This is a genomic window from Caballeronia hypogeia (assembly GCF_001544875.2).
Classification (GTDB): Bacteria; Pseudomonadota; Gammaproteobacteria; order Burkholderiales; family Burkholderiaceae; genus Caballeronia; species Caballeronia hypogeia.
In genome coordinates this window covers 512663-568080 of sequence record NZ_FCOA02000001.1, presented here as the reverse complement: position 1 = coordinate 568080, position 55418 = coordinate 512663, and the positions used below count along the sequence as shown (strand labels likewise).

58 protein-coding genes and 1 tRNA gene (2 of these 59 running past the window's edge) are annotated in these 55418 nt (G+C 59.9%); 40 read left to right on the top strand and 19 right to left on the bottom strand.

Translation table 11 applies throughout. The features are described from left to right. From AWB79_RS02640 to AWB79_RS02615, 6 genes are all read left to right on the top strand, one after another. On the top strand, nucleotides 1-290 hold the 3' portion of the coding sequence (locus tag AWB79_RS02640) for an FAD binding domain-containing protein (RefSeq protein ID WP_061165779.1). 514 nt of this gene lie to the left of the window's left edge; only the last 290 of its 804 coding nucleotides appear in the window; its start codon lies beyond the left edge, outside the window; it ends in the stop codon at nucleotides 288-290. 6 nt (nucleotides 291-296) lie between these two features. Further along, a complete protein-coding gene (locus AWB79_RS02635; RefSeq protein ID WP_061165778.1) occupies nucleotides 297-1193 on the top strand; it encodes an AAA family ATPase in 897 nt (298 codons plus the stop codon). Beyond that, a complete protein-coding gene (locus AWB79_RS02630) occupies nucleotides 1190-2380 on the top strand; it encodes a vWA domain-containing protein (RefSeq protein WP_232470791.1) in 1191 nt (396 codons plus the stop codon). The genes AWB79_RS02635 and AWB79_RS02630 overlap by 4 nt, the downstream gene beginning before the upstream one ends. Further along, on the top strand, nucleotides 2371-2913 hold the full coding sequence (locus tag AWB79_RS02625) for an SRPBCC family protein (protein ID WP_061165776.1): 543 nt from the start codon (nucleotides 2371-2373) through the stop codon (nucleotides 2911-2913). Before AWB79_RS02630 ends, AWB79_RS02625 begins: the two co-directional genes overlap by 10 nt. Then, nucleotides 2886-3905, top strand: coding sequence for an XdhC family protein (locus tag AWB79_RS02620; protein WP_061165775.1), 1020 nt, complete (start codon nucleotides 2886-2888; stop codon nucleotides 3903-3905). Before AWB79_RS02625 ends, AWB79_RS02620 begins: the two co-directional genes overlap by 28 nt. Before the next feature lie 134 nt (nucleotides 3906-4039). Next, nucleotides 4040-5251 carry a PepSY-associated TM helix domain-containing protein gene (locus AWB79_RS02615; protein ID WP_232470790.1) on the top strand — a complete coding sequence of 404 codons (1212 nt, stop codon included), beginning with the start codon at nucleotides 4040-4042 and terminating at the stop codon, nucleotides 5249-5251. A 31-nt stretch (nucleotides 5252-5282) separates the two neighbouring features. Here AWB79_RS02615 and AWB79_RS02610 read toward each other — a convergent pair whose 3' ends face one another. From AWB79_RS02610 to AWB79_RS02600, 3 genes are all read right to left on the bottom strand, one after another. Then, nucleotides 5283-6011, bottom strand: coding sequence for a PepSY-associated TM helix domain-containing protein (locus AWB79_RS02610; RefSeq protein WP_061165774.1), 729 nt, complete (start codon nucleotides 6009-6011; stop codon nucleotides 5283-5285). 177 nt (nucleotides 6012-6188) lie between these two features. After that, the gene (locus AWB79_RS02605) at nucleotides 6189-7232 is read right to left on the bottom strand and encodes a serine/threonine protein kinase (protein WP_061165773.1); all 1044 of its coding nucleotides are present in this window, start codon (nucleotides 7230-7232) and stop codon (nucleotides 6189-6191) included. Between the two features lie 60 nt (nucleotides 7233-7292). Beyond that, nucleotides 7293-7505, bottom strand: coding sequence for a hypothetical protein (locus tag AWB79_RS02600; protein WP_061165772.1), 213 nt, complete (start codon nucleotides 7503-7505; stop codon nucleotides 7293-7295). 324 nt (nucleotides 7506-7829) lie between these two features. Between AWB79_RS02600 and AWB79_RS02595 the strand changes: the two genes are divergently transcribed. Together AWB79_RS02595 and AWB79_RS02590 are read left to right on the top strand one after the other, a co-directional pair. Next, complete coding sequence (locus tag AWB79_RS02595) at nucleotides 7830-9089, top strand: MFS transporter (RefSeq protein WP_061165771.1); 1260 nt, start codon at nucleotides 7830-7832, stop codon at nucleotides 9087-9089. A 223-nt stretch (nucleotides 9090-9312) separates the two neighbouring features. Beyond that, a complete protein-coding gene (locus AWB79_RS02590) occupies nucleotides 9313-9498 on the top strand; it encodes a hypothetical protein (protein ID WP_008352305.1) in 186 nt (61 codons plus the stop codon). A 40-nt stretch (nucleotides 9499-9538) separates the two neighbouring features. On the opposite strand, the gene AWB79_RS02585 is transcribed toward AWB79_RS02590, so the two are convergent. After that, entirely contained in the window at nucleotides 9539-10243 is a 705-nt protein-coding gene (locus AWB79_RS02585; RefSeq protein WP_061165770.1) for a dienelactone hydrolase family protein, read from the bottom strand. 545 nt (nucleotides 10244-10788) lie between these two features. Between AWB79_RS02585 and AWB79_RS02580 the strand changes: the two genes are divergently transcribed. Next, on the top strand, nucleotides 10789-11934 hold the full coding sequence (locus tag AWB79_RS02580; protein ID WP_061165769.1) for a branched-chain amino acid ABC transporter substrate-binding protein: 1146 nt from the start codon (nucleotides 10789-10791) through the stop codon (nucleotides 11932-11934). 62 nt (nucleotides 11935-11996) lie between these two features. On the opposite strand, the gene AWB79_RS02575 is transcribed toward AWB79_RS02580, so the two are convergent. Then, complete coding sequence (locus AWB79_RS02575; protein ID WP_061165768.1) at nucleotides 11997-13223, bottom strand: MFS transporter; 1227 nt, start codon at nucleotides 13221-13223, stop codon at nucleotides 11997-11999. Nucleotides 13224-13379: 156 nt separating this feature from the next. Between AWB79_RS02575 and AWB79_RS02570 the strand changes: the two genes are divergently transcribed. From AWB79_RS02570 to AWB79_RS02560, 3 genes are all read left to right on the top strand, one after another. Continuing rightward, nucleotides 13380-14060, top strand: coding sequence for a HugZ family pyridoxamine 5'-phosphate oxidase (locus AWB79_RS02570; protein WP_061165767.1), 681 nt, complete (start codon nucleotides 13380-13382; stop codon nucleotides 14058-14060). Nucleotides 14061-14404: 344 nt separating this feature from the next. Next, on the top strand, nucleotides 14405-14707 hold the full coding sequence (locus AWB79_RS02565; RefSeq protein ID WP_061165766.1) for an H-NS histone family protein: 303 nt from the start codon (nucleotides 14405-14407) through the stop codon (nucleotides 14705-14707). Between the two features lie 188 nt (nucleotides 14708-14895). Continuing rightward, nucleotides 14896-16083, top strand: coding sequence for a cation diffusion facilitator family transporter (locus AWB79_RS02560; protein ID WP_061165765.1), 1188 nt, complete (start codon nucleotides 14896-14898; stop codon nucleotides 16081-16083). Between the two features lie 12 nt (nucleotides 16084-16095). Here AWB79_RS02560 and AWB79_RS02555 read toward each other — a convergent pair whose 3' ends face one another. From AWB79_RS02555 to AWB79_RS02545, 3 genes are all read right to left on the bottom strand, one after another. Then, nucleotides 16096-16554 carry an Lrp/AsnC family transcriptional regulator gene (locus AWB79_RS02555; RefSeq protein WP_008352298.1) on the bottom strand — a complete coding sequence of 153 codons (459 nt, stop codon included), beginning with the start codon at nucleotides 16552-16554 and terminating at the stop codon, nucleotides 16096-16098. 95 nt (nucleotides 16555-16649) lie between these two features. Beyond that, nucleotides 16650-17279, bottom strand: coding sequence for a 3'-5' exonuclease family protein (locus AWB79_RS02550; protein WP_061165764.1), 630 nt, complete (start codon nucleotides 17277-17279; stop codon nucleotides 16650-16652). Next, nucleotides 17276-17920: an MBL fold metallo-hydrolase gene (locus AWB79_RS02545; RefSeq protein WP_061165763.1), complete on the bottom strand. Its 645-nt coding sequence runs from the start codon at nucleotides 17918-17920 to the stop codon at nucleotides 17276-17278. The genes AWB79_RS02550 and AWB79_RS02545 overlap by 4 nt, the downstream gene beginning before the upstream one ends. Nucleotides 17921-18583: 663 nt before the next feature. On the opposite strand from AWB79_RS02545, the gene AWB79_RS02540 reads away from it, so the two are divergent. Continuing rightward, the gene (locus AWB79_RS02540) at nucleotides 18584-19189 is read left to right on the top strand and encodes a septal ring lytic transglycosylase RlpA family protein (RefSeq protein WP_061165762.1); all 606 of its coding nucleotides are present in this window, start codon (nucleotides 18584-18586) and stop codon (nucleotides 19187-19189) included. A 56-nt stretch (nucleotides 19190-19245) separates the two neighbouring features. On the opposite strand, the gene rsmI is transcribed toward AWB79_RS02540, so the two are convergent. Continuing rightward, on the bottom strand, nucleotides 19246-20136 hold the full coding sequence (rsmI, locus tag AWB79_RS02535) for a 16S rRNA (cytidine(1402)-2'-O)-methyltransferase (protein ID WP_061165761.1): 891 nt from the start codon (nucleotides 20134-20136) through the stop codon (nucleotides 19246-19248). Nucleotides 20137-20216: 80 nt separating this feature from the next. On the opposite strand from rsmI, the gene AWB79_RS02530 reads away from it, so the two are divergent. From AWB79_RS02530 to AWB79_RS02505, 6 genes are all read left to right on the top strand, one after another. Next, nucleotides 20217-20570 (top strand): YraN family protein, encoded by a 354-nt coding sequence (locus AWB79_RS02530; protein WP_061165760.1) that lies wholly within the window; start codon nucleotides 20217-20219, stop codon nucleotides 20568-20570. 105 nt (nucleotides 20571-20675) lie between these two features. Then, the gene (locus AWB79_RS02525) at nucleotides 20676-21263 is read left to right on the top strand and encodes a phosphoheptose isomerase (protein ID WP_061165759.1); all 588 of its coding nucleotides are present in this window, start codon (nucleotides 20676-20678) and stop codon (nucleotides 21261-21263) included. A 23-nt stretch (nucleotides 21264-21286) separates the two neighbouring features. Then, the gene (locus tag AWB79_RS02520) at nucleotides 21287-22087 is read left to right on the top strand and encodes a BON domain-containing protein (protein ID WP_061165758.1); all 801 of its coding nucleotides are present in this window, start codon (nucleotides 21287-21289) and stop codon (nucleotides 22085-22087) included. Next, complete coding sequence (locus tag AWB79_RS02515) at nucleotides 22087-22428, top strand: c-type cytochrome (RefSeq protein WP_061165955.1); 342 nt, start codon at nucleotides 22087-22089, stop codon at nucleotides 22426-22428. Before AWB79_RS02520 ends, AWB79_RS02515 begins: the two co-directional genes overlap by 1 nt. Nucleotides 22429-22494: 66 nt before the next feature. Next, nucleotides 22495-22570 (top strand) — tRNA-Ala (locus AWB79_RS02510). Nucleotides 22571-23413: 843 nt separating this feature from the next. Beyond that, nucleotides 23414-24043 carry a hypothetical protein gene (locus AWB79_RS02505; RefSeq protein ID WP_061165757.1) on the top strand — a complete coding sequence of 210 codons (630 nt, stop codon included), beginning with the start codon at nucleotides 23414-23416 and terminating at the stop codon, nucleotides 24041-24043. Nucleotides 24044-24530: 487 nt separating this feature from the next. Here the strand turns inward: AWB79_RS02505 and AWB79_RS02500 are convergent, their stop codons facing one another. Beyond that, the gene (locus AWB79_RS02500; RefSeq protein ID WP_061165756.1) at nucleotides 24531-25397 is read right to left on the bottom strand and encodes a hypothetical protein; all 867 of its coding nucleotides are present in this window, start codon (nucleotides 25395-25397) and stop codon (nucleotides 24531-24533) included. Nucleotides 25398-25523: 126 nt separating this feature from the next. Between AWB79_RS02500 and AWB79_RS39295 the strand changes: the two genes are divergently transcribed. From AWB79_RS39295 to AWB79_RS02465, 8 genes are all read left to right on the top strand, one after another. Continuing rightward, nucleotides 25524-25778 (top strand): TraK family protein, encoded by a 255-nt coding sequence (locus tag AWB79_RS39295; protein ID WP_157695681.1) that lies wholly within the window; start codon nucleotides 25524-25526, stop codon nucleotides 25776-25778. A 308-nt stretch (nucleotides 25779-26086) separates the two neighbouring features. Further along, nucleotides 26087-26458, top strand: a complete 372-nt coding sequence (traJ, locus tag AWB79_RS02495) for a conjugal transfer transcriptional regulator TraJ (RefSeq protein WP_061165954.1) — start codon at nucleotides 26087-26089, stop codon at nucleotides 26456-26458. Between the two features lie 419 nt (nucleotides 26459-26877). Further along, nucleotides 26878-27126: a hypothetical protein gene (locus tag AWB79_RS02490; RefSeq protein WP_061165755.1), complete on the top strand. Its 249-nt coding sequence runs from the start codon at nucleotides 26878-26880 to the stop codon at nucleotides 27124-27126. A gap of 143 nt (nucleotides 27127-27269) precedes the next feature. After that, nucleotides 27270-27560 carry a hypothetical protein gene (locus AWB79_RS02485; protein ID WP_061165754.1) on the top strand — a complete coding sequence of 97 codons (291 nt, stop codon included), beginning with the start codon at nucleotides 27270-27272 and terminating at the stop codon, nucleotides 27558-27560. An 878-nt stretch (nucleotides 27561-28438) separates the two neighbouring features. Beyond that, the gene (locus AWB79_RS02480; protein ID WP_061165953.1) at nucleotides 28439-28747 is read left to right on the top strand and encodes a hypothetical protein; all 309 of its coding nucleotides are present in this window, start codon (nucleotides 28439-28441) and stop codon (nucleotides 28745-28747) included. A gap of 250 nt (nucleotides 28748-28997) precedes the next feature. After that, entirely contained in the window at nucleotides 28998-29426 is a 429-nt protein-coding gene (locus AWB79_RS39970; RefSeq protein ID WP_063963435.1) for a hypothetical protein, read from the top strand. A gap of 257 nt (nucleotides 29427-29683) precedes the next feature. Continuing rightward, nucleotides 29684-30388 (top strand): hypothetical protein, encoded by a 705-nt coding sequence (locus AWB79_RS02470; protein ID WP_157695680.1) that lies wholly within the window; start codon nucleotides 29684-29686, stop codon nucleotides 30386-30388. Continuing rightward, the gene (locus AWB79_RS02465; protein ID WP_096031492.1) at nucleotides 30385-31344 is read left to right on the top strand and encodes a tyrosine-type recombinase/integrase; all 960 of its coding nucleotides are present in this window, start codon (nucleotides 30385-30387) and stop codon (nucleotides 31342-31344) included. The genes AWB79_RS02470 and AWB79_RS02465 overlap by 4 nt, the downstream gene beginning before the upstream one ends. Before the next feature lie 184 nt (nucleotides 31345-31528). Here the strand turns inward: AWB79_RS02465 and AWB79_RS38035 are convergent, their stop codons facing one another. Then, nucleotides 31529-33256: an RNA-directed DNA polymerase gene (locus AWB79_RS38035; protein WP_074169319.1), complete on the bottom strand. Its 1728-nt coding sequence runs from the start codon at nucleotides 33254-33256 to the stop codon at nucleotides 31529-31531. A gap of 482 nt (nucleotides 33257-33738) precedes the next feature. Here AWB79_RS38035 and AWB79_RS02460 point away from each other — a divergent pair, with 482 nt between their 5' ends. The 8 genes from AWB79_RS02460 to AWB79_RS39285 all read left to right on the top strand — a co-directional run bounded on the left by AWB79_RS02460 (nucleotide 33739) and on the right by AWB79_RS39285 (nucleotide 44637). Next, nucleotides 33739-34110 (top strand): hypothetical protein, encoded by a 372-nt coding sequence (locus AWB79_RS02460; RefSeq protein WP_063963434.1) that lies wholly within the window; start codon nucleotides 33739-33741, stop codon nucleotides 34108-34110. Between the two features lie 170 nt (nucleotides 34111-34280). Then, complete coding sequence (locus tag AWB79_RS02455; protein ID WP_061165752.1) at nucleotides 34281-34892, top strand: recombinase family protein; 612 nt, start codon at nucleotides 34281-34283, stop codon at nucleotides 34890-34892. A gap of 143 nt (nucleotides 34893-35035) precedes the next feature. Continuing rightward, nucleotides 35036-38275: a helicase-related protein gene (locus AWB79_RS02450; RefSeq protein WP_061165751.1), complete on the top strand. Its 3240-nt coding sequence runs from the start codon at nucleotides 35036-35038 to the stop codon at nucleotides 38273-38275. Then, nucleotides 38272-38421 (top strand): hypothetical protein, encoded by a 150-nt coding sequence (locus AWB79_RS39290; protein WP_157695679.1) that lies wholly within the window; start codon nucleotides 38272-38274, stop codon nucleotides 38419-38421. The genes AWB79_RS02450 and AWB79_RS39290 overlap by 4 nt, the downstream gene beginning before the upstream one ends. Next, entirely contained in the window at nucleotides 38418-39215 is a 798-nt protein-coding gene (locus tag AWB79_RS02445; protein WP_061165750.1) for a DUF4391 domain-containing protein, read from the top strand. The genes AWB79_RS39290 and AWB79_RS02445 overlap by 4 nt, the downstream gene beginning before the upstream one ends. Before the next feature lie 11 nt (nucleotides 39216-39226). After that, the gene (locus AWB79_RS02440) at nucleotides 39227-41140 is read left to right on the top strand and encodes a site-specific DNA-methyltransferase (protein WP_232470789.1); all 1914 of its coding nucleotides are present in this window, start codon (nucleotides 39227-39229) and stop codon (nucleotides 41138-41140) included. A gap of 9 nt (nucleotides 41141-41149) precedes the next feature. After that, complete coding sequence (locus tag AWB79_RS02435) at nucleotides 41150-44188, top strand: type III restriction-modification system endonuclease (RefSeq protein WP_061165749.1); 3039 nt, start codon at nucleotides 41150-41152, stop codon at nucleotides 44186-44188. A 218-nt stretch (nucleotides 44189-44406) separates the two neighbouring features. Beyond that, complete coding sequence (locus AWB79_RS39285) at nucleotides 44407-44637, top strand: hypothetical protein (RefSeq protein WP_157695678.1); 231 nt, start codon at nucleotides 44407-44409, stop codon at nucleotides 44635-44637. A gap of 173 nt (nucleotides 44638-44810) precedes the next feature. Here the strand turns inward: AWB79_RS39285 and AWB79_RS02425 are convergent, their stop codons facing one another. Beyond that, nucleotides 44811-45941: a site-specific integrase gene (locus AWB79_RS02425; protein ID WP_061165747.1), complete on the bottom strand. Its 1131-nt coding sequence runs from the start codon at nucleotides 45939-45941 to the stop codon at nucleotides 44811-44813. Between the two features lie 273 nt (nucleotides 45942-46214). Between AWB79_RS02425 and AWB79_RS02420 the strand changes: the two genes are divergently transcribed. After that, on the top strand, nucleotides 46215-46622 hold the full coding sequence (locus tag AWB79_RS02420) for a VOC family protein (RefSeq protein WP_061165746.1): 408 nt from the start codon (nucleotides 46215-46217) through the stop codon (nucleotides 46620-46622). A 2-nt stretch (nucleotides 46623-46624) separates the two neighbouring features. Here AWB79_RS02420 and AWB79_RS02415 read toward each other — a convergent pair whose 3' ends face one another. After that, nucleotides 46625-47176, bottom strand: a complete 552-nt coding sequence (locus AWB79_RS02415; protein WP_061165745.1) for a YaeQ family protein — start codon at nucleotides 47174-47176, stop codon at nucleotides 46625-46627. Nucleotides 47177-47431: 255 nt separating this feature from the next. Further along, nucleotides 47432-47776 (bottom strand): surface attachment protein Sap1, encoded by a 345-nt coding sequence (gene sap1, locus AWB79_RS02410; RefSeq protein WP_061165744.1) that lies wholly within the window; start codon nucleotides 47774-47776, stop codon nucleotides 47432-47434. Between the two features lie 405 nt (nucleotides 47777-48181). On the opposite strand from sap1, the gene AWB79_RS02405 reads away from it, so the two are divergent. Both AWB79_RS02405 and AWB79_RS02400 read left to right on the top strand, forming a co-directional pair. Beyond that, entirely contained in the window at nucleotides 48182-48808 is a 627-nt protein-coding gene (locus AWB79_RS02405; protein WP_061165743.1) for a LysE family translocator, read from the top strand. Beyond that, nucleotides 48805-49275, top strand: coding sequence for an SgcJ/EcaC family oxidoreductase (locus tag AWB79_RS02400; RefSeq protein WP_061165950.1), 471 nt, complete (start codon nucleotides 48805-48807; stop codon nucleotides 49273-49275). Before AWB79_RS02405 ends, AWB79_RS02400 begins: the two co-directional genes overlap by 4 nt. Nucleotides 49276-49284: 9 nt before the next feature. Here the strand turns inward: AWB79_RS02400 and mnmE are convergent, their stop codons facing one another. Continuing rightward, on the bottom strand, nucleotides 49285-50673 hold the full coding sequence (gene mnmE, locus AWB79_RS02395) for a tRNA uridine-5-carboxymethylaminomethyl(34) synthesis GTPase MnmE (RefSeq protein ID WP_061165742.1): 1389 nt from the start codon (nucleotides 50671-50673) through the stop codon (nucleotides 49285-49287). A 310-nt stretch (nucleotides 50674-50983) separates the two neighbouring features. Between mnmE and AWB79_RS02390 the strand changes: the two genes are divergently transcribed. Then, nucleotides 50984-51400 (top strand): hypothetical protein, encoded by a 417-nt coding sequence (locus AWB79_RS02390; RefSeq protein ID WP_061165741.1) that lies wholly within the window; start codon nucleotides 50984-50986, stop codon nucleotides 51398-51400. Nucleotides 51401-51496: 96 nt separating this feature from the next. Here the strand turns inward: AWB79_RS02390 and yidC are convergent, their stop codons facing one another. The 4 genes from yidC to rpmH form a co-directional block, all read right to left on the bottom strand. Next, complete coding sequence (yidC, locus tag AWB79_RS02385) at nucleotides 51497-53167, bottom strand: membrane protein insertase YidC (protein ID WP_061165740.1); 1671 nt, start codon at nucleotides 53165-53167, stop codon at nucleotides 51497-51499. Nucleotides 53168-53175: 8 nt separating this feature from the next. Beyond that, nucleotides 53176-53499, bottom strand: a complete 324-nt coding sequence (gene yidD / locus AWB79_RS02380; protein WP_061165949.1) for a membrane protein insertion efficiency factor YidD — start codon at nucleotides 53497-53499, stop codon at nucleotides 53176-53178. 58 nt (nucleotides 53500-53557) lie between these two features. Continuing rightward, nucleotides 53558-54034: a ribonuclease P protein component gene (gene rnpA, locus AWB79_RS02375; RefSeq protein ID WP_061165739.1), complete on the bottom strand. Its 477-nt coding sequence runs from the start codon at nucleotides 54032-54034 to the stop codon at nucleotides 53558-53560. A 76-nt stretch (nucleotides 54035-54110) separates the two neighbouring features. Continuing rightward, the gene (gene rpmH, locus AWB79_RS38030) at nucleotides 54111-54245 is read right to left on the bottom strand and encodes a 50S ribosomal protein L34 (RefSeq protein ID WP_006998755.1); all 135 of its coding nucleotides are present in this window, start codon (nucleotides 54243-54245) and stop codon (nucleotides 54111-54113) included. Nucleotides 54246-54650: 405 nt separating this feature from the next. Here rpmH and dnaA point away from each other — a divergent pair, with 405 nt between their 5' ends. Continuing rightward, nucleotides 54651-55418 carry the start of a chromosomal replication initiator protein DnaA gene (gene dnaA / locus AWB79_RS02365; protein WP_061165737.1) on the top strand. The gene runs 816 nt beyond the window's last position, so the window shows 768 of its 1584 coding nt (coding positions 1-768); it begins with the start codon at nucleotides 54651-54653; its stop codon lies beyond the right edge, outside the window.

Sequence of the window (55418 nt, the reverse complement as noted above, 5' to 3'; positions counted from 1 at the left end):
GTTACGAGAAGTTTCGCAATCCGGCGTCGCACTTCGCGCTCGTTGGCGTGTTCGTCGCGAAGTTCAGGGACGGCAGCGTGCGCGTCGGCGTGACGGGCGCCGCGTCTTCGGTGTTTCGCCCGGCCGCACTGGAGGCGGCGTTGTCGAAGGACTTCTCGGTGGCGTCGGCGCGCGGCGTGACGATCGCGCCCGACGAGCTCAACGAGGACATGCACGCGAGCGCCGAATATCGCGCGCATCTGATTCCGGTGCTCGCGGGCCGGGCGATCGAACGGGCGATGTCGTTCTAGCTCGCGATGCCGGTGAAAGAGCCGCAATCCATCGACGAGACACTCGCGCGTTTGCGCGAGCAGCGCTACTTCGCGAACCGCGAGCTCGCGACGGCGCTGTTTCTCGCGTTCAGGATGCAGCGGCCCTTGTTCCTCGAAGGCGAGCCGGGTGTCGGCAAGACCGAGCTGGCGAAGGCCGCAGCGGGTTTGTGCGGCACGACGCTCTTGCGTCTGCAGTGCTACGAGGGTCTGGACACGGCGAGCGCGCTGTATGAATGGGACTATCCGCGCCAGATCATGGCGTTGCGGCTGGCCGAGGCCACGGGCGAGACGCCTTCGAACGACTCGCTGTATCGCAGCGAGTTTCTGCTGAAGCGACCGCTGCTACAGGCCTTGCTTCCCGACCCCGACAATCCCGACGCGCGCCGCGTGTTGCTGATCGATGAAATCGATCGCGCCGACGAGCCGTTCGAAGCGTTTCTGCTCGAACTGCTGTCGGACTTTCAGGTGTCGATTCCCGAGTACGGCACGGTGCGGGCCGTGCGGCCGCCGCTCGTCGTGATGACGTCGAACCGCACGCGCGAGGTGCACGACGCGTTGAAGCGGCGTTGCCTCTATCAATGGATCGGCTATCCGGAGCGCGAGGTCGAGCTGGCGATCGTCGCGGCGCGCGCGCCCGAAGCGGGGCAGGCGCTGCAAAAGCGCGCGGTGGCGTTCGTGCACGAACTGCGCACGCTGGACCTGTTCAAGGCGCCGGGCGTCGCGGAGACGATCGACTGGTGCCGGGCGCTCGCGGCGCTGTCGGTGTCGGAGCTCGATCCGCAATCGGTGCAGAACACCCTCGGGGTGCTGCTCAAATATCAGGACGACCTCGCGCGCATGGACGCGGACACGCTCGCGCGATGCCTCTCGGCGACGCCATGAACATGGAACCGTTCGCCCGCAACGTCGTGCATTTCGTGCGGCTGCTACGCGGCGCGGGGCTCGGCATGTCGCCGGCGCATGCGGTCGATGCGCTCGACGCGTTGCGCCACATCGACCTGAACCGCCGCGACGATGTGCGTGCGACGCTCGCGTGCCTGCTGGTCCACTCAAGCGACGAGCGCGAAATCTTCGATGCAGCCTTCGATCTCTTCTGGCGCGATCCCGACTGGGAAGGCAAGCTGCGCGCGCTGCTGCTGCCGAAGGTGACGAACGGCATGCCGCCGCCGAAGCGCAACAACCGCCTCGCCGACGCGCTGGCGGCGCGCGCCGCCGCATCGAAAACGCCGCCGGCGGAATCGAAGACGGAGGAGGCGCACGCGCGCATCACCTTCAGTTCGCAGGAGCGCTTGAGCCATCGCGATTTCGATACGCTGAGCGCCGATGAGTGGCGTTCGTTGCGGCATCAGATTCGCGCGCACCGGCTGCCGCTCGCGACGGAACCGACGCGCCGCCTCAAGGCCGCATCGCGCGGCACACACGCCGATCTCAAGGCGAGCGCGCGCCACGCCGTGCGCGCAGGCGGCGACTGGACCGTGTGGAAATATCGCGCGGCAGTGGAGCGCCGTCCACCGCTCGTGCTGCTGCTCGACATTTCCGGTTCTATGAGCGCGTATTCGCGCGCGGTGCTCTATTTCTGTCACGCGCTTTTGCAGTCGCGCGAACGCCTGCAGGTATTCTTGTTCGGCACGCGCCTGACCAACGCGACGCGCGCATTGCGCGAGCGCGATCCCGATGTCGCGATCGCCGCGCTCGGGCAGAACGTCGCGGACTGGTCGGGCGGCACGCGCATCGGCGCGACGCTCGCGGAGTTCAACCGACGCTGGGCGCGCCGCGTGCTCTCCGGCCGGGCGACGGTGCTGCTCGTCACCGACGGTCTGGATCACGAAGCCATCGACGTGCTCGACGCCGAGATGCAAAGGCTCAGGCGTTTCGCGCATCGGCTCGTGTGGCTCAATCCGCTGTTGCGTTTCGCCGATTTCACGCCGCGCGCGCGGGGCGTGCGCGCGATCCTGCCGCACGTCGATGCGATGCTCGCGGCGCACAACCTCGACAGCCTCGGCGCGGTCGGGCGCGAACTCGCCGCCTTGTCGCGACACACGCCTTTTGGAGAGACGCGATGGAACTGACCGAAACACACACGTTACCGGTGCCGCAGGCGCGCGCGTGGGAAGCGCTCAACGACACAGCGATCCTGAAGGTGTGCATTCCGGGCTGCGACAGCATCGACGCGGACGGCGAGAATGCCTACAGCGTCGCGATGACGGCGGCCGTCGGGCCGGTGAAGGCGCGCTTCAAGGGAAGAATGGAGCTCACGAATATTGACGCGCCCCATACTTACACGATCGTGTTCGAAGGGCAGGGCGGCGCGGCCGGCTTCAGCAAGGGCAGCGCGACGGTGAACCTCGAACCCGGCGACGAAGCCGACACGACGAAGCTCAGCTACAGCGCGAACGCACAGGTGGGCGGCAAGCTCGCGCAGATCGGCTCGCGCCTCGTCGACGGCGCGGCGCGCAAGATTGCGGCAGAATTTTTCAAGCGGTTCAGCGCTCAGCTTCAGGGCGGGCAGGAACCGCAGGATGTTCCCGCCGACGATGAAAACGGCGGCGAAGTGCAGGAGAAAGGAAAGAAATCATGGACAGCGTGGATCTCGAAGTCCTGAAGAACAGCGCGCGATGGCTCGAAGAGGGGCATCGCGTCTTGCTCGTGACGGTGGTGAAGACGTGGGGCTCGTCGCCGCGTCCGGAAGGCGCGATGCTCGCCGTGCGCGGCGACGGTCACGTGGTCGGCTCGGTGTCGGGCGGCTGCATCGAGGACGATCTGATCGACCGCGTGCGGCAGCGGGGGATCGAGCAGACGAAACCCGAAGCGGTGAAGTACGGCATCAGCGCGGAAGAGGCGCATCGCTTCGGCTTGCCGTGCGGCGGCACGATCCAGCTCGTGCTGGAGCCGTTGACGAAGGCGAGCGGCATCGCCGAACTGTGCGCGGCGGTGGAAAGCGGCAGGCTCGTCGCGCGCACGCTCGACATGGCGACGGGCGACGCGCGTCTGGAACCCGCGCTGGCCACCGACGGCGTGCTGTTCGACGATCATCGGCTGCTGACGATTCACGGCCCGCGGTATCGCATGCTGGTGATCGGCGCGGGCCAGTTGTCGCGCTATCTGTGCAGCATCGCGGTCGGGCTCGACTATCAGGTGACCGTGTGCGATCCGCGCGAGGAGTATACGGACGAGTGGAACGTGCCCGGCACGACGATCGTGCGCACCATGCCCGACGACACCGTCATGGACATGAAGCTCGACGAGCGCTGCGCGGTGATCGCGCTCACGCATGATCCAAAGCTCGACGATCTCGCGCTGATGGAAGCGTTGAAAACGCCGGCGTTCTATGTCGGCGCGCTCGGGTCGCGGCGCAACAACGCGGCGCGTCGCGAGCGTCTGAAAGAGTTCGATCTGAGCGAGGCGGAGCTTGCGCGGCTGCATGGGCCGGTGGGTATTTATATCGGCAGCAGAACGCCGCCGGAAATCGCCGTGTCGATTCTCGCCGAAGTGACGGCGGCGAAGAACGGCGTGTCTTTGCCTGAGCTGCTGCAGGTCGAGGGCGCGAAGGCCGCGCGCGAAGTGGCGGGCAAGGGCGAAGTCTGCGGCGTTTGAGCCCCCGCGTCGATATTACAAAAAGCTGTCGATCCGCGGGCCCGGTGTGGCGGGCGGCTATATAATAATCGTTCTCATTTGTGCGGCCGACTGGCTGACGCGAAGCCGCTTACTCTTAGCCCACGTTGCACCGAATGCCTGGCAAATTTCTGACCGGCGAGAATCGGCACGCGCCCGCACGCGCCGATTCGCCGACTTCGCCCACGCCCGTCCACGAGCGCCACATGAGCCAGCGCGCGCTGCGCGTGTGGTCCGTCGTGCATCGCTGGACGAGCCTCGTCTGCACGGCGTTCATGTTGCTGCTGTGCCTGACGGGCCTGCCGCTCGTGTTCGGCCACGAACTCGATATTCTCACCGGCGACGCGATCGAAGCGCCCGAATTGCCCGCATCGCAGGCGAGTGCGCGCGCGAGTTATGACGCGGTGCTGCGCGCGGCGCTGAACGAACATCCGGGACACGTGCCGCAGTACATGATCTGGGAGCCGGACGATCCGCTGCTGCCGATCGTCGTCACCGCGCCGCACGCCGACACGCCCCCCGACGACACGCTCAGCACAACCGTCGATGCGCGCACCGCGCAGCCGCTCGGCATGCCGCCGGGCAAGGGCTCGCTCAAGTTCGTGCTGCTGAAACTGCACGTCGACATGTTCGCGGGGCTGTTCGGCAAGCTCTTTCTCGGCGCGATGGGCGTGGTGTTTCTCGCGGCGATCGTCTCGGGCGTGGTCGTATATCTGCCATTCTGGCGCAAGGTCGGGCTGGGGCGCGTGCGGCTGAAGAAGAAGCGGCGCATCGTGTGGCTCGACTGGCATAACGCCATCGGCATGTTGACGCTCGCGTGGGCGCTGCTCGTCGGCGCGACCGGCTCGATCAACACGCTCGCCGATCTGATGCTCGAAGCCTGGCGCAACGATCAGCTTTCGCAGATGCTCGCGCCGTATCGGGACAAGCCGCCGGTCGTCGTGCGCGCATCTGTCGATGACGCCGTAAAGACCGCGCGTGAGGTCGCGCCGGACATGATTCCGTCGTTCGTCGCGTTTCCGGGGACGCGCTTCGCAAGCCCGCATCACTATGCCGTCTGGATGCGCGGCGACGGCATGCTCACTTCGCGCATCATGCGTCCGGTGCTCGTCGATGCCTCGACGGGCGCGCTCACTGATTCACGCGAATTGCCCTGGTATCTGAAGGTGCTGCTTGGCTCGCAGCCTCTGCACTTCGGGGATTTCGGCGGAATGCCGCTGAAGATTTTCTGGGGCGCGTTCGACGCGCTGACGATTGTCGTGCTGGGAAGCGGGCTTTACCTGTGGCTCACGCGTCATAACCCGCGGAAGGGAAGGCGCGCCGCCTGAGCGGCGCGCCGGCGCACATCGGGGCGGCGTGTCAGATCAACCCGCAAACCACCGCCGCGATCAGCGACGCGGCCACGATCACCACGCCCGCCGTGCGCTTCTTGTTCAGTTCGGTCCACAACAAGACGCCCGTCAGCGACAGCAGGATGATGCTGCCCGCGAACGTATCGACGAGCAGCACCCAGCCCACGCTCAGACCGACGCCCTTGTGCAGGTTCGTCATCATCGCGAGGAAGGTGTTCTCGGTGCGCTTCACCGAGACGAAGTTGTTGCCGACCCAGTACTCGGCCATCACGCTGCCGCCGGGAGCCGCCACCATCACCGACCATTGCTCGGGCTGCATCGTGCTCTTGTCGCCCCAGCCGACCGGATGCGCCGGTTCCTTGCGCGCGCGCCCGAGATTGCCTTCGATCTTCAGTTCCTTCTTGAGCCACATGCCCATGTCGCGCGGCGTCTTGAAGCCTTCGGCGGGCAGCGGCACCTGCATCTGCGAAACCTGCGGCTCGCCGGTGGAAATGCGCAGCGGCGGCGCGCGGTGATTCAGCAGGAAGCCGGTCACGCCGAACAAAAGTCCGAGCAGCGCACCCCACAAGCCGACCCAGCCGTGCACCTTGCGCAGCCACTTGAGGAATGTCGAACGGCGCGAGCGGTTCTTGCGCACGATTTGCTCGGCGGCGTCGATCAGGTGACCGTGCGGCCGATAATGCGTCGCACCGCCAGTGGCAGGCGGCCGCGGATTGAGGGTTTCAGGCGCGTTCACGCGTCGCTCCAGGAATTTCGGGATTCGGCAGGCAATGCCACACCTGATCGGCCGGACGCGAACTCGCGCGCGGCAATCGATCAGGATGGAAAAATGAGAATCGTTATCATTACACGCGCAAAACGGCTTTTCAATCCTTTGCAATTGCCTGACAGCGCATGAATGTCACGAAAAATTTCAGACAGGCCAGAGCGGGCCTTCCTGCATCGCGCCGATCTGCTCGCGCAATTCGAGGATGCGGTCTTCCCAGTAGCGCTGCGTGTTGAACCACGGAAACGCCGCAGGAAAGGCGGGATCGTTCCAGCGTCGCGCGAGCCACGCCGAATAGTGGATCAGCCGCAGCGTGCGCAATGCCTCGATCAGATGCAGCTCGCGCGGATCGAATTCGCAGAAGTCTTCGTATCCGGCAAGCAGATCCGTGAGCGCGCGCGAAGCATCCGGTCGGCCTGCGGGCAGCAGCAGCCAGAGGTCCTGAATCGCTGGGCCCATGCGGCTGTCGTCGAAATCGACGAAATGCGGGCCCGCGTCGGTCCACAACACGTTGCTCGGATGGCAGTCGCCATGCAGACGCAGATGGCGCACGTCGCCCGCGCGCTCGAAGCATTGCGCGACGCCTTCGAGCGCCATCGAGACGGCGGTTTCCCATGCCTCGCGCACATCGACGGGAATGAAGCCGTGCGATAGCACGAACTCGCGCGGCTCGTAGCCGAACGTTTGGATATCGAGCGTCGGTCTTTCGCTATATGGCTCGATCGCGCCCACCGCGTGAATCCGCCCGATGAAGCGCCCGAGCCATTCGAGCGTGTCGCTGCGATCGAGATCGGGCGCGCGGCCGCCGCGCCGCTCGAAGATGGAGAAACGGAAGCCGTCGAATTCATGCAGCGTCGCGCCTTCGAAGACGCGCGCCGGGACCGCCGGAATCTCGCGCGCGGCGAGACTGGCGACGAAGGCATGTTCTTCGCGGATCGCCGCATTCGACCAGCGTTTCGGTCGATAAAACTTCGCGACGACCGGCGCGCCGTCTTCGACGCCAACCTGATAAACGCGGTTCTCGTAACTGTTGAGCGGCAGCAGACGGCCATCGGTGTACGCGCCGGTGGGCATGAGCACGCTGTCGATGGCGTCGAGTACCCGCTCGGGCGTGAGTCCGGCGAAGGGCGGGGCGTCGCCGCCATCGTCTGGCAGGGGCGCGCTTGGGGAATCGGGATGGATCGGGTTCATCCCGGCATTGTGCCGCGCCTTCGCGCGGTCGGCATCAGCGCATTGATGCCGTGCGCGTGATCAATGAACGACCGTGTTCGCCGGACGCACGACATCGCCGGTATCGATCAGGTCTTCGAGGAAAAACGGCTCCGTGTTGAGCAGCTTGGTCACGCCCGGCTCACCGGCGTACCACGCGACCATTGCCATGTCGCCGAGAATACGCATGACGATGCCGCGCGCGTCTTTCGGCACGGCAATATGCACGGAGCGGACAATCGAACCGATTTGCATGTGAATCCCCGTTTCAGTGCCGGCTGAGGATAAAACGCCGGTCGTATGTTTCGCCAAGCACAGGCGTTTCACGGCTCGTGCACCAGTCAATCGCCGCGTCTTTGTTGCGGGAAGCGCGACATGCGCGGCTTTCATGAACGATTGTGCTCCTTACTTTAGCGCATCGCAGCGCGCCGACGCGATGCCATTCACCGCGTTTGTGTTGCCGATCTCAGACGGTTGGCAGTAATTACTCGGTGAACGTCGCCGCGGAGCGCATTTTGTATTAGGCAAAACCCTTAGCATCGGCGTATCGTTGACGGTTTTTCAGCGGAGACTTCATTCGTGAACGCTTCACCGGCACCGCAGCGCCCGAATTCCGAAGGCGGCGCGAACCGAGCCGCGGACGCCCCGTATCTGGAGCGCGGTTCGCGCGCGTACTGGCGTGCGTCGCTCGCGCTCTTGTTCGCGGGTTATGCGACCTTTTCGCTGCTTTACTGCGTGCAGCCGCTGCTTCCGGAATTCACGAAGGCATTCAGCGTCAGTCCGGCGGTCAGTGCGCTGACGGTTTCCGTGAGCACGGCGGCGCTGGCGATTGCGATCTTCATCGCCGGATTCGTCTCCGAAAGCTGGAGCCGTCACAGGTTGATGACGCTCTCGCTGCTGGCCTCGTCGGTGCTGACGGTGGTCGCCGCGATGTTGCCGGACTGGCACGCGCTGCTCGTCGTGCGCGCGCTCGAAGGTTTTGCGCTCGGCGGCGTTCCCGCGGTCGCGATGGCCTATCTTGCGGAAGAGGTGCATCCGGAAGGACTAGGCCTCGCGATGGGTCTTTACGTTGGCGGAACGGCCATCGGCGGCATGGCGGGGCGTGTGATCAGCGGCGTGCTCGCGGATCTGTTCGGCTGGCGCGTCGCGATCGGCGGCATCGGCTTGCTCGGTCTGCTCGCCACGTTCGCGTTCCGTTCGCTGCTGCCGCCGTCGCGCCGCTTCAAACCGCGACGCGGCGTCGGCTTTGCGCAGCATCGGCGCTCGCTCGCCGGACATCTGCGCCATCCCGGTCTGCCGTTCCTGTTTCTGATCGGCTTCGTGCTGATGGGCAGCTTCGTCACGCTCTATAACTATGTCGGCTACCGGCTGCTCGGCGCACCGTTCAGGCTGAACCAGACGCAGATCGGCGCGATCTTCACCGTCTATCTGACCGGCGTGGTCGCGTCGCCGTGGTCCGGCAAAATGGCCGATGTCTTCGGGCGCGGCCGCGTGCTGATGACCGGCATCGCGCTGATGATGCTCGGCGTCGCGCTCACCTTGTCGCAATCGCTTTGGGTGATCGTCGCCGGCATTGCGTGCCTGACGTTTGGCTTCTTCGCCGGACATTCGGTCGCGAGCGGCTGGGTCGGGCGGCTCGCCGCGCACGCGAAAGGGCAGGCCGCCGCGCTTTATCTGCTCGCGTATTACCTCGGGTCGAGCCTGATCGGATCATACGGCGGCCACTTCTGGACCGCGTTCGGATGGAGCGGCGTCGCCGGCCTCATTGGTGCGCTGCTGCTCGTCGGACTGGCGGGCGCGGCGTGGCTGAACCGATGCGAACGCATCAAGGCCGCGTGAATATCGAAAGCTGAATGAAATCGGAAGAATCTAAGGGTTTTTACGTGTTCGCTTAAAAACGGCGCGCGCAAGTGCTTGTGGCGTAAGGGCTTGCGCGCGGCGATCGTCTCCCGTCTCACGAAATCCCGGCTACGGCTTGCATCGAGCGGCCTATACTCGAAACGTCGATGCGGCTCTTTCCGCGCGACGACAAAGCCAAAAGCAGGACGATGGGAGACGCATTATGACGACGTACTTCACGATCGGCGACTTCATCCTGATCATCCCGATGGCGCTGGCCGGCGCCCTGTTCCTCGGGGCCATTCCATGCGCGACGCATCTCAGGAACAACGTGCTGCGCGTATTTGGCGCGTTGCTGGGTGTGCTTGCCGCGTTCCTGCTCGTTGAAGGCTTGCCTGCGCTGATATGACGAGCGCGCTTCGAAGCGCGCCCGCCACTTCACGTTTCCATTACAGATGTTCGCCGAGGAAGGTCAGTGTGCGCCCGTGCGCGAGCGCCGATGCCTTCGCGTTGTATGACGCGCGATCGCCGCAGTTGAAGCCGTGATCGGCCTGCGGGTACACATACAGTTCCGAGTCCTTGCGGCCCGCGAACTTCTGGCGCACCGCGTCCACGGCATCGGCGGGAATGTGGGCGTCGAGTTCGCCGTAGTGGAACTGCATCGGCGACTTGATCTGATCGGCCTTGTCGAGCGCGTTCTGGATGCCGCCGCCGTAATAGGCCACCGCCACATCCACCGATCCCTGCGCCGCTGCAAGATACGCGAGCCGGCCGCCGAAGCAATAGCCGATGGCCGCAACCTTGCCGTTCACTTCGGGCAGCGCGCGCAACGCCTTCGCCGCCGCGCCGACATCCGCAACCGCGGCATCGACCTTCGTCTTTTGCAGCAGTTCCATCGCCTTTTCGCGATCCGGGCCTTCGTAGCCGAGTTCGACGCGCGGCTGCGTGCGCCAGAAGACGTCGGGCGCGAGCGCGATATAGCCGTCGGCGGCGTACTGATCCGCGACGCTGCGGATGTGGGCGTTCACGCCGAAGATCTCCTGCAGGATGATCACGGCCGGGCCGGCGCCCGACTTCGGTAGCGCGAGATAGCCCTGGAAGCTGCCGCCGTCGGCGGGAATGTCGATCCAGCGTGAAGTCACGGATACGGTCACGTCGAAGCTCCTTATATGTATGAGATGGTCAGCCGTCGAGTTTGCCAGTTTTCCCTTTCAGTCGCCCTGACGAATCCGGCGTCCGCCGGCAGGCATGCCATTTGACCGCGCGGGGATTTTAGAGGCGCTGTTCTAAACACAAGGCGGAAAAAAGACTTAAAAAAACAGGCTAATGGAATCGCAAGCGGAGATTATCGGCACGCGCCCGTCCGACTTGAACGACTCCCAAACCTTTGCGCGCCGATGTCTCGGAAACCCGCATGTACAGGGCGTCTTCGCAGAAATGCCAGCACAAACGCCAGCGCATCTCAACTGGCCGCTAATTGGTAGTGACACCACTATCTTAAAAAACTTCCCTAATTTAATTTGACACCCCTACACTTGCGCGCAGTGCGGATGGCGGCCGCCACGAACGGCCTGCCGGAAGGACTTGCCAAGTGCATGACGATGCATCCGGCGTGGTCGTCCACGGGACTGAGCGATCGTGATGAAAGACGGGGCACAGGGCGATTACGTTGTTTTTGGGACCGAAACTGGAGACTTACATGAACACCAAGCTTCACAAACTGTTGCCGATCAGCGCCGCAGCCGTGCTGTTCGCCACGTTGGCAACGTCCGCAGCAGCCGACCAGGTCGTCAAGATCGGTCACGTCGCTCCGCTGACCGGCGGTATTGCTCACCTGGGCAAGGACAACGAAAACGGCGCGCGGCTCGCAGTCGAAGAGATCAACGCAAAGGGTCTCACGATCGGCGGCGAGAAGATCACGCTTCAACTCGACCCGCAAGACGACGCCGCTGACCCGCGTACCGCTACGCAAGTCGCGCAGAAGCTCGTCGACGACAAGGTCGTTGCAGTCGTCGGTCACCTGAACTCCGGTACCTCGATCCCGGCTTCGAAGATTTACAGCGACGCGGGCATCGTCCAGATCTCCCCGTCGGCAACGAACCCCGCCTACACGCAGCAAGGTTTCAAGACGACGTACCGCGTCGTCGCGACCGATGCGCAGCAAGGCCCGGCGCTCGCCAACTACGCGGCGAAGAACCTGAAAGTGAAGACGGTTGCCGTCGTCGACGACTCGACCGCTTACGGTCAGGGTCTCGCGAACGAATTCGAGAAGACCGCCAAGTCGCTCGGCCTGAAGGTCATCTCGCACGACGCGACGAACGACAAGGCCGTCGACTTCCGCGCGATTCTGACGAAGATCAAGGGTGAGAATCCCGACGCCGTGATGTACGGCGGCATGGACGCGACCGGCGGCCCGTTCGCCAAGCAAGCCAAGCAGCTCGGCCTGCGTGCGAAGGTGCTGGCAGGCGACGGCGTGTGCACGGAAAAGCTGGCTGACCTGGCTGGCGACGCGACCGACAACATCGTGTGCTCGGAAGCCGGCATGGCGCTGGAAAAGATGGAAGGCGGCGCGGCGTTCGCGGCCAAGTTCCAGAAGCGTTTCGGCCAGCCGATCCAGATCTACGCACCGTTCACGTATGACGCGGTGTACATCATCGTCGACGCGATGAAGCGCGCGAACTCGACCGATCCGGCGAAGATTCTCGCCGCGATGCCGAACACGGACTACAAGGGCGTGATCGGCCAGACGACCTTCGATTCGAAGGGCGACCTGAAGCACGGCGTGATCTCGCTGTACGACTACAAGAAGGGCAAGAAGACGCTGCTCGACGTCGTGAAGATGTAATTGCCTTCGGGTTTTACGAAGTCCAGAGAAGCGCGCGGCACCGAAAGGGCCGCGCGCTTTTTTCATATCTTCCAGCGCCTGAGAATGCGCGGCCCGATCACGGTGATGACGAGGCAGCACGCGGCCACGACGCACAGTCCGATCGGCAGATTGCTGATCTGCGCGACGCCGCCGATCAGCACAGGCCCGAGCAACAGCCCGAAGTACGCGAGGCCCGCGACCTGCGCGAGCCCTTCCGCCGCCGTCACGCCTTCCACGCGCGCCGCCGCCGCGAACAGCACCGGCATCATGTTCGCGAGACCTAAGCCCATCAGCGTGAAGCCGGTCATCGTGACGAAGGTGTTCGGCAGCAGCAGCGCCATCGCCATGCCGATGAACGCGAGCCCCGCGCTGCCGAAGACCAGTTGCGGCGCCCCGAAGCGCGCGCGGACCGCGTCGCCGCCGAAGCGCCCGGCCGCCATGCCGCCGGAGAACGCGGCGTAAGCGGCGCTCGACACCGAAGGCGTGGCGGCGACGATATCGCGCATGTAGACGGTGGCCCAGTCGTACATCGCGCCTTCCGCGATCAGCGCGACGAGCGCGAGGCCGCCCAGCGCCCACAGCGCGCCCGAGCGCCAGCGGTTCGACGACGACGCCTTTGCGTGTTCCGCGTGATGCGGCACGTGCGGCAGCACCGCGGGCATCGAGATCAGCAACACGACGAGACTCGCGCCCGAAGCCAGCGCGAGATGCGCGGCGGGCGCGAGCCCGTGTGCGAGCAATGCGCCGCCAATCGCCGCGCCCGCCATGCCGCCGACGCTGAACATGCCGTGCAGCGACGACATGATCGGCCGCGCGAGCGCCTGTTCTACCGCGCTCGCTTCCGCGTTCATCGCGACGTCGAGCGTCGCCATGCCGAAGCCGAATATCGCGAGCACGACAAGCAGCAGCCAGAACCACGGTGTGACGAGGATCAGCGAACCGCAGATCATCATCGTGATGCCGCCCGCCATGCAGGCCGTGCGCGTGCCGGCGCGCGCGATCCACGATCCGGCCGTGAGCATCGCGAAGATGGAGCCGCCCGCGACCGCGAGCAGCGCGAGCGACAACATGCCCGGGCTCAGCGCGAACTTATCGCGCACGGTCGGCACGTGCACGCCCCACGACGCGTACATCATGCCCGCGATGAAGAACACGGCCATCGTCGCGTAGCGCGCTCGGGCGCGCGTGGCGGGCGGCAGGCTCCGGTGAAGCGCGAGCGTCGGATCGGACTCGCGGGCGGCGGGGGAAGCGGTGGTCGAGTCGGACACGGAAGAAACCGATCTGGAAAGTTGCGCGGAATGCGAGGCAACCGATGATGATGTCATCGGACGCGAAGGCTTTCGATTCTATCGAACGGCCAGGAGACACGCTCGGTGGCGCTGCATTAACATCGTTCGACCGATTCACGACCGCATGGGGCCCGGATGAACATTCCGTCGCAAGCGCCGCTTCACCTGTTGCATCACGTGGCCGAGGGCACGCTCGCCACGCATTCGCGCGAACCGCGCGGCTTTCCGTATCCGACCGCGCTGCCGTACGCGCCCACCGCGCGGCATGTACCGATGCTGCTGATCAGTCATCTGGCCGAGCACACGCGCAATCTCCACGCCGATGCGCGCGCCGGCTTTCTGGTCGCGCATGCGACGGAGGGCGGCGTGCTGCAAGGACAGCGTCTCACGATGCTAGGCAGCTTCACGCCCGCCGCGCCCGAAGAAGGCGACGAACTCGCGCGCCGGTACCTGCGTTATCACCCGGATGCCGCGCGCTATCTGGAACTCGGCGACTTTTCTTTCTGGGTGATGTCGCTCGAGCGCATGCGTTATATCGGCGGCTTTGGCGCAATGGGCTGGCTCGCCGGTGACGAACTCGATCCTCTGGAACCGCTTTCGGCGGCGGACGAATCGGCGCTTTGCGAATATTTCGATGCTTATCCGCGCCGTCCCGCGAATCTGCGCTTATTGGGGATAGACCGGTACGGCTGCGATTTGCTGCTTGCGGAAACGCGCAATCGTTTTACATTCGATAAGCCTAAACTTTCGACTACGGATTTGCGGGCGGCGCTTATCGATTGTTTTGAGCGACAAGACGGCATTTCCGAGGAATAGTCCCGGTCGCACGGGTCCCGGATTAGATCCGCTGCAATGATTTGGGCGGAAGTTGTCATTCCATGAAATTTTGCGTGGACGACATTTGTGGTTGTTTTCATCGGATGCCAAGGTTGCGATTTCGCTGCTGTAAGGCGTATTTCTACCTCCGCTCAAGATTGGCCGAAAATTTAGGAGTTTTCGGCAATTGTTACGAAGAAACTTCCAAATTTCAATTTGAGTGGCAATACGCACATGCCGCGATAATGGGTTTTGTGTTAATCTCCGTGCCAGTCCGGGGCTATACTGATAACTGAAAGCGAGCGCGCCGATTCGCAAGTCAGCAAACCACTTAGGGAAATGCCATGCCTTCATACAAGGAACTTCTCGCACAGCGCGAGTCTCTCGAACGTCAGATTGAAGAAGCGAAATCGCGCGAATACGCCGAAGTGCTTAATGAGATCAAGCAGAAAATGGCGGATTACGGCATCACGCTTCAGGAACTCGCTGGCGGCCGGAGTACGAAAGGCGCAAAGGCGTCGCGCGGCCGTCCGGGCGTGGCGCCTAAATACCGTGATCCCGAAAGCGGCAGTACATGGTCGGGTCGCGGTAAGCCGCCGAAGTGGATCGCCGGCCAGGATCGCGACAACTTCCTGATCGGTAAATAAGTCCCGCGTATCATGCGTTTAAAGGCCGCGTTCTCGAACGCGGCCTTTTCATTTGGCGGTGCGCCCCGGCGGCGTGCCGGAGCCATCTTGCAAGTAGCTGATTTCAAACGCTTGCCGAGCAAAACGCGAGTGCCGGACGTGTGTATCGGCTGATAAAATGCGAACGTATTCAAACTGAGTCAAATTACATGTCGCTTTCGAGCGCCCGCGTGGCCGAAAAGCAGGAAGTCGCGCGAAGGACCACCTGGACGAGCATCGCACTAAATAGCGGGCTTACAGCGGCCCAACTCGTCGTCGGGTTTATTGCGCACTCACAGGCACTGATTGCCGATGGGGTCCACTCGCTGGCGGACATCGTATCGGATTTTATTGTTTTGCTTGCCAACCGCCAGGCTGCCGCGGCCCCGGATGTCGATCATAACTATGGTCACAATCGCTACGAAACGGTGGCGTCATTATTCCTCGGCGGATTGCTGATTGCCGTGGGTGTGGGAATGTTGTGGCGCGCCGGAACGCGAATTGTCAACCTTCAGGATATTCCACCGGTGAAAGTGGGCGCGCTCGCGGTCGCGATAATCGTGCTCGTTTCCAAGGAAGCGCTCTTTCGGTATATGCTCCGCGCCGCGGAACGCGTTCGTTCGGCGATGCTGGTTGCAAACGCTTGGCATGCACGTTCGGATGCTGCGTCTTCTCTGGTTGTCGCGCTCGGAATTATCGGCAGTCTGGCGGGATTTCGAGTTTTGGACCCGATCGCTGCCGCGCTGGTAGGATTTATGATCGGCAAAATGGGATGGACGTTCGCCTGGGATGCATTACAAGATCTTTCCGATCGCGCACTCGATGAGACGACCGCCGGCGATTTGCGCAGTATTTTGCTGAATACGCCGGGTGTGCGAGAAGTGCACGAACTGCGAACACGAAAAATGGGCGATCTCGCAATAGTCGACGCGCATATTCTCGTCGATCCGCTGATCTCGGTTTCAGAAGGACATTTCATTGCCGAGTCGGCGCGCGCGCATATGCTGGCCGATCCACGTGTCATCGACGCGCTCATTCACGTCGATCCGGAGAGCGACGATCTGAATCCGCTGCCCGGAAACTTCCCGTTGCGAACCACAGCGAACGAGGCGGTGCGCGCGGCTTTCGCGCAGCACGGATTGACGGTCGCGACGCTGAATCTGCATTACCTCAGCACCGGGTTCGATGTCGACGTCATGCTGCCGGCCTCGGATATCGGGGAATCCGACGCCCGCTTGAAGTCGATCGATCTGGACGCGCTCAGGCGCGCGCTCGGCGCCCGCGAAATCCGCGTGATGCGCACGCTCGGCGTCACGACATCGGCACCGACCGCGCGCGCCGCCGATACGCCGCGCTGAAAAGCGTGAGTGTCAGAGCGGCAGTTGCGTATCGAACTTGATCTCGCGCAGCACGACGCTCGTGCGCACCTGCGCAACGGCCGGGATCTTGAAGATGCGGTCGTGGAGGAACGCGTCGTACGCCTTGATGTCCGGCGCGACGATCTTGAGGATGTAGTCGGACTCGCCGGTCGTGCTGTAGCACTCGGTCACTTCCGGGCACGTGGCGATTTCGCGTTCGAATTGCTCGACGCCGCCCTCGGTGTGCCGCGTCAGATGGATATGCGCAAGCGCGCAGACATGAAGGCCGAGCTTCTCGCGATCCAGCAGCGCGGTATAGCGCTGAATGACGCCGGACTGCTCCATGTCCTTGATTCGACGCCAGCACGGCGTGCTCGACAAGCCGACCTGATCGGAGATTTCCTGAACCGAGCGTCGTGCGTCCAGTTGCAGAAGGCGCAGGATTTTTTGTGAAAACGTATCGAGAGTCAACTGCGCCTCCGTTTGGTCGCGATCTGACTCTAATGGTAGAGGCGCAGAAAAAGAAACGCAATGCAATACGCCTGCACTGAGGGAGTTTCCCTAACTCAGTCGCCTGACTGCGCGTTTTTACCTTCCGACTCCTCGGTCGTTTCGGCTTGCGCGCGTGCGGCTTGCGTCGCCCGCAGTTCGGCGAGCATGTTGCAGAAGAGCGCGCCTTGCTCCACGGCATCGTCGAGCGCGATGTGCGTGTGCGGCAGTTCATCGAACCAGTGCTTCGGCAGACGCGGCTTGATCGCCTTGCGATACGGCAGGCCGGTCATTGCGAACGCGAGCGTCTTGATGTCGAGCGCCGACCACGAAAACGGGCAGCGCCCGGCGAAGCGCATCATGTACCAGAACATATAGGTGAAGTCGAAGCCCGCCGGATACGCGACGAACACGGGCTTTCCGGGCAGCGCCTCGACCCATTCGACATAGGCTGGCAGCGCGATTTCGGCTTTCTGCAAGTCGATGCGGCACGCGGCCCACGCATCCGGCTGGGTTTTCCACCATGCCGCCTGCACCGGATGCGGCGCTGCGCCTTCGAGCGTCTCGAGATTCGCGGAGAAAGTGCCGACGAGCTGCTTGTCCGCCGTGTACGCTGCCGAGGCGAAACTCAGCATCGAATGTGGTCCGGGAATCGGCCCGTCGGCTTCGACGTCCGTGCTGACGTAGATTTCGGGGATCGCGTTCATGCTGCGACTCCATCGCCCACGAACGGGTTGCTGCGCCGCTCTTCGCCGAACGTCGACGCCGGGCCGTGACCGGGGACGAAGGTGACGTCGTCGCCGAGTGGCCAGAGCTTTTCGCGGATCGAGCGGATGAGCTGGGCGTGATTGCCGCGCGGGAAATCGGTGCGGCCGATCGATCCCGCGAACAGCACGTCGCCGACGAAGGCCACCTGATGCGCACGGCTGAAGAAGATCACGTGGCCGGGTGTGTGACCCGGGCAGAAATAGACTTCCATCGTCTCGTTGCCGAATTGCACGGTTTCGCCGCCGTCGAGCCAGCGCTCCGGTGTGAAGGCTTCGGCATTCGAGAAGCCGAAGCGCTGAGTCTGCGCCGGCAACTGGTCGATCCAGAACGCGTCTTCCCGGTGCGGTCCCTCAATTTGTATACCGTAATGCTCCGCGAGCGCTTTGGCGCCGCCGCAGTGGTCGAGATGACCATGCGTCAGGAGAATCTTCTCGACCGTCACTCCTTGCCGCTCGACCTCCGCGATGATCCGCTCGACGTCGCCACCGGGGTCGACGACCGCGGCGCGCTGCGTCTCCTCGCAGATCACGATGGAACAGTTCTGCTGAAAGGGCGTCACGGGAACGAGAATGACTTTCATATGACTGTCGCTGGTACAGGTAGGGCTGTAAAAACGTTCATTGTACCGGTGCCGGAACGCACGCGCCGCAGGCGGCCAAGCCTTCCGAAAGGCCTCCAAAACCGGCAATTCTTGCGCTCATAGCGAAAATCAATGACGAATGGTTGGGTTGGACGAGCCGGACCCCCGATTTTTTGTATAATGGCATCACTTGTGCATGGATCTAACCATGCCGTCAATGGGCGACTGGCAAAACGCTTGTGCGTTTTTACAATCGCCATCAGTAAGCTGTTGGGGGCCAAAAGCCTCGCAATTGCAACTCAAGCACCTTCCGTAGGTGCACACGTCTTGTCCGGCCAGACGCCGCGCGTCTGTCAGATGGCCTTGCTGCCGTCACGCCGGATGGGGCCTACGCCGCCGTTCCTGCGCTCTACTGGACTTTTCAGCGCACGAACGTGATTGCCATGTTCGATGGCGGCACGTGGGGTCTGGTCAGGCTGCCGGGGACAGGTTGCGCCAGACGTGAACAATAACCGGGCGTTTGCGGCACGAGTACGCCGCATCCGAGCAGGGCTCGCCGTTCGCTTGACCGAACGGCGTTGTGCTTTGCGCGGCTTGCCTCGAGCAGCCTTGCGCGCGCCGACCAGCGCAGCGCGGCCGCTCCTTTATCGTTAAAACACGTCTATGAATGCTCGATTTATTCGACATGTCGGGAGCCTGCTAGCGGTTGGTGTGCTGGCTGGTTGCGCCGCGCCGGGTTCGGGCGACGTCGCATCCAATCCTCAGACAACGCCCTCTGTCAGCACGAGCAGTGCCCGCTCGCCGGCGCCGCTCGCCTTCGATTCGCACCTTGCCAACGTCCCGGCCGCCCAGCCGAGTCAGACGCCTTCGCTCGCCGACGCCCAGCCGATCACATCCGGTCCGGACGCCAGCAACTTCGAGCAGAAGGGCAAGGCGTCGTGGTATGGCCGCATGTTCCACGGGCGCAAGACCGCGAGCGGCGAAAAGTTCAACATGAACGCGATGACCGCCGCGCATCGCACGCTGCCGCTAGCATCGTGGGTTCGCGTGACGAACGAGGCGAATCACAAGACCGTGGTCGTGAAGATCAACGACCGCGGACCTTACGTGCACGGTCGCGTGATCGACTTGTCGTACGCCGCTGCGGCGGTGCTCGGCATGCGCGGCTCCGGCACGCAGAAGGTGAAGATCGAGGGTCTCACGCAGCAGGAAGCGCGTACGGCGCGCCAGGAGCAGGCTCAGGCGCTCGCCGACGACAGCGTGAACTGACACCACGCGTCGATTTTTGCAGGACCCGGACGGGCCGTCGCGAGACGGCCCGTTTTTTATTCGTCCGTGCTCTCGCCGCGCCTGGCGAGCTTGAGCGCGCGCTCATACAGCACGTTGCGCGACGCGCCCGTCAGTGTTGCGGCGACGCGCGCCGCGCTCTTCACCGACAACTCCTCGAGCAGGGTCGAAAGCAGCGCATCGTGTGCGTCTTCGGCGTCCTCCGTTTTGGGCGCGCCTTCCACCACCAGCACGAATTCACCGCGCTGACGATTCGCATCGGCTTCGAGCCACGTTGGCCCTTCGGCCAGGGTGCAGCGATGCAGGCTCTCATGTAACTTCGTCAGTTCCCGGGCGATCAGCAATTGCCGTTCGCCGCCGAATGCATCGGCGAGTGCGCGCGTCGTGTCGACGATACGGTGCGGCGCCTCGTAGAACACCAGCGCCATCGGGTGATGCGCGAGCTTCGTCAATTCCGACGCGCGTTGCTTCGCCTTGGTCGGCAAGAAGCCGACGAATGAAAAGTCGCCGACGAACGCGCCCGCCGCACAGAGCGCAGTCGTGAGCGCGCTCGCGCCCGGCAGCGGAACGACCGGCAGGCCGGCTTCGCGCACGGCATCGACCAGGCGCGCGCCGGGATCGGAGATGCCGGGCGTGCCTGCGTCGGACACACAGGCGATGCGCTCGCCGTTGCGGAGATGCTCGATCACCCGCTCGGCGGCGCTGCGCTCGTTGTGTTCGTGCACCGCGATCAAAGGTTTCGAGATGCCGTAGCGCGTGAGGAGATGCGCGGTATTGCGCGTGTCCTCGGCGGCGACGCGATCCACGAGCCCGAGCACATGCAGCGCGCGCACGGTGATGTCCGCCACGTTGCCGATGGGCGTCGCGACGACATACAGCGCGCTCGTCGGATAGTGCTGGCCATCGGCCAATTCGGAGATCTGAGGCATGAGCGCGGGCGTTCGGGGAAAGGCCGTCATTTTGCCACGCGCGCAAGCGGCGGCTCGTCGACAACTTTCAGGGAGAAGCTGTGTCCAAAACGCTCGGCGATGTTTTCGAGACGCGCGCGCTCGAATTTCTGCAGCGGCAACGCATGCGTATCGTGGCGCGCAACGTGACGTGTCGCGGCGGCGAACTCGACCTCGTGATGATCGATGAACGCGGCGCGCTGGTGTTCGTCGAAGTACGGGCGCGAGGAAGCAGGCGCTTCGCGAACGCAGCAGCGAGCATCGATGCACGCAAGCGCGCGCGCCTCGTACTCGCCGCGCAGCATTTCCTCGCGACATGGCGTAGTGAGTTGCCGGCATGCCGCTTCGACGTGATCGCGTTCGATGCGGGCCGCATCCATTGGTTGCGCGATGCGTTTCGGCCCGATGAAGCATGAGCGCGCGGCTCGCCGAATGACGCATGCGGTAAACTGCGCAACAACCGACGCCCTGAGCGTTCAAGCCACATACCGCCGCACACGGCGGCCGATGATCGAGAGTCGATGTCAGTCGAACGTATCCAGCAGCAATTCCGCGACAGCGCGGCGCTCAAACTCGAAGCTATCGACGCGCTCGCGGTTCCCATCGCAGCCGCCGTCGATACGCTCTTCGGCGCACTCGCCAACGGCAACAAGATACTGATCTGCGGCAATGGCGGCTCGGCGGCCGATGCGCAGCGTTTCGCCGCGCAACTCATCGGCCGTTTCGAGCGCGAACGTCCGGGCTTGCCGGCTATCGCGCTCACGACCGATACATCGATACTCACGGCCATCGGCAATGACTATGCGTTCGAGCAGATCTTCTCGAATCAGGTCCGCGCGCTCGGCCAGTCGGGTGATGTGCTGCTCGCGATCAGCACGTCGGGGAATTCGGTCAACGTGCTCGCGGCGATTCAGGAAGCGCACGGACGCGAGATGATCGTGATCGTGCTGTCGGGCAAGGGCGGCGGGGCAATGTCCGAGGTGCTCGCCGAAACCGATATTCATATCTGCGTGCCATCCGAGCGGACGGCGCGCATCCAGGAAGTCCATCTGCTGACCATTCATTGTCTGTGCGACGGCATCGATGCGATGCTTCTCGGCGACGATTGATACTGAAAGGGGGAATCGAGTTGATGAACAAGACACGCGTCAAGGCGACGCTGGCCAACGCCACGCTCGTGCTGAGCATGCTGTCGGGAGTCGCGTTGACGTTGCAGGGCTGCGCGCTCGCGGTGGTGGGCGCGGCGGCCGGCGGCACGTTGATCGCTACGGATCGCCGCACGCTCGGTGCGCAGACCGAAGATCGCGAGATTCAGGTGAAGGCGTTGTCGCGGATCAACGAGAACGTGCCCGACACGTCGCATGTCAACGTGACGGTGTTCAACCGGCGCGTGCTGCTGACCGGCGAAGTACCCGACGATGCGTCGAAGCAGAAGGCCGAGGCGGTCGTACGCGACATCAACAATGTCGGCAGCATCGTGAACGAGCTGTCGGTTCAGCCTGCGAGTTCGATCTCGTCGCGCGCCAACGACTCGTATCTCGAAGGTCGTGTGAAGACCGCGATGGTGGGCGAGGCCGACTTGCGCGCGAACTACTACAAGGTCGTATCGGAGCGCAGCATCATCTATTTGATGGGCCTCGTCACGCCGGACGAGGGCGCGCATGGCGCAGATGTGGCGGCGCGTGTTGCGGGCGTCGAGCAGGTCGTGAAGGTTTATCAGTACATCAAGCCGGAAGAGGCGAAGGCGCTGGAGGCGGCGGCGGCATCCGATGCGAGCGCGGTGTCGGCGGCCAGCGCGCCGGCCGAAGCGACGGTCGGCACGGTGCCGGACTCGGGCGTGACTTCCCGTCCGCTGGATATGCAGAATCCCGCGCCGGTCAAGAACTCGGATATTCATCCGGGCAACCCGAACCCGGCTCCGGCGGTGAAGTGATGAAGGCGCGTTTGATTGCAGCCGCCGCGCTGGTTGGCGTGGCGGCATCGGCGGGTGCGGCCGATCAACCCGTCGTGCCTGCGGCGGCGATGTCGATTGCGCGCAGCAATGCATGCATGGGCTGTCACGCGATCGATCGCAAGCTCGTCGGGCCGTCGTTCCAGCAGGTCGCCGAGAAGTACAAGGGGCAGCCCCAGGCGAGCGCGCAGCTCGAAAAGAAGGTGAAGAACGGCGGCGCTGGTGTGTGGGGTTCGATTCCGATGCCGTCTCATCCGAAGATGAACGATGCGGATATCAGGACCGTGGTCGCGTGGGTGCTGGCGGGAGCGCCGCAGAAGTAGATGTCCGTTGAATCGTCGGAAGGCCTGCTTTCGCTCTCAATGGCTGTGGTACACTTTTGTTTCGTTGGGGGGGTAGCTCAGCTGGGAGAGCGTCGCGTTCGCAATGCGAAGGTCGGGAGTTCGATCCTCCTCCTCTCCACCACGAATTTGCTTTAGAAACAACGCACTACGTCTTGCGATGTAGTGCGTTGTTTTGCTTTCTAGAGCAGGTTTTTGCACACTCGGTGTGGCGAATTTGTGGCGCTGACGTCGTCAGGTGGTGCCCCTTCCCCGGCTGGTAAAAAAAGCCTCTGGACTTTACCGAGACTTTCGCGACAGTAGAACTCAATCTTGCATCCATCAGCTAACCAACGCCGTCGTGTGCAACAAGAGACGCGACGCATACAGGCTAATGTTCATGCAAGCGCTACTTACCGTCGATCAACTGGCTCAGTGCCTTCGCAAATCAGTCGCGAGCGTTCGAAGCGACGCGACTCGTAATCCACAGTCGCTTCCCCCTCTGTGCCGGCTTCCGGGAACGAAGCGGCTGCTTTGGCGAGTTGAGGACGTCGAGGCTTGGCTTGGAGCCCACGTGACCTCGAGCGTTGACGCCACTTTGTCGGCGGAGATTTCGCCGATGCCGCGACGGGGTCGGCCGACGAAAGCCGAGCAAATTACTCGGCAGCGCCTAGAGGCTAGCGCTGCCCGATCCAGAAAGTCATCAACGCGCAGCCCGGAATTTTGATCTGTGACCTTCATCGCAGATCCGGTGCGGCGAAATACGGATCCAAACGAAGCAGTTGCTCGACTGCGGAAGAATCTAGCTGAAGCCTCTTCGAGGGTTGCCGAGAATGAGCCATCAGCTCGTTTTTATCTGCCGGGCAGACTCGATCCGAGACGCACAATGCCAAATCACCTCGCGCGATCTAGCCTTTTCGCTCCGATCGCGAGAGGCACGGAGACCCTACATCGAGACAGTCCAATAGTGACGCGCAGTGATGCGGCAATGACTCACACAGGCATACAGCACGACGAGCCGAGCTGCGACATTTTGATAGAGCTTATCCACCAAGCAAAATCTTATCCGCTAGGCGAAGCCGTTCCGATCTGTCGCGCTCAAATTCTTCGCTCCACCAACCGAGGAACGAGCAAACGTGAATATTTGTGGCTCGATCGTACGATGAAGGCCTTTTGTACCGGGGAGCTTCTGATCAAGACAACACGCGACGGCAAACCAAAACTGCAGGTCGGCACTACGAAGCCCCTGCGGCTGCTAGATGCTTTCGAATACGACGAGGCACGCAAGACCCACATCATCAGGCTTGACCCTAGATGGCGGGAGTTATATGCATACGACGAATTTGCCTACATCGATTGGTCGAAGCGGATGCAAATCCGCCGAGGGCAAGACATGGCTAAAACTCTTCAGAGGCTCGTGGCAACCTCAAACGACCCTAATCAGTATTTCCGCCTCGAATGGTTGAAAGAAAAGATGCAGTACCGGAGCCCCTTGCGCAAGTTCAAAGTCTCCCTCCTTGCGGCGATGGAAGAACTGGAGCGCGTCGAGATTATCACCGCCGGACGGATAGGCATTAGCGGTAGGGGGGTCGAGCAAGCCATACTAACTCGCGCTTGACTGAACGATGAGGTTCCGATCGGGGCACCGTTGTGCGGGTTCGTAGGATGAAGTCCTTCCGGGCACAAACGTTCCTTGCTACAGACGTCATATCCAACGATTGGGACCAGTTTTCAGGGAAATTTGCAGCCAAAAGAGGGTAATCGGGTTAGCGTTCCGCCGACTTCGAAGTTGTATTCCGCTCGATCGGGTTAGCGTTCCGCTTGCATCGGGCTAGCGTTCCCCAGAGTCGGGTTAGCGTTCCGTTTCGACGGGATAGAATTCCGGGTCGCACGCTCAAACCCTTTGTGGCAAAGCGTCTCCGGGGGGCTTTTTGCTCTCTACCTTCTTTCTACCTATTTCTTACCCAAATCTGCTTGTGGATAACCTTGATCCAAGGCATGCGGCTGCGCTCCGCGTATGAAGATAGGCGAAAAAGGGGAACGGTGTCGGCCAGTGCATCCTCAGGTATGTTCGGCAAGAGCTTTCAGTACGCTCGCTCGGGTTCTTAAGACGCCCAAGGAAAATTGAGCATGCGCCAACGATCATCGTCCTCGATCCAAGGAAGCGGGTCATCGGCATACATTTGGATAAGATGTCTATCTATTCCAATCGATGTACGATAGGAGCGCTCAGCTGCTAACCGGTTTATCTCCATGTCGATCAACTCGTCGTTGATCAAGCGAAAGGCTCCGTAGCTGTGCAGTTCATGCCATAGGTGAACATCGTCGAGACAATGCCGAATACAACGATATGCGCCTACGCCGTCCACGTTCGAGACCGTCAAGGTATTGGTTATTTGATGCAATCGGTATAACGCGATCGACTCGGTCAGGTGGTTTAGGGTTATCGGTTCTTTGCACTTTAATGCGAACAGCAGCTCTCCTTCGAATGCGCGCATTGTTTCAAGGAATGTGCGCTCATCATTATATTCGGACTTGATGGCTTCCCACGTCGGCTCATCAATCCAAGGACCACAACTGGCAAACCGAGTTCGGCACAGTGGCCACAGCACGTTAGGATCTGTTGCATCACCCCAAAGAGCCTGCCAGAGATTAGCTGGACCGTTGATATATACACTTTCTGCATCATCAAAGAGCTGGCTTAGCATCTGTATTGGTTTGACAGGCGGATTTTTAAATTTCCCACTATCAAGCTTTGCCCACTTATTCGAACTCTGCGTGTCCTTCCAGCCTAGCCGCACAGATTCGCAATTGACCCAATCGCCAAATTGATTGACGTTCTTCCGGCCAATCCTCTTTGTCAAAACTCGGATCAGTGTTCGCGTCTGTAACTTCATGATCTCGACCTCTTTAGAATTTTGAGGCTTCTTGATATCTGTGATTTTTGAAGGGGAGTTGCTCGTATATCCCATTTCGATTGTTCGTCTCTTGATCGCGGTTGGTTGAAAATATACCGCTTTTTGACCGTGAAGTGTACCGGCTCAGAGGCGAAAATATTATAGTGCTCACATCCGAGCGCTTTTGAATGGAGAACCCTTATGGAAGAAATGAGCCTATCGCAGAGAATCGCGGCACAAGTGTTGGCGCAATCAGGTGGCCCTTCTAGTGCGGCTAACCGTGCCACTTTTCTTGGCGTTCAATCCGAGGTTGAGCGCGCGATCGAGGAAGGCTGGTCGGTTCTTGCGATCCATCGTTCCCTTCGAGACGAAGGCGTGATTTCTTTCGGATATCAAGCGTTTCGCCGATACGTGAGGAGTCTAATCACCGATAAAAAGCCGTACGTTTCAAGATAGACTAAAGATAATTCCGATCAAAAATCGAACTTTCGCAGATCTATCAAGATGAAAGCGGTCAGAAAATGAACAGTTCGATGTTTGAACCACACTGATCGCTTTTATTCCTTAATATCTTGATCACTGTTGCTGAGTCGTATCGATTAGAACTCGGGCAAGATAGGTGAAGTAGGCCCACCCGCAAGCGGGCGGACCTTCTTCACTTTCCTTATTCGCGCTCCGCGCTCAACGGAAATCGTGTTGAGGCGAGTGGTCACCTCGTGGTGACGACGGCCCGACCAGAGGGCGCATACCGAATGAACGCCAGAATGGATAACGAAGTGAAGGCCACCCGAAAAGGTTCTACGCCAATCAAAGTGTGGTGCCTGCCGGAAGAGAAGGCGAGCATTGAAGAGAACGCGCGTAAGGCAGGAATGAGTGTTTCGATGTATCTGCGTAACGTCGGAATGGGCTACCGCATCAAGGGAGTCATCGATGCAGAGCTAGTGTTAAAGCTTGCCAAAATTAATGGAGATCAAGGGCGGCTTGGTGGCTTATTAAAGCTGTGGCTGACAAATAGTGAAAAACTCAGCTCGCAGGATCCTGCGCAAATGCGCAGGGTTATTCATGGCGTGCTCGAACGGATTGTTACGATGCAAATAGCAATGCTCGATCTCGTTAAAAAACCAGCTGCCCGGTAGCCCATCTTCGGTCGTCATCCGTCATGCTTTTCGAATGAGTGGCTACAAATTTAACCGCTTCCAATGAAAGCGATTAACGCCGGCTATTTCGGTCGCCTGAAGTTGCCGCCTGTCGCGGACTGCAAAATAAGGGCGTATTGGCTCTTCGGCTCTCCGACGGTGTCTTCGAAGGACCGTCAGGATTTAGCCGCTAAATTTTCAGTCCAGGCTCTTGCCTGCTCGCCGGGAACGGTCCAGTGTTCCGAACGTGCGGTTGCCGTTATCGCCCGAAGCTGGCGCGCTAGGCGGATTTAGCGGCTAAATTTCGCTCCTGAACGAGGACGTGTCGAGCTTTGTGACGACGCGGACTGGTGTATATAACTCGCCGACGAAGAATATGCGGCAGAGTACGACGGTGAATACGTGGTAAAGGAGAATAAATGAGCGGAGACAGGATAGTTGAGCAGAGCGAGGGCGGATGTACAACGCCGTGGAAGACGTACTACGAGCTGTTTGATGACGAGGTGTTGAACGTCGAAATCCAGGGGGTTGATTTCGAGGTGTTGGTGGTTCGACAGAAGGCTTCGATTCTATTGCGGTTGCCGCGTGAGTTGGCTCGGCAACTCGGGTTCCGCGTGGGGGAGAGGTTCTGGAAGGAAGACCCTGACGGTATTGCAAATAGCGCATAGGTCATCTGTCACAAGCGCTGTTGACAAACGAGGGGCAGGACAGAACGTCTATTCGGTTTGGGTTAACGTATTCCCGACCATCAAGAATGTCTTGATGCTTTTGAAGAACGTCACAATGTTTTCCTAAAACCGCGGGGGATTGCATGAAGGATGTGACAGATCGTAGGACATTGGAGTTGCCGGCGTTCTCGGATCAGGCATTGGTAACGCAGCGGGTAGCGTCGGAGCTGCGCGATGGGAACCTCTTGACGGCCTTTGCGTTGGTTCGTGTTCCAGGCGGATGGGTGGTTCGCTTCTTTGGAACGAAAGATCGAGCGGTGGCGTTGCGAGCGGTTAAGGATGGTGCCGCTCGGGTGTTTAAGTCGTTGGATGCTGCGGCGTCGGCGGTCGAGGTTGTTGGATTTGAAGTGTCGGCGCTCGGGACCTCGGTGTGATGGGTTGGTCAGGTCGCAAAGCGGCACGTTCGACGCGGAAGCCGCGCCCGTTCGAGCTGGACATTAGAGCCATTCTGCGTGAGCGGCCGTTTGAAGCGGTCTTAGCAGCCGGTCAACCGGCGTATGTGTCGGCTCCGGAAGGGATGGACGGGATTTTGAAGGTGTATCCGGACGGTCGACTACCTGCAAGGCGAGCATTTGATAGCGGTTTTGCCGAGCTATAAGGGACCGCGGCGCTATTCCATCAAGCCCCGTCTCAAGACACCGCCGAAGGCGGCGGACGGAGGTTGACGGCCCGAAAGAAATAAGCTTCTCGGTAGAAGGGAGGGGTTGAGAACCCCACCCGACTGCCGAGCGGCGAGCTACATTAATAACAAGGGATGATCGATGGTGGAGCGGGAAAGGCGTAAGCGCGTTCCTTGAGCTGCGTTTGTCCAGAAAGCCAATGACGCTGTAGACGACGCCTGTCGTTCATCTCCGCTTCGAATCGGCGTATCGACAAGGAGAAGGACGAGCCCCACAGGAGTTGAGTCGATAGCAACCAACCCCGCCCCCGTACTGTCAACGTAGAGGCGGCGGCACGATTTTTCGCACGGCCTGAATCAACAACATCGAGGCGCGGTTGTTTCGGGGCTCTCGACGCTCATGGCGGTCCCGTAAGGGCCTCGAAGCCGTGCCTCGCGGCTTGAGATTGTGCAAGAGGCCCTGAATCTGCGTGCGATGGCATCAACGGCAATGGCGCGTAAGGCCGTCAGCTCCCGTTCATTGACAGTACGGGGGCGCGCGGTTGGTTCAATCCCGCAGACTAGAACGGCAAGTTTGTGCGGAGCTGTAATCGAAGCGATGTGACAGTGGACCGTGCGCAAGCGAGGCTTGACATGAACCCGGAACTAGCTGCCGAACTGGCAGAAGATGCGCAACTGAAGACGGCGATACGCGAATTGCGGAAGGTGAGGAAGGACAGCGAACAGCTCAATCGCGCGTGGTCGGAAACGTGGGTGGCTCGTCAAAAATACGAGCGAGACTACGCATTCATGGTCAAGCAACTCCGGGAACGGGAGGACCGTATTATGGACGAGCTCAGGCCCTATCTCACAAAGATCGAGGAGCTTGAGAAACAAGTAAGGAAGCTGGGCCGAAAAATTCGAAAGCGACACAGCAACCAAGGTCGTCCTGAAGCGGTATAGGTCTTTCAGAGTCTTACAGGCCCCCTTGCAGCTCAGCGCTGATATTCCCAGTGCTTTGGTGCTCAAACCTGGCGAAAGCTTGCGACGACAGTCGCGATTCAGAGGCTCATCCGTCGCTAGCCGAACAGCGCACTGCCCTTAAACTAATATCATGAACGCACCGCTAACGACCTACGGCCGATGCGAAGAAGCTGGCGAACTCGGCAGATTTAGCGGCTAAACTTCACTCAACGTCGGAGTTGGAGCTACTATGAAAGATGACCAATTCAAAGGTCTGCCAGATGATACGGACGAGTGGATTCGTCTTCTGCAATCCGACGATGGCCGTGCAGCGCGCGAGCATCTTGACGCAGGAAGGGCGATTTACTACCGCGATGCGGATACCCCTGTCGGACTCTGTATTAAGAAATATCCGGATGGGCACCGGGAACTTGTAAGATTTTCCGTGGAGCACGGAGAGCAGTTTGTCTCCAGTCTCTCGCCATGCGTTCGGCTCGGTCTTCTAGATGGCAAGCTCGATGTTCACGATGACTTCAACGACCCCCTGCCGCCTGATCTACTCGACCTATTTGAGAGCGTTGCGAAATCTACAAAAGCAGCTAACGATGCTTTGGATGATGCCCTGGCTTTCATTGATGCGTCAAACGTTCGAATCGAAAGGTTAACGAAGGCCGAATGAACTTGAACGGCTGTCTTCGAGCGCCCACACCCGATGCATCGGAGCGGGGCTGAGGCCCTTAACTCCGCCTTGATATTGGGTGGGCGCGTCAACGTCATCATCTGTTTCAAACATGTTGTCTCTACAGTTCTCTGTTTCGAGACGGGGGTATTGTGCGCATGTCGTGCGCACACGCGGAATGCTCGATGAGAGGCGCACCTATATATGATAATGTCCTTTATCAGTCGTTTTAGAGCGCCGCTACAGGGGAGACTGCAATGGACGAAAGCGGAGCGTCAAAAGGAAGCAGTCGGACAGCGTTGCCTGGCACTTTCACAGATGCGGTTTCGGCAGTCCGAGAGATACTAGGGTTGGTAAAGGACCTCCGTGAGCTTGTCGGGGCGGGCGTCGACGCATTGGAGCGTGGTAAGCATCGCCAGGCTGCGAAGTCGCTCGGCGAGCTCTACTTTTCTGCAACAGGGGTTCGTTACCATCTGGAACGCATCGCCAGTGGAAAAGGAACACACGCGGATCTCACAGCAATTCGCTATAGCTTGGACGAGACCTTGCTTCCTGTTCAACTTCGCATCGACAAGCTCAACGACTATCGCGACTTGCTGCGCGAGCGCTTCGGTCTCGCCGTCGTAGCAAAACTTGACCGCCTGATTGGCATCGGTGGCAGAAAAAGCATAAAAGCGGAGGTAAGGGATGGATTGCGAAAAGACATATGGAACACCGCCGGCGGCGAGATGGCTATCATCTTTTTGCGGGAACGTCTTGCACCAACCAACAAGAAAATCCTGCGGCAGGATCGCTTTCGCAACTCATCGGATAGTGAGCCGGATGAATCTGACTCTGAACTCCTTTATCCAATTGAACGGTACCAAGAGTGGGCGCAGCGCTACTTGGCCCGGATTGAAAGCTTTAACCAGGAAATTATTGAGTTGCACGATCTGATCGTGGCACCGGAGCATAAACCTTGAAAATCGAACTCCTAGCGCCGACATCGGCCGCTTTGCCAACCCTGGTGGTCGCGGCTGGCGAGCGCGCCAGCGTCCGGTTTCTCGAGTTCTTCGCGTCGGCGATCCGCAATCCGCATACGCGGCGTGCGTATGCTCGGGCGGCCGGGGATTTTCTGGCGTGGTGCGCTGGCGCCGGCGCGAGTTCGATCACGGCTGTGCAGCCGTTGCATGTTGCGAGCTGGGTCGAGCTGCAGACGCAAACGCACTCCGCGCCGACCGTCAAGCAGCGGCTCGCGGCGATCCGCCACCTGTTTGACTGGCTGGTGACCGGACAAATCGTGCCGCACAACCCGGCTGCGTCGGTGCGCGGCCCCAGCCACACCACAAATAAGGGCAAGACGCCGGTGCTCGATGCCACGGAAGCGCGGCAGTTGCTCGACAGCATCGACGTGTCAACGCCGATCGGACTGCGCGACCGGGCGCTGATCGCGCTGATGGTGTTTTCGTTCGCGCGGATCGGCGCGGCGCTCGCGATGCGCGGGGAGGATGTCTACGTGCAGCAGCGGCGCCTCTGGGTGCGCCTGCGTGAGAAGGGCGGCAAGACGCATGCGATGCCGTGTCATCACACGCTCGAGGCGTACCTGCATGCATACCTCGAGGGCACCGGGATCGCGGACGATCCGAGGGGGCCGCTGTTTCGCACAGTTGCACGCGGCACGGGGCAGCTCAGCGACACGCCGTTGCCACAGGCCAACGCCTATGCGATGGTGCGGCGCCGTGCGTTTGTAGCCGGCATCGGAACGAAGATCGGCAACCATACGTTTCGCGCAACCGGTATCACCGCATACCTTAAGAATGGCGGCACGCTCGAGAATGCCGCGGCGATGGCGAACCATGCGTCGACGCGCACCACGCAGCTGTACGACCGGCGACGCGACGAGATCAGTCTGGATGAGGTGGAGCGGATCCTCGTGTAACGGCGAGGCATCGCTCCAAAAAGGTTTTTATACGCACGCCAGACGCGGCTTGAATGTCGCTGACCGGACCCTGAGCGGACTATCAAGACATCCGAACCCCAATGGCTGTTCTTCGATGCCATCAGACATTTCTGAGTTACCTAAGAGAGCCCCGGAAGTTCTAGGACGTTCGGATATTTTGGTGTCAAGCGTAGGGCTCAAAGACAGCGGTTTCCGGTTCCTCGATACCCATCAAGTCCAGCAAAATTTCGATTTCATTTTTCTCGTGATGCGCGATGTTTTTTAGGCCTTGTCCCAAGAGCGCAAGCATGGAATTGCCAGCAAAAATTTCTTCAAATTTTTCCGGGCTTGTCGTAGTAATGGCATTGATCCATTTTTGGGTAATCCAATCTGGAGCCCCTCCTGAATGAATCACTAGCGAGTATGATGGCGTGCTGGGGCGGTAAAAGGTAACGCCTTTGCCAAGCATGTCATTCATCAATGTATTACTTGTCACTTTCGGGGTAAGGCTAGGCAGGAAACCGTGGCGGACGGATTCATATATTGCAAGCCAATGGTTGCCGTCCATCTCGCTATTTGCAAGAAATTTTTCTATTCCAGATTTACAAATGTTATCAACCAGCCCTAATGAATTGGCGTGCAAAGACTGAATTGATATCACGTCGTCGTTGAGAGAGGCAAGAATGCGGCCTGCCTTCTTTGATACGGGCAGTGTTTGAGCTATACAGAAAGCTAGGGCCCATGCTACATCGCTGCTGGCACCGCTCCGTTCATGGCGCTGGATAATTTGCTCGGTCGTATGCGACCAAAGATTTCTGTCAATCGGACAACCGTTGATTTGCCAAAATTGAAGAAGCGAAAGTCCCTTTTGTGCACAGCCAGGTTCTTGTAGCAGTGCTTGTGAGATACAACTTTCCGCTACACGAAGAATAGAATCCCATGGTTTCTGGTTTTGGAAAAGTGCTCCGATTGCATACAGCAATATTGGTAGCTCTGGATGCTTTAATGCCAGAGAAAATGCAATGTCAAAATACTTAACCATCGCGTGGGGGCGAGAAAATGCACTTTTGCTCGCATCGATTATGACGTCGTGCCAGCCATCACTCGCTGGTTGCGGCAGCTGGATAATCTGCGTTTTTTTGGGATTGAGCCGCAGACGGTAGCTATCAAGTTCGCGTTGGAGGCTGGATAAAATTCTTTCAGCCTCCTCTCTCGTATCACATGCGAACTCATAATCATCGAACCAGCGATAAGCTCTACTCTTGCCTATATCGATAGACCTATCGACTTGAGAAAGAACCGTTTCAGCAAGCAGAAATGAGAGGTCAGTGCCAATCGGGATTCCTTGGCTAACCTTTCCTTGTAAATCCATTAGGGCTTGATCAAGTTGTTTGCCAACCAAAGATTTTTTTGACCAGTTGGCTCGTTCCCGAAGCTTTGGGTCAACCGCCCAACCGACTGCATGAGTGTAAAGAGACGGATAAAACTGACTAACGTCGACTTTAAGAAGATGCGATGAACCTCCACGGCTCAAAGCCCGTTCGCGTGCTAGGTTGCTGGGCTTGACAAGTGTCCGTAAGGCACGCCGCTGCCGAACTTGATATACAGGACGACTTTTGGAGAAGGGGGATTTGCCAGCCTTTTGAAGAAGGCGGCGGAAATTCTTCGCGGTAATCCTAGCCAGTTTTGAATAGGAGAAAGGATGGGGAATACGGAGAAGTCGATGGTTTAAGCCAGGTAGCGCGAGGCGATATGAGACACACTCGGTGAAGTTATCAGCAGGTTTGTAGCTCTGTAAAACTGCCCTTCCAGCCTTGGAGGTTGCGTAAGCCGCGAAGTGATCTGAAAAAAATGAAGGAGGAAGCTCCTTCGGGAGATAACCACGGGCAAGAAGATTTTTGTAAATTGTCATTATAAAAGTTGGTACATTCTGAGCGTCAGCGTAGAACGTTGAGCTACCAAGCCGTGACACGGTGATCTGACACACAGGACGTTCGCGACCGGTGGCGTCTACCGCATTCGAATATTGAGCGATGACAGATCAAGCCGTATCTACGGCAGTAGAACGCGAAACTTGAGAAATCGAGTGAACGACCGCTTTCGAGGCGTCAATGACGCCGGTGTCACGACATGAGTAGGGTCAATGACCCGTGCTGGCCGGACTGCGCCTGACGGCGGCCGGTCCCTGTCGGTGATCGCGAGGCCGGTTTTGCTTTTTGTAGGTATATGAGGGGTTACGCGGTAGGAAAAACTGTCATTCCCGAATCGAGCATGACATGGATTACGATCAACGCTCACTGCGTCTGAGGGGACGATGGCTCAAATGGGAGAGCGCGGCGTTTCGCAGCGCCAAGATCGGGGGTTCGACCATCCTTCCTCCACTGGACACGGTTCATGACCATAAGCCCCGACCTGGCTGAAGAACTGCGGCGGATGGCCCTTATCAAGGCCGACCAGCGGCGGCAGAAAGCCATCTGGCAGGAGCTGCGCGAGCTGCGGGCCAACCTGCGCCCGATTGATCGCGCGTGGTCCGACACGCGGCTCGCCCTGAAACGATACGAGTGGGATTACACGCACGTGGTCCCTCAACTTCAGGAGCGTGAGGCCCAGCTGCTGGATGAGATGCGCCCGTTGTGCCGGCAGATTGACGCACTGGAGAAGGAGGCCCGGCGGCTGGACCGCAAGATACGCACAGCGCAGCAAGCTAGTGAGCGCACGCCGGCAGGTCCGGCCGGATCGAGCGCACGTACGCCTGCAAGCCCTTGAGCTTGTCTATTTCCCGTCGGTCGTCACCAGCACCCAAAACGCGGGTGTCGAGTGCTAGTCAAGAAAACGGTGGTATCCCGCACACCGAAGACCTTCATGCCGAACGCCTGTCGGAAAAGTGTCGAGATTGTTAAAATTCCCGTCATTCTTTCAGCGTCCGGAAATTGTCAATGAATCAACGGATTGGCTTTGCTCGAGTCTCGACGGACGACCAAAATCTGGACTTGCAACGCGATGCACTGAGCCTTGCTGGAGTTCAGTGCATCTACGAAGAAAGGTCCAACGGCAAGGCCGCTGACCGTGGCGAACTCGACCACTGCCTAAAGGCACTGCGCGCTGGTGACACCCTTGTGGTGTGGAGACTGGATCGGCTCGGACGCAGCCTGCCCGATTTGGTGCGAATTGTCGCTGAACTGGAAGAAAAGGCTATCGGCTTCGAAAGCATCACTGAAAGGATCGAGACCTCCAGCGCGGCCGGCAAACTAATCTTCCATGTCTTCGCCGCGTTGGCGGAGTTCGAGCGCAACCTGATTCGGGAGCGCGCGCAGGCAGGTCTTGCTGCAGCGCGCGCGCGAGGCCGAGCTGGAGGTCGAAAGCCGAAACTAGACATGCGGCAAATCAGGGAAATCAGGCGGCTGATGTCTGACCCGACTATCCCGGTCAGCCAGATTGCGCAACGCTACAAGGTCTCACGAACAACCATTTACAAAGTGGCACCCCGCAGTCAAGTGCCGGCTGCTACCACACAGGCCCAAGCCAGCACGGCGAAGCTATACCTATAAGATGCCAATGAAAGCAATTTCAATCGAAGCAGCTCGCTCAGAGTTGCCGTTCCGTCTCTTTTGCAATTTCCTCTCGATGCTGGTGTGGATTTAAGCTCTCGCATCGGACTGAGGTTGCTCTAAATAACGGGGAATTCGAGGTCGTGAAACTAATAAAAAACAGTGGCTTAGATCGAGTCATTGATCTGATGCGCCCACATTTGAAGCCGGGGCAGCATTTTGGTTGCGTCACGCCGTTGTTCTCGTTGTTTGCGTTTGCAGAACTACGCGACGTTCTCGCGAAGCTGAATCGCGTGCAGTTCATCCTTCCTCCAGCGGATGACGGATTGGACTTCTGTGGCGGTGAGGGAGACCGGGCTGCACGAAATCGGCTGCAAGTTCGCTGGCTGGCTAACCAGTGCGCTAAGTGGATCGGTGGCGATGTTGAACTCCGCCGCGCTCACGGTCGGGTGCCACAAGGAGCCGCCGTCATGCGCGCACCGGACGGCACGGCTGACCAAGTAGTGATGGGATCGTTTGCGTTCAGTACAGATGGTCTGGGCCTGACGCCCAGCAACCCGTTGAATCTGATCCAGGCATCTGAATCAGCTGACGAGGCGGCGCAGCTGGCCCGTTGGTTTGATCAGCAATGGTCCACGCTGCAGGCGCAACCTGACAGCCGGACCGCCCTGATTGAAGCCCTGCAGGACATGGGGCAGCATCATGCGCCGTTCACGCTCTATGCGCTGATTTTGAGTCACCTATTCGGTAACCGGGGCGACCAGATGGATGAGGAGCGGATCGTCAAATCGGCCACCGGCATCCGAAACACTGTTGTTTGGAAGAAGCTGTTCAAGTTCCAGCGCGATGGCGTTGTAGGAGCTATTGATAAGCTGGCCCGCTTCGGTGGGTGCATCATTGCGGACAGCGTGGGGCTTGGAAAAACCTTCGAGGCGCTGGCCGTTATCAAGTATCACGAGCTTCGCAACGATCGCGTGCTAGTGCTTGCGCCAAAGCGCCTACGCGACAACTGGACGCTCTACAAGGCCAACGACAAACGCAACGCCCTCGCGGCCGATCGATTTAACTACGACGTACTTAACCATACCGACTTGTCGCGCGACGGTGGCCACTCTGGCGATATCGACTTGAACCATGTGAACTGGGGCAACTACGACCTTGTGGTCATCGACGAGAGCCACAATTTCCGCAACAAAAAGTCGCCGCGCCAGGGGACCGAGACTCGGTACGACCGACTTATGCGCAAGATCATCAAAGAAGGCGTCAAGACCCGCGTGCTTATGCTGTCGGCCACGCCAGTCAACAACCGTCTAGCTGATCTGAAAAATCAAATCGCGTTTGTCACCGAGGGCGACGACACCGCGTTGGTCGAGCACGGCATCGACAGCATCGAGCAGACTACTCGCAAGGCGCAAACTCAGTTCAACCGCTGGTTGGAAATGGACGAGGCCGAGCGCACGCCCGGCCACTTGGTCGAAATGTTGGGCTTTGACTACTTCGCGCTATTGGATAGCCTAACCATCGCGCGTTCGCGCCGACATGTCGAAAAATACTATGGCACGGCCGAGACCGGCAAATTCCCAGGCCGCCTGCCGCCCATAAATATCAAGGCTGACGTGGATTTGGCAGGGCAGTTCCGCGCTATAAGAGACATCAACCTTGAAATCCGGCGCTTAAATCTAGCCAGCTACGCACCGCTGCGTTACGTACTACCGCACAAGCAGGCCGCCTACGACGCCAAATACAGCACCGAAATCCGGGGGGGCGAGAGCTTCTTTCGCCAGACTGACCGTGAGGAGAGCCTCATCCACCTGCTGCGGGTCAACGTGCTCAAGCGCATGGAGAGCGCCGTGTCGTCGTTCTCGCTCACCGTGCAGCGGCAGCTCAAAGACGTTGAAGCTGTGTTGGCACGCATCGAGGATCACGCCGAGGGCTTCGAGGAAATCGACATCGCTGACGTCGACATCGACGACTCCGCATTCGAATCACTGTTGGTAGGGCGCAAGGTTAAGGTTTTGGTCAGCGACGTGGACTTGATTCGGTGGCGTCAAGACCTCATCGAAGACCGCAATCGCCTAGCTACGTTGCTGGCGGCCGCCCAACAGGTGGACGTGGAGCGTGACGCCAAGCTGGCCAAGCTGCGCGAAATGATCGAGCAGAAATCCCGCGCGCCGATTAACGCCGGCAATCGCAAGATTATCGTTTTCACCGCCTTCTCCGACACCGCGCAATACCTGTATGCCAACCTCGCGCCGTGGGCCAAGTCCGTTCTCGGCATAGACGCTGGATTGATCACCGGCAGTGCCGGCATCCAGACAACCCTGCCCGGTCTGCGCAAGAGCATGAGCAGCGTCTTGTCGGCCTTCGCACCGCTCGCCAAAGAGCGGCCGGCAGACATGGCGGCAGAAGGCGAAATCGACTTGCTAATCGCCACAGATTGCATCTCCGAAGGTCAGAATCTCCAGGACTGCGACTGGCTGATTAACTATGACATCCACTGGAATCCGGTGCGGATTATCCAGCGCTTCGGTCGTATCGACCGTATCGGCTCGCCTAACCAGAACATCCAGTTGGTGAATTTCTGGCCGAATATGGAATTGGAAGAATACATCGGCCTCGAACAGCGGGTGAGCGGGCGCATGGTGTTGCTCGATGTTTCGGCTACGGGCGAAGAAAATCTCATCGAGCAGCAGTCGGGCAACCAAATGAACGATCTGGAGTACCGGCGCAAGCAGTTACTCAAGTTGCAGGACACGGTCATCGACATGGAAGACCTGAGCAATGGCGTGTCCATCACCGACTTGACGCTGACTGACTTTCGGATCGACCTCGCGCAGTACCTCAAGGACCACCCTCGTCAGCTCGATCGCTTGGCGTTGGGTACCCACGCAGTCACCACCAGTATTGACGCCGACATTCCCCCTGGCATCATCTTCTGCTTGCGAGCGGAGGGAGCCGGGGTCGCCAAACTGAGCAGTACTGGCCAGCAGTCCGACTATCCGCTGGCGCCGATTTACCTGACGCATGTGGGCGATGACGGCGTTGTGCTCCTGCCCTACCCGCAGGCCAAGCGAATCCTTGACCGGCTCAAGCGTCTGGCTCTCGGGCGTGACCTGCCTGACGAAGCTGCCTGCGCGAGCTTCGATAAAAGCACGAGGCAGGGTGAGGACATGCGCCATGCCCAAAAGCTGTTGGCTGCTGCCGTGGCGTCCGTTGCGGGCAAGAACGAAGAGCGCGCTGTAGCCAGCCTCTTCTCGCCCGGAGGCACCCACGCTATGAAGGGCGAATTTGCCGGCAGTAGTGATTTCGAAGTAGTCGCCTTCTTGGTGGTACTCCCAGATGGGAGTCAGACGATCTCGCCAAATACAAAGGGCGCCGTATGAGCACCGAGACTTATGACCTCAGCGGCACTCATCGCCCGCGCGCGGTTGCATTGCTGAATCTCATCGTGCAGGTTGCTGGCAACGCGGGCACGCGCCGCGACAGCGAGCAAACGATGAAGGCGTTCGGTGGTGCGTTGGTCGTATGAGCAACACGCTGACCGAAATGCTCATTGCAGCCCTCGCGTTACCGGCCACTTGCCGTGTAGATCAACGCGTTCCGAAGAAGATGCTTGTCGAGAACGCCGCATCGGCCAAAGCTGACAGGCGCCTTATCAATGACGTTGTCGAGGAAATTCAGTGGCTTGCCGCTCTGAAACCCAACACGGTAGGCGTGGCGGAGTATCGCGACGATGAATGCGAATACCTAGAGGTGGCGGTGCTGTCCATCACTGCGCGACATGCGCCTATGGATGGCGACGCCGGCTCAAAGAAGAGGCCAGTCGACATCACGCGTATGGCAGAGTTGGTACACCGCGCGGTACCTTACCCAGTGTTGTTGCTGTTGGCTGCACCGCATGGCCTTTTCCTGTCCCTAGCACACAAGCGCTGGGCCCAGAATGAAGCAGGCAAAGTGGTGCTGACCGATGAGCCGACCACGGTAGGCCTCGCGTTGGACCTGACACCCGAACATCCCTTCGTGCAGGCTCTAGCATTCGCACGCCAGCCCCAAGCCAATTTATTGATCTTGTATCAAGGCTGGATGGATTGCGTGACGGCCTTGCAGGCAGCGCAATACACGGGCAATTTCACAGAAAGCCATTCTCCGGCCGAAGCCTCTGCACGTCGCGAAGCCTTGCGCACCTGCCGGCGGCTGGAGAAGGAGATCGCTCGCTTGCGCGCTTTGGCGGTTAGGGAAAAGCAGATAGCAAAGCAAGTGGAATTGAACCTTGCGCTCAAGCACATCAACGCGGAGCTGATATTGGCGCGCGAACAACTTTGAAGATGACTGACATGACAGAAATGCAGATGCAAAAACTGGAAGCGAGCAGCCCGGCGGCTCAGTCCGCGGACCTTGTGGCAGGAAACATTGAACAGCTTAGGGCTCTGTTCCCCGAACTCCTTACCGAAGGCACGAACGGTGTTGCGGTGAATGTGGATGTGCTCAAGACGCTGGTGGGTGACAAGTCCGTTACCGACGCCGAAGAGAAATATGGTCTCAACTGGCATGGAAAGCGGCGAGCGCGGCAATTGGCGCTTGCACCCTCGACCGGCACGCTGCTTCCGAAGCCCGACGAAAGCGTGAACTGGGACACCACCCGGAACCTGCTGATCGAGGGGGACAACCTTGAGGTTCTCAAGCTACTGCAGAAGAGCTATGCAGGCAAGGTCAAACTAATCTACATCGACCCGCCTTACAACACGGGCGCGGACTTCGTTTACCCGGACAAGTTTCAAGATAACCTCAGAAACTATCTGGAACTGACCGGGCAGGTCGAGAGCGGACAGAAGATCAGCAGCAACACCGAGGCCAGCGGGCGGTTCCATACTGACTGGCTGAACATGATGTACGCCCGGCTGAAGTTGGCGCGTAACCTGCTTCGGCGCGACGGTGCGATTTTCATCAGCATTGACGATGGCGAACTCCCGCGCCTTCGGCTTGTTGCGGATGATATTTTCGGCGAGGAGAATTTTCTTGCCTGCTTTGTGTGGAAGAGCAGGCAGAACAAGGACAACCGTACCGTGACGGGAGCATCCGTAGACCACGAATACATCGTCTGTTACGGCAGCTCGATCAGGGGAGCCGCTCGCGATCGCAGTCAATATTCAAATCAAGACGGCGATCCTCGGGGTGATTGGACCAGCGCCAACATGGTTGGCATTGCAACAGCTGATCGCCGGCCGAATCTCCATTACGACCTCATAGATCCTGAAACTGGGATCAACTATGGTTGTCCGGGAATGGGATGGCGCTATGAACCGAAGACGATGCAACGTCTGATATCCGAAGGCAGGATTCTCTGGCCCGCATCGGCGGATGGACGTCCTCGTCGTAAAGCATTCCTTTCCGAACTGGATTCCGACTTCACGGGATACTCGACGATCGTTGGCGATGGCATTTTCACTCGCGATGGCACTGCCGACATCGACGCGCTCTTCGACACGCGTATCTTCAATTTTCCAAAGCCAGTGAGGCTGATAGAGGGCCTGATAGAACAAGGCTCCGAAGGCGAGGATATCGTGTTGGATTTCTTTGCTGGGTCAGGGACATCCGCGCATGCAGTCGTGTCTCAAAACGCCGCCGATAATGGCCGCCGGCGCTATATAACAGTTCAACTCCCGGAACGCCTTGATCCTGCAAACAGGGAACAGAAGACCGCGGCAGACTTTTGTGACCGGCTGGGCAAGCCGCGCACCATCGCCGAGCTGACCAAGGAGCGATTGCGTCGCGCTGGTTCCAAGGTCAAGGCTGACAACCCGACGTTCTCGGGCGACATTGGATTTCGCGTATTTAAACTCGACAACTCGAATATCCGCGCTTGGAATCCCGACCCCGTCGATCTGGAGGAGACTCTTTTTGCCCATCAGGACCATCTCGTCGAAGGACGCACCGAATCGGACATCCTCTACGAACTGCTGCTTAAGCTAGGTTTGGATTTGTGCGTGCCGATTGAGCAACGCACGATAAACGGTAAGGAAGTGCATTCGATTGGAAGCGGCGTGTTGATGGCCTGTCTCGCGTCGACGATCACTCTCGACGATGCGGAGCCGTTGGCGCTGGGCATCGTCGCCTGGCACAAGGAACTCGCGCCTGCTGTCGATACCACTTGCGTTTTCCGTGATAGCGCCTTCGCGGACGATGTAACCAAGACTAATCTCGCCGCCATTCTGGAGCAGCATGGAATCCAGAATGTACGCAGTTTGTGAGCGCGAACGATGAAACTGCACTTCGAGCCCAATCTAGACTACCAAACGCAGGCCATTGCGGCCGTTTGCGACCTGTTCCGCGGCCAGGAGCTGTGCCGCACCGAATTCACGGTGACGATGAAGACGCCACCACCCGTTGCCGACGATATGTTCCCAGGCACCAAGCCAGAGCAGCTGACACTGGGTGTAGCCGAGTCTGATTTGGGAGTTGGCAACCGGTTGACGTTGCTGGACGATGAACTACATAAGAATCTTGCAGACATCCAGCTTCGCAGCGGCCTGCCGCCGTCCAGCACGCTTGCTTCAGGCGACTTCACCGTTGAAATGGAAACGGGCACTGGGAAGACGTACGTTTACCTGCGCACCATCTTTGAGCTGAACAAGCGCTACGGCTTTAGCAAGTTCGTTATCGTGGTGCCATCGGTGGCCATCAAGGAAGGCGTCTACAAGACCTTGCAGATCACTGAGGATCATTTCAAGGGGCTCTACGCCGGTGTGCCCTTTGACTACTTCCTTTACGACTCCATGAAGCTAGGGCCAGTGCGCAACTTCGCCACTAGCTCAAACATCCAGATCATGGTGGTCACGATCGGCGCAATCAACAAAAAGGAAGTGAATAACCTTTACAAGGACAGCGAAAAGACCGGCGGCGAGAAGCCCATCGATCTGATCAAGGCGACTCGACCCGTCGTGATCGTCGATGAACCCCAGAGCGTGGACGGTGGGCTGACCGGGGCGGGCAAGAACGCGCTCGATGAGATGAACCCGCTGTGCACGCTGCGCTATTCTGCGACCCATGTGCACAAACACCACATGGTGTTCCGCCTCGATGCGGTGGACGCGTACGAGCGTAAGCTGGTTAAGCAGATTGAGGTGGCATCCGCCACTGTGGAGGATGCATACAACAAGCCCTTCGTCCGTCTGGTTTCGGTGGCCAACCGTCGTGGCATGGTCAGCGCCAAAGTTGAGCTGGATGTCGCTACGGCGCGCGGAGTAAGGCGGCAGGAGGTCACTATGTATGACGGTGACGACCTCGCGCAGGCTGCCAAGCGCCCGATTTACGCCAATTTTCGCGTCGGCGAGATCAACACCGCAAAAGGCCAGGAATATCTCGAGCTGCGCTATCCCGGCGGCGAAGTCTATTTGACCTTGGGTCAGGCTCATGGCGATGTCGATGCATTGGCCGTGCAGCGCGAAATGATCCGCCGGACCATCAAGGAACACTTGGACAAGGAAATGCGCCTGCGCCCGCTGGGCATCAAGGTCTTGTCATTGTTCTTCATCGATGCGGTGGACAGGTACCGTCAGTACGACGCGGAGGGCAACGCGAAGAAGGGCGATTACGCCCGCATCTTTGAAGAGGAGTACCGTCGCGCGGCCAAACTGCCTGCCTACCAGAGTCTGTTCGGCGAGATCGACTTGAACGGCGTTGCCGAAGACGTGCACAACGGTTACTTTTCCATCGACAAGAAAGGTGACTGGACGGATACCAGTGAAAGCAATGCGAGCAGCCGCGAAAGCGCCGAGCGCGCATACAATTTGATTATGAGGGAAAAGGAAAAGCTGCTGAGTTTCGACACGCCGCTTAAGTTCATTTTCTCCCACTCGGCACTGAAGGAAGGGTGGGACAACCCCAACGTGTTTCAGATCTGCACCCTGCGCGAAATCGGCTCCGAACGCGAGCGCCGCCAGACCCTCGGCCGGGGCCTGCGTCTTTGCGTGAACCAACAGGGCGAGAGGGTGCGTGGTTTCGAGGTCAATACGCTTACTGTCATTGCCACCGAGAACTATGAAGAATTCGCAGAAAACTTGCAGAAGGAAATTGAGCTAGACACTGGCATTCGATTCGGCATCGTGGAGGTGCATCATTTCGCGGCTCTCGCAGTTGCAGATGCCGACGGCCGGATGGCGCCATTGGGTGTCGAGTTGTCCAAAGTCCTATGGGAACACCTTAGAGCCACAGGTTACATCGACGCTAGGGGCAAGGTTCAAGACTCGCTGAAAGCGGCATTGAAAGACGGGGAACTAGCGCTGCCCGTTGAGTTTGAGGCCCAACGTATACTCATCGCCGAGCTTCTGCGCAAGGTGTCTGGACGCTTGGAAATCAAGAACGCTGACGAGCGTAAGCAGGTGCCGATACGCAAGGCAATCTACCTCAGCGCTGAGTTCAATGCACTGTGGGATCGGATCAAACATCAGACCACGTATCGGGTTCAGTTCGACAACGCTAAGCTCGTCGCAGAATGCATCGCTGCTTTAAATGGAGCGCCATCAATTGCCAAGGCCCGCCTGCAATGGCGCAAGGCCGATATAGCCATCGGCAAGGCTGGTGTCGAGGCGACGGAAAAGGCCGGTGCAGCCACAGTTGTCCTGGATGAGACGCACATCGAGCTTCCAGACTTGCTTACCGATTTGCAGGATCGCACGCAGCTGACTCGTCGTACGATCATCAGTATTTTGACTGGCAGCAGGCGGCTGATGGATTTCAAGCGTAATCCACAGCAATTTATTGAAATCGCTGGCGAGACGATCAATCGTTGCAAGCGGTTAGCGCTGGTCAATGGCGTCAAGTATCAAAAGCTGGGAAATGAACACTTTTACGCGATGGAACTTTTCGATCAGGAAGAACTTACCGGCTACCTCAAAAACATGTTGATGAACACGACCAAGTCGATCTATGAGCACGTGGTCTATGACTCGGATGTCGAGAAGGACTTCGCTGATCAGCTTGAAAAGAATTCGGCGATTAAGGTTTACGCGAAGTTGCCGGGGTGGTTCAAAGTGCCAACGCCGTTGGGTACTTACAACCCGGACTGGGCCGTGCTGGTAGCAACAACTGATGGGGACAAGCTTTATTTCGTGGCCGAAACCAAAAGTAGCTTATTTGCCGACGATCTGCGCGACCGCGAAATCGCAAAAATTGAATGCGGTCGGGCGCATTTTCAAGCGCTAGCTGTGGGGGAGAACCCGGCGCGATACGGCAAGTTCAAGGACGTAACGGGGCTGTTAAACGAGGTTGCCAATTTGTGTCAAGCCTCTGAGGAGTGACGGTCATATGCGCTCCGCCGAACGCACCGGGAGTATGAGCATCCTGGCGCGAGGTACGCTCAAGCCAGAGGCCGCGGCTGCGGTGAAGGTTCGCCGACGCAGCTAGAAATTGAAAAGCTCTCTCAGCAGGTCACGATAAAGGCTGCACCGGCGCGGCAATTTTGACAATGCTCGCGGCCTCAGAAGTCGCACAAACGCATCTTGGAAGGACTCAAACGATGGTGGAAAGAAATAAATTAGCTCAAGAATCCTTGCGCGAAAGAATTCTGGAAATTTGTAGGGAAAAATATGTCAGTCTCGGCGAAATCTGTCTCGTCCTGGACATGAATAAAAACACCATACGGGCCGGTTACATATATCCGATGGTTAAAGAGGGCATGCTGATGCAAGAACAGCCGCCGGGAACCAAAAATTCTCAGCGCTACAAAGCGCGGAAACGCAAAAAATAGGGGCAAATGTACCTCCACAACTGGGAAGTCGTGTAGTTCGTTGCTATAACACTGAATTTTGCAGAAGAAATTTGCGCCGTCCACGCGCCGTGTCTGCATGTGCCGAGGGAGCTAATAATCGCTGTGTGTCGCGGCACGCAGACAATGTAACCCGGCACAAACAGCTCGTGTAATTATGACAGTCGCTTTGCGAGATCCTCGGCTCGTGGATGGTAGTAACGCATCAACATGCGTGGATCTTTGTGGCCCGTTATCTTTGTTAGTTCATGCATGGGGAAGATCGAGGCCAGTCGAGACGTCGCCTCGTGCCGCAGGTCGTGAAAGCGAAGATCAGTCAAAAATTTGCCATCTGGTCTTATCTTAGTCGCCAGAGTTTCGTCGACGTAGGTCTTTCGGGCGCGCGCTACGGCGCGCTCGAACGCCCTAGTAACAGCGTCGCTGCGGATCTTAAATACCCGATCGGCGTCGTTCTCGCCATTTTCGCCTAAATCGTTTTGAGCGTGATCTCGAACGGCTTTCAGCGCCTGGAGCACCGCAACGGCTCTCGACGACAGTGGCACGTCACGGGCGTCTCCGTTTTTTGTCGATGGCAAATGCACGACGCGGCGATTTAGGTCCACGTTGACCCACAGTAAAGACACGATTTCGCCCCGGCGCATCGCGGTCTCGACGGCCAGCCAGATGATGGACGGGAGCAACGTCGAACCACTAGCCTTGGCTATACGTTCGAGCTCGCCATTTTGCGCGCCACGCTGCGATTCGGAATCTTCTCCGTCCCCCGTACTAAGGGGCGCGTTCTTGACTGAAATACGCCGGGTGCGGGCGTTGTTTGGCTGTGGCTTGCGGACCAACTCGACCGGATTCGACAAGCTGTCCATGCCCCATTCTTTGCGGGCGATGCTGAAGACATGGGACAGCACTGCCAGGCGACGTAAGACTGTCGCAGGCTTATAGTCCTTCAGCCATTCATCTCGGAGCTTGGCTAAGTCCGCGCTGCGAATGGTTGCCATCGGCCGCTTCGCTAGGTCAGCTGTTCTGCAGGTCTTCAGGACAGACAATTCCTGCGCAGCCCCCTTCTTCGACCGCGAGATTTCCTCCTCGTAGCGTTTCAGTGCTTCATAGAGAGTCGTGGTTTCGGCCTCGCTGCGGCTCAGCCACACACCGCGCGACATTTCCGATTCGATCATGCTGGCCCAAGCTTCTGCCTCAACCTTTGTGTTGAAAGTCTTGCTTTGCGCTGGGTAACCGCGCCGGCGCACCTGCGCCTCCCATTGATAGTTTCCGCGCTTTCGTATGGTCGGCATATCTCAGTGCTTGCTATTAGGGGTGTGGCAAAATTGTGGCAAATAATCGACGGCTAGGCTAGCGGCCCGGTGCTATATAGCGTGGTTTTTACATTCGCAATGCGAAGGTCGGGAGTTCGATCCTCCTCCTCCCACCACGAATTCATTCCAAAGCAGTTCAACAAAGAACCCCGCACCCGGCCAGGCTTGCGGGGTTTTTTGTCTTCAACCTCCAGTCCAGTCCCATTCCGTCCGCGCTAAACTGCTCCTCGGATCCACCGCGAGAGCGACACCATGCACTTCAAAATCCGCGAAATCGACCATGTCGTGATCCGTTGCGCCGATATCGACAACATGGTGCGCTTCTATCGCAACGTGCTGGGTTGCCCTGTCGAAAAGGAGCAGCGCGATCTGGGGCTCGTGCAGATGCGCGCCGGCAGCTCACTGATCGATTTACTCGCCGTGGGTGCGAAGATCGATCGCCCGGAAAGCGGTCAGCCGGGCGCGGGCCGCAACATGGACCATCTGTGCGTGCGCGTCGAGCCGTTCGATGCCAGCGCATTGCGCGCGCATCTCGAGCAGCACGGCGCGCGCATCGGCGAAGAGGCGCGACGCTACGGCGCGGAGGGCTTCGGCCCGTCGCTCTATCTGTTCGATCCGGAGGGCAACATGATCGAACTCAAAGGACCGCCTGAAGCCTGAAATCAGGCCGGGCCGGCCTTGAGCACGTTCCAGCGAATCGCGACCGCATCGACGGTTTCGCTGCCGAGCGAAGCATCGCCGTCCTGCATCATCAGTTGCAGGCGCATCGTCCGTTCGGCCAGCTTGCCGAGCGCTTCAGCGACGCCGTCCGCGAGCGACCAGACCGTCACGTTCTGCAGACGCTCGACCTTTCCCTTCACGCCCTGCCACCAGATGTCCGCCGTCTTGCCGGCATACGCGATGACGATCACACGATCCGAACGGCCGCTCGCCTTCGAGATGCGTCGCTCGTCGGGTTGACCGACTTCGATCCAGAGCTGGATTTGTCCGGTGAGATCCTTTTGCCAGAGATCCGGCTCGTCGGTATCGGAGAGACCCTTGCAGAATTCGAGGCGCTCGTCGGCGAACAGGCCGAAGGCGGCGACGCGCACCATCATCCGTTCATCAGTCTCGGATGGATGCCGCGCGATGGTCAGGGAATGATCGCCGTAGTAGTGGCGATCCATGTCGGCGATCTGGAGGTCCGCCTTGTAGATCGTGGATTTGAGGGCCATTCGGTTCAGGACGCCGGCTTTGAGGACGGCGCATCGGGATTGTCGGTGAGGCGCGAGCATTCGCGCGAAACCGACATTGTGCGGCGAATCGATGTGAATTTGGAAGACGATCAGACGCGCACCGTTACCCTGGGGCGCGGCGGCATAGAATGCAACGATGGTTCTATACCACGATTTATTCTCGGGCGACCCGAATTTCCGGCGCGATTAAAATATCGCGCCGGAATGCCGTGTCAGGTAAAACGCGAATAAGGATTATTGATCGATGAAGCGATCGGCGGTCCACATGCCTTGCGTATCGCTGTTCGAAGCATTGACGAATTCGACGTCATGCCCCACTACGCGCAATACGCGAAAATGCGATTCGACCGGTGTCGATATGCATTCATAGCCTTCGAAATACTGCTGCATCTTCTGGTGCTCGCCGGCTTTCGCGTGCTGGTCGGCCGAATCAAACTTGTCCTTGGACAAGCAGCCATACGAATTGGGCCGGAAAGTAAAGGTCTGCTGAGGCTGAATAACGCTGTCCTGAGCTTGTGCTTCAGATACCACGGCAAACAAACCCATCATCGCGAAAAGAACACTGGCGCGTTTCTTCATGTAATAGCCTCCAAACGAAACCGTTTTGAATTTAGCTATGTATTTAAAAGCGGATGACCGCAAAACTCATGCTAGATGACTGAGGCGAACTTGCAAGCATATGTTGTGTGCGATCGCAACACGTCAGAATGTCGCAGGGCCTTTCCTGGAAACAAGGTTTAAGGGCTTTAAACGAAAATCATCGAATTGTGTGCTGAGCGGAATGAAATTCCGCCGTAAGGCCGCACGTGCTGCGACAATTTGCCTCCCGCCTGCTTTTGTGCGGTGCATTAGGCGCATGTGCGCTGGAGATCACGATCCCGACACAGCGGCCGCAGCCGTCAAGCTGGCTGAACGGCCTATTGCCACGCTCGCGCGTTCGTGGATAAATCGATCCATCGAACAAGAGGAAACAGGAGAACCAGCATGACTCTCACCCAGTGGCTGCCGTTCGCGATCGCGTCGGCCATTCTCGTCGCGATTCCCGGTCCGACGGTGCTGCTCGTCGTGTCGTATGCGCTCGGCCATGGCCGCAAATACGCGCTCGTAACAACCGCCGGGGTTGCGCTCGGCGACCTCACCGCAATGACCGCGTCGATGCTTGGCTTGGGCGTGTTGCTCGCGGCATCGGCCGAATTGTTCATGGTCGTGAAGTGGATCGGCGCGGCGTATCTGGTCTATCTGGGCATCAAACTGTGGCGCGCGCCCGTGATCGACACGGACGCGGTGCAGCCCACCGGCGAACTGCGCACCGGCCGCATTCTTGCGCACGCCTACGCCGTCACGACCCTGAACCCGAAGAGCATCATTTTCTTCGTCGCGTTCGTGCCGCAATTCGTCGATCCGCACGCGGCGAGCGTGTCGCAGATCGCGATTCTCGAAGCGACCTTCGTCGGTCTCGCGGCGGCCAACGCGTTCGCGTACGCGCTGCTCGCATCCGGCGCGCGCAAGGCGATTCGCAAGCCTTCGGTGCAACGCGCGGTGAACCGCACGGGTGGCGCGCTGCTGATGAGCGCCGGTGTGTTCGCGGCAGCATGGAAGAAGGCGACATGAGTCAGCCCGACGACTGGACCACGAGCGCGCGGCACGTCTACTTCGGCCTGCTCGACGACTGGAACCGGCAGGACGCCGCCGCGATGGCCGCGCGTTTTGCCGAACGCGGCAGCCTGGTGGGCTTCGACGGCAGCGCAGTCGACGGGCGCGCGTGCATCGAGGCGCATCTGAAGCCGATCTTCGCGCAACATCCTACGCCGCGCTTCGTTGCGAAGGTGCGCGAAGTCCGCCGAATGGCGGGCGGACAAACCTTGCTCGTGCGCGGGGTAGCGGGCATGTGGCCGCGCCACGCGGGCGAACTCGATCCACGTTTCAATGCCATTCAGACGACGGTGCTGTCGCTGTGCGACGGCGCGTACCGGATCGAGATGTTCCAGAACACGCCTGCGGCTTTTCATGGGCGACCCGAAGAAAGCGAGAAGCTCAGCGCGGAATTGCGCGAAGTCGGGAAACCGGAAGGAGCCTAGGGGCGGGCGCTATTTTCCGATGCAGAACCGGCTGAAGATCACGCCCAGCAGGTCATCGGACGTGAATTCGCCGGTAATCGCGTTCAGACTGTCCTGCGCAAGCCGCAATTCCTCCGCGAACAGATCGAGCACCTGCGATTGCTGCTCAGCATGGCCGGCGGCCAGCGCCAGATGCTCACGGGCTTCGCGCAGCGCGATCAAGTGGCGTTCGCGTGCGAGATACACGCTTTCCGCGCCCGCCTGCCAGCCCGCGATCTTCAACAACTCGTCGCGCAAAAGCGAAATCCCGTCGCCGGTTTTCGCCGAGAGATTCACTTCGCGCGCTTGGCCGGCGCCGTCGTGCGCCGCCGCCGGCGCGCCGGCCAGGTCCGTCTTGTTCATGACCCGCACGACCGGTACGCCTGCAGGGAAGCGTGCGGCGATCGCCTGATCTTCCGGCGTCGTGCCTTCGCGCGCGTCGAGCAGATGCAGCACGACGTCGGCGCGCTCGATTTCGCCCCACGTGCGCTCGATGCCGATGCGCTCCACTTCGTCCTGCGTCTCGCGCAGCCCGGCCGTGTCGATGATGTGCAGCGGAATACCTTCGACCTGAATCGTCTGGGCGACCTTGTCGCGCGTGGTGCCGGCAATCGGCGTGACGATCGCGAGCTCCGCGCCGGCGAGCGCGTTCAAAAGCGAGGACTTTCCGACGTTCGGCTGACCCGCGAGCACCACCGACAACCCCTCGCGCAGCAGCGCGCCCTGACGTGCATCGGCGAGCACCATGTCCAGCCGCGCCCGGATGCGCGCGAGCTTGCCGCGCGCATCGGCGGCTTCGAGAAAGTCGATCTCCTCCTCGGGGAAATCGAGCGTCGCCTCGACGAGCATGCGCAACGTGATCACGTCCTCGACGAGCGCATGGATTTCGCGCGAAAACGCGCCTTCCAGCGAGCGGCCAGCCGAGCGCGCGGCGGCTTCCGTGCTCGCCTCGATCAGATCGGCGACGGCTTCCGCCTGCGCGAGATCGAGTTTGTCGTTGAGGAACGCGCGTCGCGTGAATTCGCCCGGTTCGGCAAGCCGCAGACCGTAGTCGCGGCCCGCTTCGAGTGCGCGCTGCAGAACCAGTTGCAGCACGATCGGGCCGCCGTGTCCTTGCAGTTCGAACACGTGCTCGCCCGTGTAGGAATTCGGCGCGGGGAAATACAGTGCGATGCCGCGATCGAGGGCCTCGCCGTTGCCGTCGAAGAACGGCACATAGCTCGCATGACGCGGCGCGAGCGCCTGGCCGCACAACGCGTGCATGGCCTTCTGCGCGGCGGCCTCACCCGCGCGCCCAAACGACAGACGCACGACGCCGATTCCGCCGCGCCCGGGCGCGGTGGCGATTGCGACGATCGGGTCGGTGTCGTTGCTCAGCATATCGATAGTGCGTCGGGTGATTTCGGAGTGCCGGCATTGTAGCGCGGCGACTATCCCGCGCCGGAGCGTGCTGGCAAAAGGCGCGCCCTTCGGTTATCTTTTTTGAGATACGGCTGAGCCAAAAGTTCCGGACGGGAATGTCACGAGGCGTGAGCGGAGAGGCTTGCTGATTAGAGCCTCAACGCCGAAAATCGACTGCTAAATGACAGCCAAATTTCACGCGCAAATAAGATAAATCGACGCAGAGCTACGCCAAATCTAGCGCAATTGGTTGACTCACAAGCAGCGATTGCCTCGCACAATCCAGCCCATGCCTACTCCACAAGAAAAAGCCGATTTCTCCGAGCGGCTCAAATTCTCGATGACGCGCGCACCTGAAAAGATGCGCGGTGCAACCGATCTCGCGTTGCATTTCAATCTGCGCTATCGCGGCGAGCCGGTCTCGCCGCAGACCGCGCACAAGTGGCTCACGGCGCGTTCGATTCCGACGGCCGATAAGTTGAAGACGCTCTCGGACTGGTTCAAGGTCGATCAACACTGGCTGCATTACGGTCCGCCACCAAGTGGCAGTTCGCAGGCGACGCCGAAGCCGCTCGCTCGCGACGAGCAATATCCGGCGTCCGAGGAGACGCTCGAACTGGCGACGAAGATCGAAGCGCTTTCGCCGCATCATCGGTACTTGCTCGAGGAGTTGATCGAGCAGTTTTATGGGTCGATGAAGCGGTGAAGCTTCTCCATTGAAGCTCCTGCCAAAACCTCCGCGCCAACGAAAAACGCCCGGCAAGCCGGGCGTTTCCACATTCTAAACAGATCAGAAGGTGCTTCAGGCCGCCTTCTTCTTGCTCTTGCCCATCATGCGCGTGATGTAGTACTGCTGGGCGATCGACAGCACGTTGTTCACCACGTAATACAGCACGAGACCCGCCGGGAAGAAGAAGAACATGAACGAGAACGCGATCGGCATGAACATCATCATCTTGGCCTGGACCGGGTCCGGCGGCGTCGGGTTCAGCTTGGTCTGCACGAACATCGAGACGGCCATCAGCACCGGCAGGATGAAGTACGGGTCCTGCTGCGACAGATCGTGAATCCAGCCGATCCACGGCGCGCCGCGCATTTCCACCGACGACAGCAGCACCCAGTACAGCGAGATGAACACCGGAATCTGGATCACGACCGGCAGACAACCGCCGAACGGATTGACCTTTTCGGTCTTGTACAGCGACATCAGTTCCGCGTTCATCTTCTGCGGGTCGCTCTTGAAGCGCTCGCGAATCTGCTGCATGCGCGGCGTGATTTCCTTCATGCGCGCCATCGACTTGTAGCTCGCCGCCGACAGCGGGAAGAACACCGCCTTGATGAGCAGGGTGAGCAGCACGATCGCCCAGCCCCAGTTGCCCACGTAGCTGTGGATCTTCTCGAGCAGCCAGAACAGCGGCTTGGCGATGATTGTCACCATGCCGTAGTCCTTCACCAGTTCCAGGCCCGGCGCGATGCCTTCCAGCATGCGCTCTTCTTCAGGACCGGCGAACAGGCGCGCATCGACGTTCACGGTCTGTCCCGGCGCGATGGTCTGCGCGGGCAACGTCACGCCGACGCGATACAGTTCCGGATCGATCTTCTGCACGTAGATGTCGCGCTTCACGCCCGCCTGCGGAATCCAGGCCGATGCGAAGTAATGCTGCACCATCGCGATCCAGCCGTTATCCGACGACGGCTCGAACGTGGCCTTGTTCTTGTCGATATCGGAGAAGTCGATTTTCTGGAAGTGCTTCTGGTTTGTGTAGACAGCCGGCCCGATGAAGGTGTGCGAGAAACGCGGCGTCTCGACCGGCGTGTTGTCGCGCACGAGTTCCATGTAGACCTTCGGCGACACCGGCGCCGTGCCGACGTTCTCGATCTTCGTGTCGACGTTGATCACGTAGCTGCCGCGCGTGAACGTGTAGGTCTTGATGACCTTCACGCCGCCCTTCACCGGCGATTCGAACGCGATCTTCAGCGTCTTTTCGTCGCCCGTCAGCGACGTCTGGCCGGGAACCGGCGTGAAGATGTCGTTGTGATTCGGGAAGTCGCCGCCGAGCAGGCCGGTGCGCGCGAGGTACGTGTGGTTTGCCGTGTGATCGAACAGCGTGATGTACAGGTTCGGCTGCTTGCCGTCGCCTTCCTTCATCAGCGCCAGCTTCGAGAGCGTGCCGCCGCGCGTGTCGATCTCGCCGGAGTACACGTCCGTCGTGAACTTGACGATCTGCGATTGCGTCGTGGCGGGCGGCGTCGTCGTGCCGGGCGCGGCGGCGCCGGCGGGTGCGTTCGGCAGTTCGGACGGCTGCGCGCCGGATGCGGCCGAGCCCGGTGCCGGGTTGCTGGCGGTCTTGGCCGGTTGCGTCGCGCTCGGGAAGAACATCGACGGGCGCCCGTGGTCGCGTTGCCAGTTGTCGAACAGCAAGACAACTGACACGAAGAAGATGACCCATAGGACGGTGCGTTTGATATCCATGCGTTGTCTCAGTGTCGATCGGAAAGCGCTTCAGCGCCGTTTAGTGTTGAAAGCTTGTCCTGCCCGGAATGCCGGGATGAGTCGGATTCCGGGCGCGGCTCGGTCGCGTCGTGATCGCGGGGAGGCGGCACGAGATCGACGCCGCCCGCCGAGAAAGGATGGCAGCGGCACAGCCGTTTCGCGGCGAGATACGAGCCGCGCGCGGCGCCATGATACTGGATTGCCTCGCGTGCGTAGTCGGAACAGGAAGGATAAAAGCGGCACCGGTTGCCGAGCAGAGGGCTCACAGCAAGCTTGTAGAAGCGCAACAACGCGATCAGTGCCGTTTGCATAAGCTTCGCGCCGCGCGCCGCATTCGCCATGTGGGACGAACGAGGCGCGGTCCGCGCTTCATGACCCCGACGGGCCGGGTGAGTCGTTGGAGGCGGGCGCGTGAGGCGCCGCCGCCGCGGATTCGGCCGAGCGGCGCGCAACTTCGCGCACCGCCCGGTCGAACAATGTTTCCAGTTCGAGGCTCACGAGCGTCCGCAGCGGCGGAGAGCTCGCGCTCGGCATGGCCTTGCGGTCGATCTTCGCATGCAGACGCACGAGAATATCGAACCCGCGCAATTGCTCGCGACGCAGGCGGAACGCCTCGCGCGCAAGCCGTTTGATCAGGTTGCGCGTGACGGCGCGCGGCGCCTGCTTCTTGCCGATCACCAACCCCAGACGCGCTTCATTTCCGCTTGGCTTGCCGTACAGCACGAAGTGCGGTGAACGGCGCCAGGGGCGCAAACGAAAAACGGATGAGAACTCATCCGTTTTCAGCAGCCTTGCGGCCTTGGGGAACGCGGCCTGCGCCGGCAACTGAACGATGTCCTGTTTCAAGACTTCTGTGCGGCGCGTGGGTGGCTCGCTGGCAGAAAAGCCGCGAGCGGCCACTGAGCAGACCGACCCGGCAGACTTAGACTGCCAGGCGCTTGCGGCCCTTCGCGCGGCGAGCGTTGATGACCTTGCGGCCGCCAGCGGTCTTCATGCGAACGCGGAAGCCGTGGGTGCGCTTGCGACGGGTAACGGAAGGTTGGTAAGTACGTTTCATGGTGCTCTCACTTGAGTTGATTGACCGCGCGGGCTAACGCTCCAGTGTGGTCACTGCAAGCGCGATGGCCGGAGGTTCAGGAATTCTGTTTTCGCGGAACCCGCTATTTAAACCGTTTTCCTATTGACCGTCAATAGTTTAGCCGCACGAGCCTGCATCTCGGGCAGCTTTCCGTTCAGAAAAACGCGCTGATTTGACCCTGTGGATAACTCGCGCGCAGCCCTCTTTTGGCGTTAGAATCTCGCCTTACTCCCAAATATCCGCCCGCTGCTTCGGCCCGCCGTTCGCCCGCAAACCCTTGCGGCGTAAGCCTCCGGAGCACACCTGCTCGGCTGTGCCGGGACTTGTCCGAACGTTCGGCAAGCACGGCCCGCGGGTGCGGAGCAACCATAACGAACGCATTCGATGAACGATTTCTGGGAACACTGTTCCGCACTGCTGGCGCGTGAGCTCACGCCGCAGCAGTACGTCACGTGGATCAAGCCGCTGACCCCGGTCGATTTCGATGCCGACGCGAACACCCTGCGCATCGCCGCTCCCAACCGCTTCAAGCTCGACTGGGTGAAAAGCCAGTTTTCGGGCCGCATCGCCGACGTGGCGCGCGATTTTTTCAGCGCGAACATCGACGTTCAATTCGTCCTCGATCCGAAGGCGACCGCGCGCAACGCAATCGGCGGCGGTCTGAGCGCCGCGCCGCGTCCGACCGCGAGCGCGCCTGCGGCGCCGCGCGCGCCGGCGCCGTCGGCGGCCGTGCCGCAGGCGCCTTCAGTCGTAGCGCACGCGAACGCTACCGCGCACATCAATGCGCTCGCGGCCGAAGCCGCGCAGCAGGCGCAAGCCATGCAGGAAGATCCGGCCGAACTCGACCTCCCGAGCCTCGACGCCAACGAAGCCGCCGCTGGCCGGCGCACGTGGCGCCCGGGCGGCGGCGCGCCCGCGGCCGCCAGTGAAAACGATTCCGCCTACGAGCGCTCGAAGCTCAACCCCGTGCTGACGTTCGACAACTTCGTCACCGGTAAGGCGAACCAGCTCGCGCGCGCGGCGGCCATTCAGGTCGCCGACAACCCGGGCATTTCGTACAACCCGCTCTTCCTTTACGGCGGCGTGGGTCTCGGCAAGACGCACCTGATCCACGCCATCGGCAATCAGTTGCTGATGGAAAAGGCGGGCGCA

What these genes read in the sequence shown, in the direction of transcription:
- AWB79_RS02635 (WP_061165778.1), top strand. Translation starts at nt 297, where the DNA reads ATGCCGGTGAAAGAGCCGCAATCCATCGACGAGACACTCGCGCGTTTG.
- AWB79_RS02630 (WP_232470791.1), top strand. Translation starts at nt 1,190, where the DNA reads ATGAACATGGAACCGTTCGCCCGCAACGTCGTGCATTTCGTGCGGCTG.
- AWB79_RS02625 (WP_061165776.1), top strand. Translation starts at nt 2,371, where the DNA reads ATGGAACTGACCGAAACACACACGTTACCGGTGCCGCAGGCGCGCGCG.
- AWB79_RS02620 (WP_061165775.1), top strand. Translation starts at nt 2,886, where the DNA reads ATGGACAGCGTGGATCTCGAAGTCCTGAAGAACAGCGCGCGATGGCTC.
- AWB79_RS02615 (WP_232470790.1), top strand. Translation starts at nt 4,040, where the DNA reads ATGCCTGGCAAATTTCTGACCGGCGAGAATCGGCACGCGCCCGCACGC.
- AWB79_RS02605 (WP_061165773.1), bottom strand. Translation starts at nt 7,232, where the DNA reads ATGAACCCGATCCATCCCGATTCCCCAAGCGCGCCCCTGCCAGACGAT.
- AWB79_RS02600 (WP_061165772.1), bottom strand. Translation starts at nt 7,505, where the DNA reads ATGCAAATCGGTTCGATTGTCCGCTCCGTGCATATTGCCGTGCCGAAA.
- AWB79_RS02590 (WP_008352305.1), top strand. Translation starts at nt 9,313, where the DNA reads ATGACGACGTACTTCACGATCGGCGACTTCATCCTGATCATCCCGATG.
- AWB79_RS02580 (WP_061165769.1), top strand. Translation starts at nt 10,789, where the DNA reads ATGAACACCAAGCTTCACAAACTGTTGCCGATCAGCGCCGCAGCCGTG.
- AWB79_RS02570 (WP_061165767.1), top strand. Translation starts at nt 13,380, where the DNA reads ATGAACATTCCGTCGCAAGCGCCGCTTCACCTGTTGCATCACGTGGCC.
- AWB79_RS02565 (WP_061165766.1), top strand. Translation starts at nt 14,405, where the DNA reads ATGCCTTCATACAAGGAACTTCTCGCACAGCGCGAGTCTCTCGAACGT.
- AWB79_RS02560 (WP_061165765.1), top strand. Translation starts at nt 14,896, where the DNA reads ATGTCGCTTTCGAGCGCCCGCGTGGCCGAAAAGCAGGAAGTCGCGCGA.
- AWB79_RS02550 (WP_061165764.1), bottom strand. Translation starts at nt 17,279, where the DNA reads ATGAACGCGATCCCCGAAATCTACGTCAGCACGGACGTCGAAGCCGAC.
- AWB79_RS02545 (WP_061165763.1), bottom strand. Translation starts at nt 17,920, where the DNA reads ATGAAAGTCATTCTCGTTCCCGTGACGCCCTTTCAGCAGAACTGTTCC.
- AWB79_RS02540 (WP_061165762.1), top strand. Translation starts at nt 18,584, where the DNA reads ATGAATGCTCGATTTATTCGACATGTCGGGAGCCTGCTAGCGGTTGGT.
- rsmI (WP_061165761.1), bottom strand. Translation starts at nt 20,136, where the DNA reads ATGCCTCAGATCTCCGAATTGGCCGATGGCCAGCACTATCCGACGAGC.
- AWB79_RS02525 (WP_061165759.1), top strand. Translation starts at nt 20,676, where the DNA reads ATGTCAGTCGAACGTATCCAGCAGCAATTCCGCGACAGCGCGGCGCTC.
- AWB79_RS02520 (WP_061165758.1), top strand. Translation starts at nt 21,287, where the DNA reads ATGAACAAGACACGCGTCAAGGCGACGCTGGCCAACGCCACGCTCGTG.
- AWB79_RS02515 (WP_061165955.1), top strand. Translation starts at nt 22,087, where the DNA reads ATGAAGGCGCGTTTGATTGCAGCCGCCGCGCTGGTTGGCGTGGCGGCA.
- AWB79_RS02505 (WP_061165757.1), top strand. Translation starts at nt 23,414, where the DNA reads ATGACTCACACAGGCATACAGCACGACGAGCCGAGCTGCGACATTTTG.
- AWB79_RS02500 (WP_061165756.1), bottom strand. Translation starts at nt 25,397, where the DNA reads ATGGGATATACGAGCAACTCCCCTTCAAAAATCACAGATATCAAGAAG.
- AWB79_RS39295 (WP_157695681.1), top strand. Translation starts at nt 25,524, where the DNA reads ATGGAAGAAATGAGCCTATCGCAGAGAATCGCGGCACAAGTGTTGGCG.
- traJ (WP_061165954.1), top strand. Translation starts at nt 26,087, where the DNA reads ATGGATAACGAAGTGAAGGCCACCCGAAAAGGTTCTACGCCAATCAAA.
- AWB79_RS02490 (WP_061165755.1), top strand. Translation starts at nt 26,878, where the DNA reads ATGAGCGGAGACAGGATAGTTGAGCAGAGCGAGGGCGGATGTACAACG.
- AWB79_RS02485 (WP_061165754.1), top strand. Translation starts at nt 27,270, where the DNA reads ATGAAGGATGTGACAGATCGTAGGACATTGGAGTTGCCGGCGTTCTCG.
- AWB79_RS02480 (WP_061165953.1), top strand. Translation starts at nt 28,439, where the DNA reads ATGAACCCGGAACTAGCTGCCGAACTGGCAGAAGATGCGCAACTGAAG.
- AWB79_RS39970 (WP_063963435.1), top strand. Translation starts at nt 28,998, where the DNA reads ATGAAAGATGACCAATTCAAAGGTCTGCCAGATGATACGGACGAGTGG.
- AWB79_RS02470 (WP_157695680.1), top strand. Translation starts at nt 29,684, where the DNA reads ATGGACGAAAGCGGAGCGTCAAAAGGAAGCAGTCGGACAGCGTTGCCT.
- AWB79_RS38035 (WP_074169319.1), bottom strand. Translation starts at nt 33,256, where the DNA reads ATGACAATTTACAAAAATCTTCTTGCCCGTGGTTATCTCCCGAAGGAG.
- AWB79_RS02460 (WP_063963434.1), top strand. Translation starts at nt 33,739, where the DNA reads ATGACCATAAGCCCCGACCTGGCTGAAGAACTGCGGCGGATGGCCCTT.
- AWB79_RS02455 (WP_061165752.1), top strand. Translation starts at nt 34,281, where the DNA reads ATGAATCAACGGATTGGCTTTGCTCGAGTCTCGACGGACGACCAAAAT.
- AWB79_RS39290 (WP_157695679.1), top strand. Translation starts at nt 38,272, where the DNA reads ATGAGCACCGAGACTTATGACCTCAGCGGCACTCATCGCCCGCGCGCG.
- AWB79_RS02445 (WP_061165750.1), top strand. Translation starts at nt 38,418, where the DNA reads ATGAGCAACACGCTGACCGAAATGCTCATTGCAGCCCTCGCGTTACCG.
- AWB79_RS02440 (WP_232470789.1), top strand. Translation starts at nt 39,227, where the DNA reads ATGACAGAAATGCAGATGCAAAAACTGGAAGCGAGCAGCCCGGCGGCT.
- AWB79_RS02435 (WP_061165749.1), top strand. Translation starts at nt 41,150, where the DNA reads ATGAAACTGCACTTCGAGCCCAATCTAGACTACCAAACGCAGGCCATT.
- AWB79_RS39285 (WP_157695678.1), top strand. Translation starts at nt 44,407, where the DNA reads ATGGTGGAAAGAAATAAATTAGCTCAAGAATCCTTGCGCGAAAGAATT.
- AWB79_RS02425 (WP_061165747.1), bottom strand. Translation starts at nt 45,941, where the DNA reads ATGCCGACCATACGAAAGCGCGGAAACTATCAATGGGAGGCGCAGGTG.
- AWB79_RS02420 (WP_061165746.1), top strand. Translation starts at nt 46,215, where the DNA reads ATGCACTTCAAAATCCGCGAAATCGACCATGTCGTGATCCGTTGCGCC.
- AWB79_RS02415 (WP_061165745.1), bottom strand. Translation starts at nt 47,176, where the DNA reads ATGGCCCTCAAATCCACGATCTACAAGGCGGACCTCCAGATCGCCGAC.
- sap1 (WP_061165744.1), bottom strand. Translation starts at nt 47,776, where the DNA reads ATGAAGAAACGCGCCAGTGTTCTTTTCGCGATGATGGGTTTGTTTGCC.
- AWB79_RS02405 (WP_061165743.1), top strand. Translation starts at nt 48,182, where the DNA reads ATGACTCTCACCCAGTGGCTGCCGTTCGCGATCGCGTCGGCCATTCTC.
- AWB79_RS02400 (WP_061165950.1), top strand. Translation starts at nt 48,805, where the DNA reads ATGAGTCAGCCCGACGACTGGACCACGAGCGCGCGGCACGTCTACTTC.
- mnmE (WP_061165742.1), bottom strand. Translation starts at nt 50,673, where the DNA reads ATGCTGAGCAACGACACCGACCCGATCGTCGCAATCGCCACCGCGCCC.
- AWB79_RS02390 (WP_061165741.1), top strand. Translation starts at nt 50,984, where the DNA reads ATGCCTACTCCACAAGAAAAAGCCGATTTCTCCGAGCGGCTCAAATTC.
- yidC (WP_061165740.1), bottom strand. Translation starts at nt 53,167, where the DNA reads ATGGATATCAAACGCACCGTCCTATGGGTCATCTTCTTCGTGTCAGTT.
- yidD (WP_061165949.1), bottom strand. Translation starts at nt 53,499, where the DNA reads ATGCAAACGGCACTGATCGCGTTGTTGCGCTTCTACAAGCTTGCTGTG.
- rpmH (WP_006998755.1), bottom strand. Translation starts at nt 54,245, where the DNA reads ATGAAACGTACTTACCAACCTTCCGTTACCCGTCGCAAGCGCACCCAC.